General features: G+C 53.0%; 51 protein-coding genes, 3 tRNA genes and 4 rRNA genes (1 of these 58 only partly in view). 29 read left to right on the forward strand and 29 right to left on the reverse strand.

Annotation, left to right across the window (positions count from 1 at the left end):
- The 4 genes from N2K86_RS20055 to aaeX all read right to left on the reverse strand — a co-directional run.
- Positions 1–379, reverse strand: the start of a protein-coding gene (locus N2K86_RS20055) for an NAD-dependent succinate-semialdehyde dehydrogenase (protein WP_260659744.1). Its footprint begins 1,076 nt before the window's first position; 379 of the gene's 1,455 nt are visible here — the first part of the coding sequence; the start codon lies at positions 377–379; its stop codon lies beyond the left edge, outside the window.
- 88 nt (positions 380–467) lie between these two features.
- Positions 468–2,435: a p-hydroxybenzoic acid efflux pump subunit AaeB gene (gene aaeB, locus N2K86_RS20060; protein ID WP_260659745.1), complete on the reverse strand. Its 1,968-nt coding sequence runs from the start codon at positions 2,433–2,435 to the stop codon at positions 468–470.
- A gap of 5 nt (positions 2,436–2,440) precedes the next feature.
- Positions 2,441–3,373 (reverse strand): p-hydroxybenzoic acid efflux pump subunit AaeA, encoded by a 933-nt coding sequence (gene aaeA / locus N2K86_RS20065; protein ID WP_042715204.1) that lies wholly within the window; start codon positions 3,371–3,373, stop codon positions 2,441–2,443.
- A 7-nt stretch (positions 3,374–3,380) separates the two neighbouring features.
- Positions 3,381–3,584: a p-hydroxybenzoic acid efflux pump operon protein AaeX gene (gene aaeX / locus N2K86_RS20070; protein WP_003860416.1), complete on the reverse strand. Its 204-nt coding sequence runs from the start codon at positions 3,582–3,584 to the stop codon at positions 3,381–3,383.
- Between the two features lie 179 nt (positions 3,585–3,763).
- Here aaeX and aaeR point away from each other — a divergent pair, with 179 nt between their 5' ends.
- Positions 3,764–4,690 (forward strand): HTH-type transcriptional activator AaeR, encoded by a 927-nt coding sequence (aaeR, locus tag N2K86_RS20075; protein ID WP_042715199.1) that lies wholly within the window; start codon positions 3,764–3,766, stop codon positions 4,688–4,690.
- Positions 4,691–4,908: 218 nt separating this feature from the next.
- Positions 4,909–5,523, forward strand: coding sequence for a YagU family protein (locus tag N2K86_RS20080; RefSeq protein ID WP_260659746.1), 615 nt, complete (start codon positions 4,909–4,911; stop codon positions 5,521–5,523).
- Between the two features lie 46 nt (positions 5,524–5,569).
- On the opposite strand, the gene tldD is transcribed toward N2K86_RS20080, so the two are convergent.
- The 8 genes from tldD to csrD all read right to left on the reverse strand — a co-directional run bounded on the left by tldD (position 5,570) and on the right by csrD (position 17,824).
- The gene (gene tldD, locus N2K86_RS20085) at positions 5,570–7,015 is read right to left on the reverse strand and encodes a metalloprotease TldD (protein ID WP_100166534.1); all 1,446 of its coding nucleotides are present in this window, start codon (positions 7,013–7,015) and stop codon (positions 5,570–5,572) included.
- Between the two features lie 84 nt (positions 7,016–7,099).
- Complete coding sequence (gene yhdP, locus N2K86_RS20090; RefSeq protein ID WP_260659747.1) at positions 7,100–10,900, reverse strand: AsmA2 domain-containing protein YhdP; 3,801 nt, start codon at positions 10,898–10,900, stop codon at positions 7,100–7,102.
- A gap of 42 nt (positions 10,901–10,942) precedes the next feature.
- Positions 10,943–12,412 (reverse strand): ribonuclease G, encoded by a 1,470-nt coding sequence (gene rng, locus N2K86_RS20095; RefSeq protein ID WP_010436156.1) that lies wholly within the window; start codon positions 12,410–12,412, stop codon positions 10,943–10,945.
- Positions 12,402–12,995, reverse strand: a complete 594-nt coding sequence (locus tag N2K86_RS20100) for a Maf family protein (RefSeq protein ID WP_126545357.1) — start codon at positions 12,993–12,995, stop codon at positions 12,402–12,404. The genes rng and N2K86_RS20100 overlap by 11 nt, the downstream gene beginning before the upstream one ends.
- A gap of 9 nt (positions 12,996–13,004) precedes the next feature.
- Entirely contained in the window at positions 13,005–13,493 is a 489-nt protein-coding gene (gene mreD, locus N2K86_RS20105) for a rod shape-determining protein MreD (RefSeq protein WP_010436160.1), read from the reverse strand.
- Positions 13,493–14,497, reverse strand: a complete 1,005-nt coding sequence (mreC, locus tag N2K86_RS20110; protein WP_010436162.1) for a rod shape-determining protein MreC — start codon at positions 14,495–14,497, stop codon at positions 13,493–13,495. The genes mreD and mreC overlap by 1 nt, the downstream gene beginning before the upstream one ends.
- 61 nt (positions 14,498–14,558) lie before the next feature.
- Positions 14,559–15,602, reverse strand: a complete 1,044-nt coding sequence (gene mreB, locus N2K86_RS20115; RefSeq protein ID WP_000913396.1) for a rod shape-determining protein MreB — start codon at positions 15,600–15,602, stop codon at positions 14,559–14,561.
- A 281-nt stretch (positions 15,603–15,883) separates the two neighbouring features.
- Positions 15,884–17,824, reverse strand: a complete 1,941-nt coding sequence (csrD, locus tag N2K86_RS20120; RefSeq protein WP_260659748.1) for an RNase E specificity factor CsrD — start codon at positions 17,822–17,824, stop codon at positions 15,884–15,886.
- A gap of 185 nt (positions 17,825–18,009) precedes the next feature.
- Here csrD and acuI point away from each other — a divergent pair, with 185 nt between their 5' ends.
- The 14 genes from acuI (at position 18,010) to N2K86_RS20190 (ending at position 30,936) form a co-directional block, all read left to right on the forward strand.
- A complete protein-coding gene (acuI, locus tag N2K86_RS20125) occupies positions 18,010–18,984 on the forward strand; it encodes an acrylyl-CoA reductase (NADPH) (protein WP_260659749.1) in 975 nt (324 codons plus the stop codon).
- A 77-nt stretch (positions 18,985–19,061) separates the two neighbouring features.
- A complete protein-coding gene (gene msrP / locus N2K86_RS20130; protein ID WP_260659750.1) occupies positions 19,062–20,063 on the forward strand; it encodes a protein-methionine-sulfoxide reductase catalytic subunit MsrP in 1,002 nt (333 codons plus the stop codon).
- Positions 20,064–20,663 (forward strand): protein-methionine-sulfoxide reductase heme-binding subunit MsrQ, encoded by a 600-nt coding sequence (msrQ, locus tag N2K86_RS20135; RefSeq protein ID WP_260659751.1) that lies wholly within the window; start codon positions 20,064–20,066, stop codon positions 20,661–20,663.
- A gap of 234 nt (positions 20,664–20,897) precedes the next feature.
- Positions 20,898–21,350: a type II 3-dehydroquinate dehydratase gene (gene aroQ, locus N2K86_RS20140; protein ID WP_260659752.1), complete on the forward strand. Its 453-nt coding sequence runs from the start codon at positions 20,898–20,900 to the stop codon at positions 21,348–21,350.
- 21 nt (positions 21,351–21,371) lie between these two features.
- Positions 21,372–21,833 (forward strand): acetyl-CoA carboxylase biotin carboxyl carrier protein, encoded by a 462-nt coding sequence (gene accB, locus N2K86_RS20145; protein ID WP_010436174.1) that lies wholly within the window; start codon positions 21,372–21,374, stop codon positions 21,831–21,833.
- A 10-nt stretch (positions 21,834–21,843) separates the two neighbouring features.
- Positions 21,844–23,193 carry an acetyl-CoA carboxylase biotin carboxylase subunit gene (gene accC / locus N2K86_RS20150; RefSeq protein ID WP_010436177.1) on the forward strand — a complete coding sequence of 450 codons (1,350 nt, stop codon included), beginning with the start codon at positions 21,844–21,846 and terminating at the stop codon, positions 23,191–23,193.
- 108 nt (positions 23,194–23,301) lie between these two features.
- Positions 23,302–23,544: a YhdT family protein gene (locus N2K86_RS20155; RefSeq protein WP_006178860.1), complete on the forward strand. Its 243-nt coding sequence runs from the start codon at positions 23,302–23,304 to the stop codon at positions 23,542–23,544.
- A complete protein-coding gene (gene panF / locus N2K86_RS20160; RefSeq protein ID WP_260661736.1) occupies positions 23,534–24,985 on the forward strand; it encodes a sodium/pantothenate symporter in 1,452 nt (483 codons plus the stop codon). The genes N2K86_RS20155 and panF overlap by 11 nt, the downstream gene beginning before the upstream one ends.
- Positions 24,986–24,996: 11 nt before the next feature.
- The gene (prmA, locus tag N2K86_RS20165) at positions 24,997–25,878 is read left to right on the forward strand and encodes a 50S ribosomal protein L11 methyltransferase (RefSeq protein WP_260659753.1); all 882 of its coding nucleotides are present in this window, start codon (positions 24,997–24,999) and stop codon (positions 25,876–25,878) included.
- Positions 25,879–26,015: 137 nt separating this feature from the next.
- Positions 26,016–26,756 (forward strand): carbonic anhydrase, encoded by a 741-nt coding sequence (locus N2K86_RS20170; protein ID WP_260659754.1) that lies wholly within the window; start codon positions 26,016–26,018, stop codon positions 26,754–26,756.
- Positions 26,757–27,086: 330 nt separating this feature from the next.
- Complete coding sequence (dusB, locus tag N2K86_RS20175; protein ID WP_010436190.1) at positions 27,087–28,052, forward strand: tRNA dihydrouridine synthase DusB; 966 nt, start codon at positions 27,087–27,089, stop codon at positions 28,050–28,052.
- Between the two features lie 23 nt (positions 28,053–28,075).
- Complete coding sequence (fis, locus tag N2K86_RS20180) at positions 28,076–28,372, forward strand: DNA-binding transcriptional regulator Fis (protein ID WP_000462905.1); 297 nt, start codon at positions 28,076–28,078, stop codon at positions 28,370–28,372.
- A gap of 178 nt (positions 28,373–28,550) precedes the next feature.
- Positions 28,551–28,715, forward strand: a complete 165-nt coding sequence (locus tag N2K86_RS20185; protein ID WP_003860373.1) for a DUF2556 family protein — start codon at positions 28,551–28,553, stop codon at positions 28,713–28,715.
- 139 nt (positions 28,716–28,854) lie between these two features.
- Complete coding sequence (locus N2K86_RS20190) at positions 28,855–30,936, forward strand: putative bifunctional diguanylate cyclase/phosphodiesterase (protein ID WP_260659755.1); 2,082 nt, start codon at positions 28,855–28,857, stop codon at positions 30,934–30,936.
- On the opposite strand, the gene envR is transcribed toward N2K86_RS20190, so the two are convergent.
- Entirely contained in the window at positions 30,879–31,571 is a 693-nt protein-coding gene (gene envR, locus N2K86_RS20195; protein WP_260659756.1) for an acrEF/envCD operon transcriptional regulator, read from the reverse strand. The genes N2K86_RS20190 and envR overlap by 58 nt on opposite strands.
- A 385-nt stretch (positions 31,572–31,956) precedes the next feature.
- Here envR and N2K86_RS20200 point away from each other — a divergent pair, with 385 nt between their 5' ends.
- The 7 genes from N2K86_RS20200 to N2K86_RS20230 all read left to right on the forward strand — a co-directional run bounded on the left by N2K86_RS20200 (position 31,957) and on the right by N2K86_RS20230 (position 41,330).
- Complete coding sequence (locus N2K86_RS20200) at positions 31,957–33,096, forward strand: efflux RND transporter periplasmic adaptor subunit (protein ID WP_108416095.1); 1,140 nt, start codon at positions 31,957–31,959, stop codon at positions 33,094–33,096.
- 10 nt (positions 33,097–33,106) lie between these two features.
- Complete coding sequence (locus tag N2K86_RS20205; protein WP_260659757.1) at positions 33,107–36,220, forward strand: efflux RND transporter permease subunit; 3,114 nt, start codon at positions 33,107–33,109, stop codon at positions 36,218–36,220.
- A gap of 247 nt (positions 36,221–36,467) precedes the next feature.
- On the forward strand, positions 36,468–36,689 hold the full coding sequence (locus N2K86_RS20210; protein WP_006178893.1) for a lipoprotein: 222 nt from the start codon (positions 36,468–36,470) through the stop codon (positions 36,687–36,689).
- A 488-nt stretch (positions 36,690–37,177) separates the two neighbouring features.
- On the forward strand, positions 37,178–38,203 hold the full coding sequence (locus tag N2K86_RS20215) for an amino acid ABC transporter substrate-binding protein (protein ID WP_260659758.1): 1,026 nt from the start codon (positions 37,178–37,180) through the stop codon (positions 38,201–38,203).
- A 66-nt stretch (positions 38,204–38,269) separates the two neighbouring features.
- Positions 38,270–39,451 carry an amino acid ABC transporter permease gene (locus N2K86_RS20220; RefSeq protein WP_260659759.1) on the forward strand — a complete coding sequence of 394 codons (1,182 nt, stop codon included), beginning with the start codon at positions 38,270–38,272 and terminating at the stop codon, positions 39,449–39,451.
- 9 nt (positions 39,452–39,460) lie between these two features.
- Positions 39,461–40,564, forward strand: a complete 1,104-nt coding sequence (locus tag N2K86_RS20225; protein WP_260661737.1) for an amino acid ABC transporter permease — start codon at positions 39,461–39,463, stop codon at positions 40,562–40,564.
- A gap of 7 nt (positions 40,565–40,571) precedes the next feature.
- The gene (locus N2K86_RS20230; RefSeq protein WP_260659760.1) at positions 40,572–41,330 is read left to right on the forward strand and encodes an amino acid ABC transporter ATP-binding protein; all 759 of its coding nucleotides are present in this window, start codon (positions 40,572–40,574) and stop codon (positions 41,328–41,330) included.
- A gap of 106 nt (positions 41,331–41,436) precedes the next feature.
- On the opposite strand, the gene rrf (N2K86_RS20235) is transcribed toward N2K86_RS20230, so the two are convergent.
- The 7 genes from rrf (N2K86_RS20235) to N2K86_RS20265 form a co-directional block, all read right to left on the reverse strand.
- Positions 41,437–41,552: ribosomal RNA gene (rrf, locus tag N2K86_RS20235) — 5S ribosomal RNA — on the reverse strand.
- A 43-nt stretch (positions 41,553–41,595) separates the two neighbouring features.
- Positions 41,596–41,671, reverse strand: a tRNA-Thr gene (locus N2K86_RS20240).
- A gap of 14 nt (positions 41,672–41,685) precedes the next feature.
- Positions 41,686–41,801, reverse strand: a 5S ribosomal RNA gene (gene rrf, locus N2K86_RS20245).
- A gap of 70 nt (positions 41,802–41,871) precedes the next feature.
- Positions 41,872–44,777, reverse strand: a 23S ribosomal RNA gene (locus tag N2K86_RS20250).
- Between the two features lie 172 nt (positions 44,778–44,949).
- Positions 44,950–45,025 (reverse strand) — tRNA-Ala (locus N2K86_RS20255).
- Between the two features lie 110 nt (positions 45,026–45,135).
- A tRNA-Ile gene (locus tag N2K86_RS20260) sits at positions 45,136–45,212 on the reverse strand.
- Positions 45,213–45,280: 68 nt separating this feature from the next.
- A 16S ribosomal RNA gene (locus tag N2K86_RS20265) occupies positions 45,281–46,822 on the reverse strand.
- Together the 16S, 23S and 5S rRNA genes with 3 tRNA genes alongside form the textbook arrangement of a ribosomal RNA operon.
- A 472-nt stretch (positions 46,823–47,294) precedes the next feature.
- Here N2K86_RS20265 and N2K86_RS20270 point away from each other — a divergent pair.
- Positions 47,295–47,849 carry a gamma carbonic anhydrase family protein gene (locus N2K86_RS20270; protein WP_260659761.1) on the forward strand — a complete coding sequence of 185 codons (555 nt, stop codon included), beginning with the start codon at positions 47,295–47,297 and terminating at the stop codon, positions 47,847–47,849.
- Here N2K86_RS20270 and N2K86_RS20275 read toward each other — a convergent pair.
- From N2K86_RS20275 to dprA, 6 genes are read right to left on the reverse strand one after another with little or no spacing between them, the layout of a single operon-like run.
- Positions 47,825–48,073, reverse strand: coding sequence for a DUF1488 domain-containing protein (locus tag N2K86_RS20275; protein ID WP_260659762.1), 249 nt, complete (start codon positions 48,071–48,073; stop codon positions 47,825–47,827). The genes N2K86_RS20270 and N2K86_RS20275 overlap by 25 nt on opposite strands.
- Positions 48,070–48,888 (reverse strand): shikimate dehydrogenase, encoded by an 819-nt coding sequence (aroE, locus tag N2K86_RS20280; protein WP_260659763.1) that lies wholly within the window; start codon positions 48,886–48,888, stop codon positions 48,070–48,072. The genes N2K86_RS20275 and aroE overlap by 4 nt, the downstream gene beginning before the upstream one ends.
- A gap of 4 nt (positions 48,889–48,892) precedes the next feature.
- Positions 48,893–49,465: an L-threonylcarbamoyladenylate synthase type 1 TsaC gene (tsaC, locus tag N2K86_RS20285; RefSeq protein WP_260659764.1), complete on the reverse strand. Its 573-nt coding sequence runs from the start codon at positions 49,463–49,465 to the stop codon at positions 48,893–48,895.
- Positions 49,458–50,012 (reverse strand): DNA topoisomerase family protein, encoded by a 555-nt coding sequence (locus tag N2K86_RS20290; RefSeq protein WP_260659765.1) that lies wholly within the window; start codon positions 50,010–50,012, stop codon positions 49,458–49,460. Before N2K86_RS20290 ends, tsaC begins: the two co-directional genes overlap by 8 nt.
- 26 nt (positions 50,013–50,038) lie before the next feature.
- Positions 50,039–50,512 (reverse strand): DUF494 family protein Smg, encoded by a 474-nt coding sequence (smg, locus tag N2K86_RS20295; protein WP_042717081.1) that lies wholly within the window; start codon positions 50,510–50,512, stop codon positions 50,039–50,041.
- Entirely contained in the window at positions 50,484–51,608 is a 1,125-nt protein-coding gene (gene dprA, locus N2K86_RS20300; protein WP_260659766.1) for a DNA-protecting protein DprA, read from the reverse strand. Before dprA ends, smg begins: the two co-directional genes overlap by 29 nt.
- Positions 51,609–51,735: 127 nt before the next feature.
- Between dprA and def the strand changes: the two genes are divergently transcribed.
- The 5 genes from def to mscL all read left to right on the forward strand — a co-directional run bounded on the left by def (position 51,736) and on the right by mscL (position 56,516).
- Positions 51,736–52,245, forward strand: coding sequence for a peptide deformylase (gene def / locus N2K86_RS20305; protein ID WP_008503479.1), 510 nt, complete (start codon positions 51,736–51,738; stop codon positions 52,243–52,245).
- Positions 52,246–52,270: 25 nt separating this feature from the next.
- Positions 52,271–53,218, forward strand: coding sequence for a methionyl-tRNA formyltransferase (gene fmt, locus N2K86_RS20310; RefSeq protein ID WP_260659767.1), 948 nt, complete (start codon positions 52,271–52,273; stop codon positions 53,216–53,218).
- Positions 53,219–53,270: 52 nt separating this feature from the next.
- Positions 53,271–54,557 carry a 16S rRNA (cytosine(967)-C(5))-methyltransferase RsmB gene (rsmB, locus tag N2K86_RS20315; RefSeq protein ID WP_260659768.1) on the forward strand — a complete coding sequence of 429 codons (1,287 nt, stop codon included), beginning with the start codon at positions 53,271–53,273 and terminating at the stop codon, positions 54,555–54,557.
- A 22-nt stretch (positions 54,558–54,579) separates the two neighbouring features.
- On the forward strand, positions 54,580–55,956 hold the full coding sequence (trkA, locus tag N2K86_RS20320) for a Trk system potassium transporter TrkA (protein ID WP_089600737.1): 1,377 nt from the start codon (positions 54,580–54,582) through the stop codon (positions 55,954–55,956).
- Between the two features lie 146 nt (positions 55,957–56,102).
- A complete protein-coding gene (mscL, locus tag N2K86_RS20325) occupies positions 56,103–56,516 on the forward strand; it encodes a large-conductance mechanosensitive channel protein MscL (RefSeq protein WP_260659769.1) in 414 nt (137 codons plus the stop codon).
- Here mscL and N2K86_RS20330 read toward each other — a convergent pair.
- The 3 genes from N2K86_RS20330 to N2K86_RS20340 are packed head-to-tail and all read right to left on the reverse strand — an operon-like array spanning position 56,490 to position 57,592.
- The gene (locus N2K86_RS20330; RefSeq protein ID WP_260659770.1) at positions 56,490–56,732 is read right to left on the reverse strand and encodes an alternative ribosome-rescue factor A; all 243 of its coding nucleotides are present in this window, start codon (positions 56,730–56,732) and stop codon (positions 56,490–56,492) included. The two genes, mscL and N2K86_RS20330, sit on opposite strands and share 27 nt — an antisense overlap.
- Positions 56,733–56,789: 57 nt before the next feature.
- Complete coding sequence (gene zntR, locus N2K86_RS20335) at positions 56,790–57,221, reverse strand: Zn(2+)-responsive transcriptional regulator (RefSeq protein ID WP_260659771.1); 432 nt, start codon at positions 57,219–57,221, stop codon at positions 56,790–56,792.
- A 2-nt stretch (positions 57,222–57,223) separates the two neighbouring features.
- Positions 57,224–57,592 carry a DUF1992 domain-containing protein gene (locus N2K86_RS20340; RefSeq protein ID WP_260659772.1) on the reverse strand — a complete coding sequence of 123 codons (369 nt, stop codon included), beginning with the start codon at positions 57,590–57,592 and terminating at the stop codon, positions 57,224–57,226.
- Positions 57,593–57,671: the final 79 nt, after the last annotated feature.

Genomic DNA, 57,671 nt, shown 5'->3' on the forward strand with positions numbered 1-57,671 from the left:
CGCGCTTGGCCTGCTCAGCAAACCACTGAATAAAGCTGGCGGCATACTCCACTTCGCCCTCGGCTTCTTTCAGGGGCTTGCCCTGTTCGGTGGTCATTAGCCGCCCAAGCCAGCTTTTGTTTTCGATAATCAGCTCATACCAGCGATAGAGGATCGTCGAACGCTCCTTCGCGGTTTTGGCGCGCCACGCGGGGAAGGCTTTGGTCGCAGCGGCAATCGCTTCTTCGGTTTCCGCTTTACCGGCTTTCGCCACTTTGGCGATCACGTCACCTGTTGCCGGGTTCAGCACGTCAAACGTGGTGTCGAGTGTTTTCCAGATGCCGTTAACAAGATATCCGTTTTGAAAAAGAATGTTGTCCTGGAGAGCCTGGGTAGTCATGTGTCCTCCCTTCCTGAATGTAAGAGCCTGCAGAACTAAGTATAGCCACAAAAAAACCGACGCTTTTGGCGTCGGTTTTTAATCTCACTCAGTTGTCAGTCAGGACATTCTGGTAGCGGTGCAGCATGAAGACCAATCGTCCGACCGGCTCGGTGACCTGAGGCGGCGCGTCCCACACCTTGAGCTTCTCCTGGTAGATATCTAACTCTTCAAGCAGCTGTTTAAAATAGCGACGCCGTTTGTCATCGCTGGATGCCGCGATCACGTGGTCGGCCGTGTGGCGCAACTGGCGATGAAAGGCAGACAGATCGTCGTTAATCGGCACAGGCGCATTCCGCAGGCGCTGGTGCGCGATGATCATGGTTAACGCCAGACGGAACCTGGCAACGTCCCCCGGAAATTTATTGAGCAGCAGGAACAGCTGCTGGTAAAGCGCCGGAAGGTGGTTCTCTTTACGGCGTGCGGCGTTGGTTGTCATGGATGATACGGCAGCCGACACAAACTGATTCAACAGCACACGACCGGTCCGCGCCTGAGAATTATCCCGCACCAGCAGAATCACCATCATCGCCAGGAAACAGCCCACCAGCTGACCTAACGCGCTGTCGAGGAACTGGCTGAAATGGAAGGTCATCGGGTTATCCAGCACAATAATGTTAATGGTACTGGCCAGCGCACCCAGCGATCCCAGACGGCGCTTCTGCACTTCTATCCCAATAAAGAATGCCATTACCGCCAGGCTAATGCAGAGCAGAAGCATGCTTTGCTGTGTCGACGGAATAATCACCAGGAAGTAGAGCGCACCAATGGGCAGTGCGGCAATGGTGCCATAGAGGAAATCGATAGCGACCATGCGCGGGTTGGGCAGACGCATCGCCAGCGCGGTAACGACGGCAATCATGACCATCGCACCGCTACCGGAAGTCCAGCCGGTCCACAGCCAGAACAGTGTGCCGAGCATGCAGGCCAGCGTGGTGCGCCAGAAGTTGACCATAGCGTGATGGCGCTCGGCGGATTCCGGCTTGATCACCACTTCGCCCTGTAGTACCTCTTCTTCCGCCGCGCTGATTTTGGTATTACCCGTCACACCGCGCTTAAGCAGCAGGTAACGCGTCGCAGCACCGACCCAGGTATAAATCGTCACCGGCGTATCGCGTTCACCCGTCCAGGCGATGACGCGACGCATGCGCTTGAGCTGTCTGTGCACGTCCTGCACCGTTTCGACCGGCTCGTCAAAGAGCTCACGAAACGTGTCCGTTACCACCTCCGGACGGGTATTCTGAATCAGATAGGTTTCGCACGCCTGAGTGATCAGCGTTAAGGAAACGGTATTGATCGCTTTCAGGCGACGGTTGGCACGCTCCCAGCGCGAAGATTCCATATTGAGGTTGCTGCGCATCCCCTCCAGCGCCTGCGTGCGGCGCACCAGGCCGCTCCACGCTTTATCGACCTCTTCGCTGTCACCGTGCTTGATGCACAACTGCATCAGCTGGTACTGGGAAACAATCAGCGCGTCGAGCTCACGGTCCACTTCTTGCTTAATGGAGCGCGGGGAGAAAAGCAGGTCCGCAACGATCGCGCAGACAATACCAATGACAATCTCGCTGCAGCGTTCAACCGCAAACTGCGGAGCAAGCAGCGGTTCGGACTGAATGGTGATGACAATGATCAGCGCGGTATAGCCCGCCAGCCCCCATGCGTAGGAGTTTTCAACTTTTACCAGCGAAGAGATCCAGGTGCAGAACCCTGCCCAGATACAGCACACCATAATCATCAGCAGAGGGGTGCGGATCATCAAAATAATGATGGCGAGCGCGGCGAAACAGCCGATAAACGTCCCGACGATACGCAGCATACCGCGGTAGCGGATCGCACCAGAGTAGGGTTCGCCGCCCGCGGCAAAGGCGGGGCCAGCCGCAACGATAGCTGCCGTCAGCACCGCCCAGCGGGGCGTTTCCAGCTGGAAGTGAAAGCCGACAAACAGCGCCAGCACGATGGCACATGCCAGCTTCACGGCGAAGCGAATGTGCTGGCTGGCGATGGAAAAGATACCCATAACGATTAACCAAACTCGCGCAGGCGGTGGGCAATTTTACGGAAAATGGAGTCCTGGCTGGCATCGCGGTCTTTTTCCCCGGTGATAACCACCGTTGCCGTGGTGCCCGCAGGCCACAGGTTCCCCTGCTGCTCATCCAGATGGATACGTACCGGCACGCGCTGCGCCAGACGAACCCATTCCAGGTTGGAATCCACCGTCGCCATCCCTTTGGTATCGTTAGAGCTGCTGGAGTTAGTCACCCCTGCGGCAACGCTGTCGACGGTGCCTTTAAACACACGATTGCTGCCGAGCGGCGTGATCTCCGCGCGATACCCTGGACGTACGCCTTCCAGCTTGGTCTCTTCCATATAGGCGAGCACGTAGAAAGAGTGCTGCTTAACCAGCGCTACGGCGGTAGAGCCACGGGTAATGAATTCCCCGGCATAGACGTTCAGGTTAGTGACCCAGCCATCGGACGGGGCGCGGATCACGGTACGTTCCAGATCGAGCTTCGCCAGATCGCGCGTTGCTTGCGCTTTCGCCAACTGGTGCAGCACGGTTTGCAGCACGTTGTTGGACTGGTCGATCTCTTCGCGGGACATTGCCTGAACGCCCAGCTGATTACGGCGGCCAGCCTCGCGGCGCTTCTCCGCAGCCAGCGCCTGGTAATAGGCCACGTCCGCTTCCGCCTCTTCTAACGCTTTTTGATAGCGAGGCTGGTCAATGGTGAACAGAACCTGATCTTTTTTCACTAATTGGTTATCGTGGACGTTAACCGCGGTGATAAGACCGGCCACGTCGGGGGCAATCGCCACCACATCGGCGCTGAAACGCGCATCGCGCGTCCACGGTGATTCAGTGTAATAAACCCAGGCGCGGAAAATGGCGATAAACGCCAGAACGACCAGCGCCATGGTGATGGCAGTGCGGGAGACTTTTCTTATTAGCGTTTTCACATCAACCTCAGACAAACATGCGCGATATCAGATAGAACAGGCAGCAATACAGCGCGGTATTGAACAATGCAGGGTGCCAGACGAAATCGTAGATCCCGGTAGGGACCAGCACCTTGCGCACCAGCCAGAAGATCGCCAGTGATAAAAGAAGCTCGAAAAATATCGGTGGGAACGACAGACCGAACACCACGATAACGGGAAACAGACTCATGTTGACCTTGATAAGAGAGAGTGCAGGCTACAGAATTTTTTAGCGCACGCCACCGCGGGAGAGCAAGAAACGCCGGGCGAGAATGGCGCAGCCGTTATGTAATTAATAATATATTAACGTAACTGTTATGCTGTTATCTATAATATGTGATCTAAATCACTTTTAAGCCAGAGTGAACAATGGAACGTTTAAAACGCATGTCCGTCTTCGCCAAAGTGGTGGAGCTCGGCTCATTTACCGCCGCTGCGCGTCAATTGCAGATGAGTGTCTCTTCCATCAGCCAGACGGTGTCAAAACTGGAAGATGAGCTGCAGGTGAAGCTGCTCAACCGCAGTACCCGCAGCATTGGCCTGACGGAAGCCGGTAAAATTTATTACCAGGGCTGCCGTCGAATGATGCACGAAGTGCAGGATGTGCACGAACAGCTCTACGCCTTCAACAACACCCCCATCGGTACGCTGCGCATTGGGTGTTCTTCAACTATGGCACAAAATGTTCTCGCTGCCATGACGGCGGAAATGCTGAAAGAGTATCCGGGTTTAACGGTGAATCTGGTGACGGGTATCCCTGCGCCGGACCTGATCGCCGACGGATTAGATGTGGTGATCCGCGTCGGTGCGTTACAAGATTCGAGCCTCTTTTCGCGTCGGCTGGGCAGCATGCCGATGGTGGTCTGCGCCTCAAAGAGCTATCTGGCTCAGTACGGCGTTCCGGAGAAGCCAGCCGATCTCAGCAACCATTCCTGGCTGGAGTACAGCGTGCGCCCGGATAACGAATTCGAACTGATTGCCCCGGAAGGGATCTCCACCAAACTGCTGCCGGAAGGCCGGTTCGTCACCAACGATCCGATGACTATCTCCCGCTGGCTGGTGGCCGGAGCCGGGATCGCTTACGTGCCGCTGATGTGGGTGATCAATGAGATCAACAGCGGCGTACTGGAGATCCTCTTTCCACGTTACCAGTCCGATCCGCGTCCGGTCTACGCTCTGTATACCGAGAAGGACAAACTGCCCCTCAAAGTACAGGTGTGTATTAACTATCTGACCGAGTATTTTGTCGAAGTGGCGGAGCTGTTTCAGGGGATGCGCGGCAGAAGAAAGGAGTAATAAAATAATCGCTACAATCATATTTGGCATGATTATTTCCTGGATGGTACTCACATTCATTCAGGAATCATTCCGCCCCCTCTCAGTAATGGCTAATTGACACTCCCGCCACCCGCCATTTACCTTATAAGCAGTCTGAGCATCAGACTGTTATATATTTGTTACTAACATGAATAATAAAATGTATTCCGCAGGATGACGTTAAACAAGGAAAAGAAATGAATATATTCGAACAAACACCGCCTTCACGCAGGCGCTATGGACTCGCCGCGTTCATCGGTTTAATTGCCGGGATTGTCTCCGCGTTTGTCAAATGGGGAGCCGAGGTGCCGCTTCCGCCGCGCAGCCCGACTGATTTATTCACCGGCGCATGTGGCCCAGAGCAATTAATTAGAGCCGCAAGTCAGATTGACTGTTCCCGCAACTTTTTAAACCCACCTTATGTATTTTTACGCGACTGGCTGGGGGTCGTCGATCCTAACGCGGCGGTTTATACTTTTGCCGGGCATATATTTAACTGGGTCGGCGTAACACATATTATTTTCTCAATCGTGTTCGCTGTAGGTTATTGCGTAGTTGCTGAAGTCTTCCCGAAAATTAAACTCTGGCAAGGTTTGCTGGCGGGTGCGTTAGCTCAGCTTTTTGTTCATATGATCTCCTTCCCGCTGATGGGGCTGACGCCACCGCTATTTGAGCTGCCGTGGTATGAACACGTGTCAGAGATCGTGGGCCATCTGGTCTGGTTCTGGTCGATCGAAATCATTCGTCGTGATTTGCGTAATCGCATCACTCACGAGCCGGATCCGGAAATACCGCTGGGTAACTTACGTTGAAAAAAAGGCGCTACATCAGTAGCGCCTTTATTTATGCATAGTCAGGTCAGGCTGTGCCGCCCACCGTCAGGTTGTCCACTTTCAACGTTGGCTGGCCCACGCCAACCGGCAGGCTCTGACCCTCTTTACCGCAGACGCCCACACCGTTATCCAGCTTCAGATCGTTGCCGACCATGGAGATCTGCTGCATGGCTTCAATGCCGGAGCCAATCAGCGTCGCGCCTTTCACCGCTTTGGTCACTTTGCCTTTCTCGATCAAATACGCTTCTGACGTGGAGAAAACAAACTTACCGGAGGTGATGTCCACCTGGCCGCCACCAAAGTTTGGCGCGAAGATCCCGTAATCGACGGATTCGATAATCTCCTGCGGCGTGGACTGGCCCGGCAGCATATAGGTGTTGGTCATGCGCGGCATCGGCAGGTGTGCGTAGGATTCACGACGGCCGTTACCCGTCGGCGCAACGCCCATCAGGCGCGCGTTGAGTTTGTCCTGCATGTAGCCTTTCAGCACGCCGTTTTCAATCAGCACGTTGTACTGGCCTGGCGTACCTTCGTCGTCGATAGAAATCGAGCCGCGACGATCGAGCATGGTGCCATCATCCACGACGGTACACAGTTCAGAGGAGACGAGCTGCCCAATCTGACCGCTGAATACGGACGTCCCGCGACGGTTAAAATCGCCTTCCAGACCGTGGCCCACCGCCTCGTGCAACAGCACGCCAGGCCAGCCAGCGCCCAGAACAACCGGGAATGATCCCGCGGGAGCCGCGACAGCTGAGAGATTCACCATTGCCATACGCACGGCTTCTTTTGCCCACGCGTCAGCGCGCGCTTCACCGCCGACGTCGCCAAGGAACCAGTCATAACCAAAACGACCACCGCCGCCGCTTGAGCCACGCTCACGCTTGCCGTCGTCTTCGACCTGCACGCTAATAGAGAGACGCACCAGCGGACGCACATCAGCGGCCAGGGTTCCGTCGGTCGCTGCCACCAGAATCAGTTCATAGACGCCGCTCAGGCTGGCAGACACTTCCTGCACGCGTTTATCCGCAGCGCGCGCCACTTTGTCCACGCGACGCAGGATATCCAGCTTCTCTTCGCGGCTCATGCTCTGCAGAGGGTCGATGCTGGTGTAGAGCGCAGCGTGCTGCACTTCGCCCAGGGTTTTCACGCGGCCATCACCCGTATCACGCACGATAGTACGCGCGGCCTGCGCGCTCTGCTCCAGGGCAGCCAGGCTAATCTGGTCGGCATAGGCAAAACCGGTTTTTTCGCCGCTGACGGCACGCACGCCGACGCCCTGATCGATGTTATAAGAACCATCTTTAATGATGCTGTCTTCTAAAACCCAGGATTCGTGATAGCTCGACTGGAAATAGAGATCGCCGTAGTCGAGGCGGCGTTCGGTCAGTTGACCAAGAATGGAGAACAGGTCCTGATGGCTCAGGCCGTTCGCTGCGAGCAAATGTTCACTTACCAGGTTCAGACTCATCGTATTGCTACTCGTTCGTTGCCGCCCGTGGCGGTAAAAAGATCGTATTTATTGAGAGTGAGGCAATTACCTGCCCACGTCAAATCATTGCTGTGCATCTTTGCGCGGCTGGCGCAGCACCTCGTTAATCTGCGGTTTATCGATCGGACCGGTGATGCGGTAACGCAGAATCGAGACCTTGCTCCACAGTGGCCCCAACACTTTACTGGCGGCAAACACCGCCGCACCGACAATCGGGTTCACCACAAAGGCCGCCGCGACGCCTACGCTCGCGGAAATTTCCGGCGCCACCACGGCTTCCATATCCAGCTCGCGACGCACGAGGTTCACCGAGCCTTTCATGGCGATATCCGCTTCCAGGCCGTCCACCAGCGTGTCGTCAGTGTGCAGAACGCCGTCCTTGATCCACGCCGTACTGCGAATGGAGTCGTAGTAGAAACCTTCGCTGAAGGTGTCGCTAAAATCGAAGCGCAGCTTGCGCAGCAGGGCATCAAAACTCAGCAGGCGCAGGATCTGCCCGGCGCGCCCCGTACTCACATCGGCAATTTCCCCCTTACCGAACTGGGTTTTCAGTATACCGTTAAGCGAAGCCTCATCCGGCTTCCACGGCGCCGCGCGCCAGTGCAGATCGTAATTGACGTCAAATGACGAGCCGCGAAGCGGTGTGCTGATGCCAAAGAAGTTAGCCGCTGCGTCCAGCTTGTTGCCCTTGATGTCGCCTTTCAGCGAGGTGCGCTGCTCGCCTGGGTTATTGACCCATTCGCCCGCAGCCGTCAGGCGACCAAAGCCGGTATCGACCAGCCCACCGGTCAGGCTCAGCGTATTGCCTTTGATGGCAACATCTCCGTCAATGCGTCCGTACTTTTGCCCCCACAGCCAGCATTCAGCGCAGCGTAGCTGCAGATCGGGCCAGCCGCTGAAATCAATACGGGAAGCGTTACTGAACGGCGACGGGCCAGCGGCCTGGTCTTTGCTGCTCGCGACGGTCGGGTTGTAGTAGAGGTAGCGGATCGCGGCCAGCCACGGTGCGTTATCGCGCATATTTAACGTGGCGTTAATTTCCCTGCCCTGTGCCTCAACCTTCGAGCCGTTGCTCGTCGGCTGCGAGACAATGCTCAGGTTATTCCACCGCTGTCCGCCCAGGGTCAGCGCAGGCGTACGAAGGGTGATGGTCTGCGGGAACTGAGCGGCTTGATCAACGTTTTGCCCCACGCCTTTCTGGAACAGCGCCAGCCATTCAGCACCATCCATCGCCGGAAGGTTAAGTTCAATGCCTGCCTGTTCAGGCAGCGGCGGCATGGTGCGACTGTCAGTCGTCCAGATGGCTCTGTCGAGAGTAAGCTTGCGGTTAAGCAGCCAGTGGCTGTTGAAGTGGTTTGTCCCGCCTGCGCTGCCGGTTAGCTCGAAGCTATTGAGGTTGCCATCGACACTGAGCTTCACCGGCAGCGACTGCCCGGCTTTTTTATCCAGCGGCGCGGGAAGCTGACTGCTGATGTTTTTCATATCGCCAGCGATATCGACCTTATACCGCGCTCCGGCGTGATAAGGCAGGTCGATAGCCACCTTACCATTCCAGGAAACGGCACCATCAACCGATTGCGCGACTGGCTTTGGCAAAACGTCCATTCTGGAAGGCTGCCAGTTAGCATCCAGATTAACTGCCACCTGATAGGCCTTTTCCCCTTCGGTGGTTGAGAAATCAATATTGACGGGCTGGTTGAACCAGTTGGCTTTAAGTGGCTCACTCTTCAGGTTGCCATTCACGAAGCTGAACTGACCGGTGAGGTTTTTCAGCGTGCTGTCGAGCGGTTTGATGTACAGGCTATTGTTGTTCAGACGAACATCGCCTTTCGCGGTGGTCATCTCACCGTCCAGCGGGATATCCAGATGTAAGCGAGCACTCACATCGCCATCCAACTGTAGCTCCTGAAGGGTAGCTCCCAGTGAATCATCCAACGGCGTATCCTCAAAGTACGGCCCAACCGCCTTGCCTGGGCCGTTGATATCCGCATCAATGAGCAGCTTCTCTTTGGAATAGTCTGGGATATTTGCCGTCAGATTGCTGGCCGTCACACCACCCAGCGCAACGCTGTCTGACTTCATCCACAATCCGTCATTGAGGAAGTTGAGTTCAATATCCAGATTTTTCAGCGCAGGCCAACCCGGCTGGAAGGCGAAGGTGGCGTTGCGCAGCGGCACCAGCACCTGGAACTGACCTTCATTATGCTTGTAAGGGAACAGATGCGGATTACCGCCATAGGCCAGCGTGGCGTTGTCCGCCTGCCCACCCTGGATCGCGCCGCTCAGGTAATCCACCAGCGCTTTGCCCATCAGGTTCTCCGGGAAGTAGCGCCAGGCCTGCGAGCCATCGTCAGTGCTGATGCCCGCCAGAATACCCAGCCACGGCTCATCGCCTTCGGGCTGCAGATAGCGGAAATTCCCGCGTGCATGTACAGCTTTGGCTTTGACATCAATATCGCGGCCATCGAGCTGAAAACCTTTGTCATTTTTAAGCCAGCTCAGCGTAGCATTGCCATGCTCGATTTCCAGAGGAGCGCGGAAGACGGTTTCATACGGCATTTTGGCGTCGTGCATATCGACCGTCAGCCTACCGTTTTCCACGCTACCTTCCAGTTTGCCGCTGAAGTGTTCTGCGCCTGGCAGTAGTTTCCACTGCTTCCACGCCAGGTCTTTCCATGTGGCCTGGAAGCGCGTTTTTTCCGTCGCCTGAAGCGGAATGTCCAGCCCCAGGGCGTCGATCGTCCCGCTCGGCTGCGTGGCCAGCCAGATCTCACCAAGGTCAGGCGAGAGTTTTGCGGCCATTGAGCGCAGCCCTTCGATGGCGGTCAGATCCAGATTGCTGGCGCGAATACGTAGCTCGTCACTGCGTTTGCTGCTTGCCCCGCCGACATCCTGTTCCGGCATCCAGGCCAGCGTCAGCGCACCGCGTGGCCACGGCTTGTTGTCCATGGTGATGCGCGTATCGGGAATAGCAAACTGCCAGCCTTCTTTTTCCTGAGTCACGTGCGCAGTGAGATTATCCACGGAAAGCTGATGCTGCTGATTCTCCGCTTTCCAGCTCGCGCCCCCCTGCTTCAACCAGATGTCCCCGCTGGCGAATTCTCCGTTTGTCAGCGTCATCCAGCCTTCAAGGCTGAAACGAGCGGTTTCCAACTGCATGTTTTGCTGCAGCCAGTCACCCAGCCAGGGTTTCACATCCACATCGTCGGCCTGCAGCCATACCTTACCGTTGTTCAGTAACCCATTGTCGTCACGCAGATCCATACGCACCTGCATCACGCCATGCTGCCCATTCAGGCTGGAGAGATTCACCTGTCCCTCGGCACGATGACGATCTTTACCATTCACCCAGGTCAGCTGTGGGATCGCCAGCTCGGCACGCTGCCCTGAGAGGGTAATAAAGCTCACCTCGCTGTCGCGGAGATCAAAGTGATCGAACTGGCGCAGGAAGAGATCGCTGATGCGGTTGGTTTCCAGTCCCTGATCGCCGTCGCCACTACGCAGCGGCGTATTGGTCAGGAACTGGAGTTGCCAGAAGGTGAGATCGCGAAACTGCCAGCGCAGATGCAGCAGGCTTTGCCAGACATCCAGCGCCAGCGTTACGCGTTTAATTTTCAGATGGCCGCCGTCTTTCAGGCTGGCATTGATATCCCGCGCATCGAGCGTTGGACCGAAGTTCTGCCAGCTCGCACTGATCTGGCTCACGTCCACCGGCACACCGGTGGCGGATTCGATTTTCGCCAGCACCTGCGGACGCCAGCTATCCAGATGCGGCAGGACGAGGCGTAGCCCGCTCACGAGCAACGCGACAATCACGACCAGCGTTGCCCCTGTAAGCAGTAAAATCCCCGGCAATCGCCTCACGCATCTCTCCTTGTCAGCTTTGGTCTCGCAGCGAACTGCGGTTTACATCATGACTACGTCAAACTGCTCCTGGTTATAGAGCGGCTCGATTTGGACTTTTACCTGCTTGCCGACAAAGATTTCCACTTCCGCCAGCGCGTGCGACTCTTCGCCTTTCAGGGCTTCCGCCACCGCAGGGGAAGCATAGACCAGAAAACGGTCTGAGTCGTAGGCATGATGGACACGCACGATTTCCCGCATGATTTCATAGCAGACGGTCTCAACCGTCTTTACCGTACCGCGTCCGTGGCAGGTTGGACACTCGTTACACAGCACATGTTCCACGCTTTCGCGGGTCCGTTTCCGGGTCATTTCCACCAGACCCAGCTGCGAGAAGCCGTTGATGCTGGTTTTCACGCGATCTTTACTCAGCGCCTGCTCAAGCGAGTGCAGCACGCGACGACGATGGTCTTCATTACTCATATCGATAAAGTCGATGATGATAATGCCGCCCAGATTGCGCAGACGAAGCTGGCGAGCAATGGCCTGCGTGGCTTCGATATTGGTGTTGAAGATGGTGTCATCCAGATTGCGATGGCCGACAAACGCCCCGGTGTTGATATCCACGGTCGTCATCGCTTCGGTCTGATCGATGATCAGATAGCCGCCGGATTTCAGCTCGACCTTACGCTCCAGCGCGCGCTGGATTTCGTTTTCGACATCATAGAGGTCGAAAATCGGCTGGCGGCCAGAGTAGTGCTCCAGCAGGCCCGGCATTTCCGGGATGTACTCGGCGGTAAATTCCAACAGCGCTTCATAGGTCAGGCGGGAATCCACGCGAATACGGTCAAGCTGCGCGTCGGCGAAATCACGCAGAACACGCTGCGCGAGCGCCAGCTCACCGTACAGCTGATAGCGAGTCTGGTTGCGTTTTTTTCGCTCCATCACTTTGGTCCAGACGCGCTTGAGGTAGGCCGCATCGGATGCCAGGTCTTCTTCGCTGATCCCTTCCGCGGCGGTACGGATGATAAACCCGCCCTGTTCGTCGCAGTAGGCGCTGACCACTTTTTTCAGACGTTCACGTTCGGTTTCGCTCTCAATACGTTGGGAAACCCCCACGTGCGATGCTCCCGGCATAAAGACCAGGTAACGGGAAGGTAACGTGATGTCGGTGGTCAGACGGGCACCTTTAGTACCCAGCGGATCTTTCACCACCTGCACCATCAGATCCTGGCCCTGACGCACCAGCTCGGAGATGTCGCGGACGGCAAACTGTTTTTGCTCTTCACCTGCCACACACTCGGTGTGCGGCATGATGTCGGAAGCATGAAGAAATGCCGCCTTATCGAGCCCAATATCTACAAAAGCCGCCTGCATACCCGGTAGTACACGACTGACACGACCTTTGTAGATATTGCCTACGATTCCGCGTCGCGCTTCACGCTCAATATGAATTTCCTGAAGAATGCCACCATCAATGTAGGCCACACGGGTTTCCGAGGGCGTTACGTTTACCAACAATTCAGCCGTCATAATTATCCCTTCCCTCACGCAGTGAGTTAAAATTGCTCAGCAACTCATACGTTTCCACCAGCGGTAAGCCGACTACGGCGTGATAGCTGCCATTAATCTTCCTGACAAAACAGCCACCCAACCCTTGAATACCGTATGCACCTGCTTTATCCATCGGTTCACCGCTGGCAATGTAAGCGGCGATCTCGTCGTCGGTAAGCACTCTGAACGTCACGTCCGTCACGACCAGGCAATCCAGCACGTTTTGACTGTCCGCCAGCGCAACAGCTGTCATCACCTGATGCGTTTGCCCGGACATTTTACGTAGCATTCGCGCTGCATGGTCAGCGTCATGCGGTTTCTCCAGCACTTCACCGTTAAGGATAACGATGGTATCCGCCCCCAGTACCGGAAGGTCACGCGGCGTTTGCGCCACGCCAGCCTGCGCTTTTTCACGTGCCAGACGGGAAACATACTGCTGAGCACTTTCACCCTCAGCCCGTTTTTCTTCAATACCCGTAACGATACGTTCAAAGGAGACGCCCAACTGAGTGAGCAACTCCTGACGACGCGGAGAACCAGAGGCAAGATAGATAGACGTCATAGAAACCTTTTACTGCACGGCAAACTGCTGGCGAATTTTACGCATCAGCAGGAACAGCCATGGCCAGAGCACACCGTTTACTACACTACTCCAGAACACTTCCGGTCGGAAAGAGACGTTGATCACTAAAAACTCTGCCCAGAAAACAACGATATCCGCAGCAAGTGATAACAACATCACCACCAGCGCCTGTTGCCAGAGCGCGAGGTTACGAAAGAGCTGGAATTTGAGTGCGACGAGGTACGCAATAATGCTCATGGATAACGCGCGTACGCCAAGCGTAGAGCCACTAATGAGATCCAGTATGGCACCCATCACAAAACCTGTGCCCACATTTACGCGGTGCGGCAGGGCGAGGATCCAGTAGAGCAAAATGAGCAATACCCAGTTTGGCCGGAAAACGAGGATGTCGTCCGGCCAGGGCATGATTTGCAGCAACAATGCGATAAGGAATGAGAGCCAGATCACCCAGCGTCCCTGGCTACGATAACTTGCCACTACTGCCCTCCACCCGAGACTTGAGGTGGCGGTGGCGGCTGCGTTAATCCCGTAGCAGGAGCCGGTACAGGCGCAGGCGGTCCCATCGCGTCTGGCGCAGGGAGAACCTGAGGCATCATCTGCATCAGACGCTCATTCGCCACGCGATGCACATCTTCAGGCGTCATCGGATTGGCACCGTTACGATCGGCTCCCCACAGCAGCAGCAGGTAGCGCAGGCGCTGTAAACCGGCGGTCGGACGCGCCTGGATGACGGTATACGCACGTTGCGTATCCAGCTTCACGGAAGAGACAACCGCAACGGGATAACCTTCAGGGAAGCGTCCGCCCAGACCTGACGTCACCAGCACGTCCCCCACACGGATGTCCGTGTTGGCAGGCAGATGTTCGAGTTGCAGATCGTCCGTACAGCCGTTACCGGCCGCAATCACGCGAATGTCGTTACGCAGAACCTGAATCGGCAGTGCATGGGTGGCATCACAAATCAGCAGCACGCGGCTGGTCAGTTTGGCAACCGCCACGACCTGACCCACAACGCCTTTATCACTGATAACAGGCTGGCCTTCGTATACACCGTTGACGCTGCCTTTGTCGATCACCACCTGATCGCTGTAAGGATCGTTGACGGTAGAGATCACTTGCGTGACCATTTTCTGCTCATCCTGACGCAGCGGCGAGCCGAGCAGCTCGCGCAGACGCGCGTTTTCCTGCTTGTACTGTCCTAGCATCAGCAGTTCGCTGTTTTTCAGCAGCAGTTCCTGACGTAATGCCCGGTTTTCGAGTTCGAGTTGGTCGCGTGAAGACAGCGTTTGAGAAACGGAGTCGAGCAGTTCACGGGGACCATTTGATACAAAGTAGAAAGGACTGACGGCGGTATCCATGTACGTTCTGATCTGGCTGAACGTACCGAGGCGGCTATCGGCAATAATGACCCCAAGCGCAACCAGAACCGCCAGGATAAGGCGAAACTGTAGCGATGGGCCACGGCTAAAAATTGGCTTCATAGGCTATGCGTATTCTCGCGTCAGAGAGAAAGGGTAGCAATGCGCTACCCTTTCACAATGACTACTCTTCGCTGAACAAGTCGCCGCCGTGCATGTCGATCATTTCCAGCGCCTTGCCACCACCACGGGCAACGCAAGTCAGTGGATCTTCTGCAACTACGACAGGAATTCCTGTCTCTTCCATTAACAGGCGGTCGAGGTTACGCAGCAGCGCACCACCACCGGTCAGAACCATACCGCGCTCGGAGATATCGGACGCCAGCTCTGGCGGGCACTGCTCCAGCGCAACCATTACCGCGCTCACAATACCGGTCAGCGGCTCTTGCAGCGCTTCCAGAATTTCGTTGGAGTTCAGGGTAAAGCCACGTGGAACGCCTTCAGCCAGGTTACGCCCGCGAACTTCGATTTCGCGAACTTCATCTCCTGGGTAAGCAGAACCGATTTCGTGCTTAATACGCTCTGCGGTGGCTTCACCAATCAGAGAGCCGTAGTTACGGCGCACGTAATTAATGATGGCTTCGTCGAAACGGTCACCACCAATACGTACGGAAGAGGAGTACACCACGCCGTTCAGGGAGATAACGGCCACTTCAGTGGTACCACCACCGATATCCACCACCATAGAACCGGTCGCTTCGGAAACAGGCAGACCCGCACCGATTGCCGCGGCCATTGGTTCTTCAATCAGGAACACTTCACGTGCACCGGCACCCTGTGCGGATTCACGGATTGCGCGACGTTCAACCTGAGTCGCGCCAACGGGCACGCACACCAGCACACGCGGGCTTGGGCGCATGAAGCTATTGCTGTGAACCTGCTTGATGAAGTGCTGAAGCATTTTTTCAGTCACGAAGAAGTCAGCGATAACGCCGTCTTTCATTGGGCGGATGGCGGCAATGTTGCCAGGGGTACGACCCAGCATCTGCTTCGCGTCATGACCCACTGCGGCCACGCTTTTTGGCGAGCCAGCACGATCCTGACGAATGGCCACAACAGAAGGCTCATTCAATACGATGCCTTGTCCTTTTACATAAATAAGGGTATTCGCGGTACCCAGGTCAATGGACAGGTCATTGGAAAACATGCCACGAAATTTTTTCAACATACTAAGGGATAATCCTGAAAGCTGGGGCGGAAAACAAAATCCGCTTACTTTACCAACCACACGCAGCAGCGACAAGGCGCAAAAATCATCTGCAGCGGTGAAAATTTGTGCAGTACGTTTCCTTTGTTACAAATGCATCCCCGGATTCCCTCAGGGCTGAGTAAACAGCAGCGTCCCTCATCTTCATTTGTAACCCGTTAAAGGTCGTTCACTGGCGTTTTGCTCGTCATACTCAAAGCTACAGGCGCGATATTCTACGTGAAAACAAATTAAACGGCAGGTCAAACAGAGTATCTTTGCAAATATTTTTTCACATTGGTGTCAAGCGGCTGAGAGGCGGCAAAAAAATCCCCCTGACCTCCTGTTACACCGCGCTCTGTCAACATCTGCCATTCACTTCGTGAACGCACGCCTGCGGCAAATACTTGTGTTTGCGTTCCTTTACATGCTTCCACCAGACTCTGTACCAGCAGTTGGTTTTCCGTGCGCTTTTCGATATTCCTTACCAGACCTGGATGTAACTTTAATAACTCAACATCCAGCTCCTTGATCCAATGGGTACTGACCAGCGTTAAACCGGCCTGCGTGACCGCTACTCGCGCACCCAACGCATTGATCAAACGCACCACCGCACGTAACCGGCTGATGTGTTGACCTACATCCGCCTCAGCAAGTTCAAAAATAATGCGTTTGCGTTGCGATTTTTCGCATTGCATTAAAGTATCGCGCAGCCAGCGCTGAAAACGAGGGCGTATTAACGACTCTACGGTAACCTGTAATGCCAGGTTTTCTTCCGGCCAAAATGATAAAAACGGAATCACCCGGGTTATCTGCTGGCGGTCATACTCTTCGGATAATCCAAATTGCAGCACCATCGGCAGGTATTCAGCAGAAATAACCTCTTCCGAACCGTCAAAAATACGGCACATCAACTCGCGGTGGTGCACATTTCCATTTTTCAGGACCGCCGGTTTTTGATAGATCCGTGGCCCGCCACGACTGAGCATTTGCTCAATCAAAGTACGCCAGCGCACGTTTCCGCGTCCTTTCTCCGGCAGCGAATCGTCGTAAACCGCCCATCCGTTTGCGCCCTGCAATACGGCGTTGCGGGTAGCGGCTTCCGCATGCTCCATCACCTGTTCAGTCGATTGCCCACCGCGCCAGGCACAGATCCCCATATGTACCATATCGTCTCTGTCGAGCATTTTGCTTTGCGGCAGCGCATCGACGGCTTTCAGTAGCTGGCTGGCGATACTTTCAGCCTCTTTTAACGTGCGGTGCGGCAATAACACGGCAAAGTCGCTCCGGTGATAACGTGCCAGGAGGGCTCCCGGGTAGCGCATGATAAAAGTAGACAGGAGATTGATCAGCGTAAAGAGGTTCTCTTCCGCCACGCGCTGTCCCCAGGTGTCGCGCAGCAGATCGAAATCCGGTAAGCGAACCATCATGACCACGCCGTGGGTGCCCACCTTTTCAGAATCATCCAACAACGTCGCCAGCTGATTATCAAAAAAGAGACGGTTATTCAGACCGGTTTTATTATCCTGTGCCGCGTAAGAGCGGATCAACGTGTCCATGCGGCTACGCTGGTCGCTGGCGAACTGGATTTCAGAGAGCAACACATCCAGTGCGCTGCTGGTGCGCGTCGGCCATTCATAGACCGAACCCCGCACCTGCGGGCCTCGTTCACCGTTCAGGATCCTTATGGAGCGTGTTTCAAGCAATTCTTGTCCGGCAAGCTGACGGCGCAACCAACGAACCGCCAGAAAAATAAGCAGCACGATAAAAGCAACAGCAATGGTGAGAGGTGCGGTGGTCATCAACGAGTGGAAATAGTTGGCCATCGGATCCTGATAGACCATGCGAATGGTCATACCTGGATGTTTAAGCGAATCGACCGTGACGACCCGATACTGACTGACCGTGCCGGCTGGACGGTAGCTCCCCCGACGGCTGTGACTGAAAACTGTCTGCTTTCCCTGGACGATATCTACCCGAACAATATCAACCGGCACCATCAGCTCATCCAGCTCTGGCGACAGTGCCGGGAGTGAGGTCGTAATCAAACGCGTATCAATAACCGATGCAACCGACTCTACCCGATTAACCAGCTTGTCCTGGATGGCATTATAAAAACTTAAGGAGCAGCCAATCAGGGTGACAAAAATCGTTAACCCCGTTAGCAGGGTGATAAAAGCCGAGAACTTCGTCGTTAATCGCATCCTTGAGATTACTCCGTGGGTTGATGGGGTAGCGAGTAAGCGCTAACTTGCATTTGAGATGCGGCATACTACCAAACCTGGTGTATCTGGCAATTTATTGCGTTAAATCGGCATAGCGTTGCACTGAGCGAGTATAGTCTTCAGACGTTATTTTCCAATCATCTTAATCGTAATGGGGACCCTGTATGCAGGCTTTGATCTTAGAACAGCAGGACGGCAAAACGCTTGCCTCGGTGCAAGCCATTGAAGAGAGCCGACTGCCCGAAGGCGAAGTAACCGTCGATATCGACTGGTCCAGTTTAAATTACAAAGATGCACTGGCAATTACCGGTAAGGGTAAAATCATCCGAAATTTCCCGATGGTGCCAGGGATCGATTTTGCGGGCCGAGTGCATACCAGCGAAGATCCTCGCTTCCATGCTGGTCAGCAAGTACTGCTCACGGGCTGGGGCGTGGGAGAAAATCACTGGGGCGGGCTGGCCTCACAAGCCCGCGTGAAAGGTGACTGGCTGGTACCGCTGCCAAAAGGGCTGGATGGTCGCAAAGCGATGATCATCGGTACCGCAGGGTTTACCGCCATGCTGTGCGTGATGGCGCTTGAAGATGCCGGTATTCGTCCAGAGTCCGGTGAGATTGTCGTGACCGGTGCCAGCGGTGGCGTGGGTAGCACGGCGGTGACGCTGCTGCACAAGTTGGGGTATCAGGTTGCAGCGGTGTCTGGCCGCCAAAGCACCCATGACTATCTGCGCCAGCTCGGCGCCAGCCGAATTCTGGGCCGCGAAGAGTTTGCCGAAACTCGCCCGCTGGAAAAACAGATCTGGGCGGGAGCAGTGGATACCGTCGGTGACAAAGTCCTGGCGAAAGTGCTGGCGCAGATGAACTACGGCGGCTGCGTGGCGGCCTGTGGCCTGGCGGGCGGTTTTGCCCTGCCAACCACCGTGATGCCATTCATTCTGCGTAACGTTCGCCTGCAGGGTGTGGATTCCGTGATGACTCCGCCTGCCCGCCGTGCAGAAGCCTGGGAACGTCTGGTGCGCGACCTGCCGGATTCATTCTATACCCAGAGCGCCACCGAGATTACGCTCAGCCAGGCACCTGAATATGCCAGTAAAATCATGGACAACCAGTTCCACGGTCGTGCGCTGGTGAAAATTGCCTAATCTTCAATTTTTCGTGACATATTCGCGATAACGCTTCTCCTCCGTCATGCTTAGAAAAACGCATGACGGAGGATGCCATGAAAAACCGAAAACTGACGGAAGCCGACGTAACGTCAGAATCTGTCTTTATGTTACAGCGCCGCCAGATCCTGAAAATGCTTGGCATCAGCGCCACTGCGCTGACCCTTACTCCTGCGGCTCATGCCGATCTGCTCGACTGGTTTAAAGGCAACGATCGTCCGAAAGCCCCTTCCGGTGCCCCGCTCACCTTTACGAAACCGGCCGAATGGCAAAACAAACTGACGCTCACGCCGGAAGATAAAGTTACCGGCTATAACAACTTCTACGAATTTGGTCTGGATAAAGCCGATCCCGCCGCGAACGCGGGCAGCATGAAAACCGATCCCTGGACGCTGAAGATTGACGGTGAAGTGGCAAAGCCGCTGACGCTGGACCACCACGATCTCACCACCCGTTTCCCGCTCGAAGAACGCATCTACCGGATGCGCTGTGTAGAAGCCTGGTCGATGGTCGTACCCTGGGTCGGCTTCCCGCTGCATAAGCTGCTGGCAATGGTGGAACCCACCAGCAATGCAAAATACGTCTCCTTCCAGACGCGCTACGCCCCGGACGAGATGCCGGGCCAGAAGGATCGGTTCATCGGCGGCGGGCTTGAGTATCCTTATGTCGAAGGGTTACGCCTCGACGAAGCGATGCATCCCCTCACGCTGCTGACCGTGGGGGTGTATGGCAAAGCGCTTCCGCCGCAAAACGGTGCGCCTATTCGTTTAACCGTCCCCTGGAAATATGGCTTTAAAGGGATCAAATCGATCGTCAGCATTAAGCTTACCCGCGAGCGACCTCCAACCACCTGGAACCTGGCGGCACCCGGTGAATACGGTTTTTTTGCTAACGTGAACCCACACGTTGACCATCCGCGCTGGTCACAGGCTACCGAGCGGTTTATCGGCTCCGGCGGTGCACTGGATGTGAAACGCCAGCCTACACTGCTGTTTAATGGCTATGCGGATGAAGTGGCATCGCTCTATCGTGGGCTGAATTTACGGGAGAACTTCTGAGTGCGTTTAACCGTTAAGCATATAGCCTGGCTCAAAGTGTTATTGCATCTGGCCGGTTTGCTTCCTTTTATCTGGCTATTCTGGGCGGTCAGTCACGGCGCATTCAGCGCCGATCCCGCGAAAGATATTCAACATTTTACCGGTAGGATGGCTCTGAAATTTTTGCTGGCAACCTTGCTGATATCGCCGCTGGCGCGCTACGCTAAACAACCACTTTTGATACGCACCCGTCGGCTGCTGGGGTTATGGTGTTTTGCCTGGGCGACGCTGCACCTCACCAGCTACGCGCTTCTGGAGTTGGGCATTAATAATCTGGCACTGTTAGGCCGCGAACTGGTTACCCGTCCGTATCTGACGCTGGGCATTGTAAGCTGGCTGGTGTTGCTGGCATTAGCGCTGACCTCCACGCAATATGCCCAGCGAAAACTGGGCAGGCGCTGGCAACTCTTGCACAACTTCGTCTATCTTGTCGCGATCCTCGCCCCCATTCACTACCTGTGGTCAGTGAAGATTTTATCGCCGCAGCCGGTCATCTATGCCCTGCTCGCACTCGCGCTTTTAGCGTGGCGTTATAAGAAGTTCCGCCAGTGGTGGCGATAGTTCACGAAACTGTGCGTTTTCCCGCAGATTACTTATCAACCGTGAATCTTTTTCCGATAGCGGTTGATAATCTTCCCTGATAAGACCAGTATTTAGCTGCCAAATGCTACGAAATCGTTATAATGTGCGACTTCGGTTTTCCGGACGGGGGTTTTAGGCCTCTGAAAGGGTGACATTTGCGCTTTGAAGGTATATTTTGTTTTTTACCCGAAAATCGCAGGAGATAGCGGCACAATGGCTGATAAATTCCAGATCTTAGTTTTGAACGGACCGAACCTGAACATGCTCGGCACCCGTGAGCCAGAGAAATATGGCACGCTGACATTGAGCGAAATTGTTAACCGTCTGAGCACGGAAGCAGCTTCGTTGAATGTGGATTTGGACCATTTTCAGTCAAACGCGGAGTACGCAATCATCGACCGTATTCATCAGGCTAAAGACAATGTGGACTATATCCTGATCAATCCGGCCGCGTTTACGCACACCAGTGTAGCTATTCGCGACGCACTGCTCGCGGTGAGTATCCCGTTTATCGAGATCCATCTGAGTAACGTGCACGCCCGAGAGCCGTTCCGCCACCATTCCTATCTGTCAGATATCGCCGCTGGCGTGATCTGTGGTCTGGGTGCAGACGGTTATTCATACGCTTTACAGACAGCGGTAAAACGCTTGTCACAATCAAACTAAACAAGAGTACGGAACCCACTCATGGATATTCGTAAGATTAAAAAACTGATCGAGCTGGTTGAAGAATCAGGCATCTCCGAACTGGAAATTTCTGAAGGCGAAGAGTCTGTACGCATCAGCCGTGCAGCCCCAGCCGCTAGCTTCCCGGTAATGCAGCAAGCTTATGCTGCGCCAGTGCAGCAGCCTGCGCTTTCGGCAGCCGTTGCGCCAGCCGCAGAAGCCGCACCTGCAGCAGCTGCAGAAATCAGTGGTCACATCGTACGTTCCCCAATGGTTGGTACTTTCTACCGCACCCCGAGCCCGGACGCGAAGGCGTTCATCGAAGTGGGTCAGAAAGTCAACGTAGGCGATACCCTGTGCATCGTTGAAGCGATGAAAATGATGAACCAGATCGAAGCTGACAAGTCAGGTACTGTGAAAGCGATTCTGGTCGAAAGTGGTCAGCCGGTAGAATTTGACGAGCCGCTGGTCGTCATCGAGTAACGAGGCGAACATGCTGGATAAAATTGTTATCGCCAACCGTGGCGAGATTGCACTGCGTATTCTTCGTGCCTGTAAAGAACTGGGCATCAAGACCGTGGCCGTGCACTCAAGCGCGGATCGCGATTTAAAACACGTATTGCTGGCGGATGAGACGGTCTGTATTGGCCCGGCTCCGTCCGTAAAAAGCTATCTGAACATCCCGGCTATCATCAGCGCCGCTGAAATCACCGGCGCGGTGGCAATTCATCCGGGTTACGGCTTCCTCTCTGAGAACGCCAACTTTGCTGAGCAGGTTGAACGCTCTGGCTTTATCTTCATCGGCCCGAAAGCCGACACCATTCGCCTGATGGGCGACAAAGTGTCTGCAATTACTGCGATGAAAAAAGCCGGTGTTCCAACCGTACCAGGCTCTGACGGCCCTCTGACCGACGACATGGATGCTAACCGTGCTCATGCTAAACGCATTGGCTACCCGGTTATCATCAAGGCGTCCGGCGGCGGCGGCGGTCGCGGTATGCGCGTTGTGCGCAGCGATGCTGAACTGGCGCAGTCCATCTCCATGACCAAAGCAGAAGCGAAAGCCGCTTTCAGCAATGACATGGTGTACATGGAAAAATACCTGGAAAACCCACGCCACATCGAAATTCAGGTGCTGGCTGACGGTCAGGGTAACGCCATCTATCTGGCTGAACGCGACTGCTCCATGCAGCGTCGTCACCAGAAAGTGGTCGAAGAAGCGCCAGCACCGGGCATTACCCCGGAACTGCGTCGCTACATCGGCGAGCGTTGCTCCAAAGCGTGTGTCGATATCGGCTATCGCGGTGCAGGTACCTTTGAGTTCCTGTTCGAAAACGGCGAGTTCTATTTCATTGAAATGAACACCCGTATTCAGGTTGAACACCCTGTGACAGAAATGATCACCGGCGTTGACCTGATCAAAGAACAGCTGCGTATCGCTGCAGGCCAGCCGCTGTCCATCAAGCAGGAAGAAGTTGTGGTGAAAGGCCATGCGGTAGAATGCCGTATTAACGCCGAAGACCCGAACACCTTCCTGCCAAGCCCGGGTAAAATCACGCGTTTCCACGCGCCGGGTGGCTTTGGTGTGCGCTGGGAGTCTCATATCTACGCCGGTTACACCGTACCGCCGTACTATGACTCAATGATCGGTAAGCTGATCTGCTACGGCGAAAACCGTGACGTGGCGATTGCCCGCATGAAGAACGCCCTGCAGGAGCTGATCATCGACGGCATTAAAACCAACGTCGATCTGCAGATGCGCATCATGAGCGACGAGCACTTCCAGAATGGTGGGACTAACATCCACTATCTTGAGAAGAAACTCGGTCTGCACGAGAAGTAAGACTGCAACAACGCGAAAAGGCCGGATTATCCGGCCTTTTTTATTTCTGGGGATCGCCAGGCCCCATCATGTACAATCCCCGCTTTCTTCATCCACAAGGGACATAAAATGGACAAGCGTTTTGTTCAGGCCCATAAAGAAGCGCGCTGGGCGCTGTGGCTGACCCTTCTCTATCTTGCCGCATGGTTAGTAACTGCTTACTTACCTGACTCCGCTATTGGCATCACCGGCCTGCCGCACTGGTTTGAAATGGCCTGCCTGCTGGTACCGTTGGTCTTTATCCTGCTGTGCTGGGCAATGGTGAAATTCATTTATCGTGATATCCCGCTGGAGGACGATGATGCAGCTTGAAGTCATTCTGCCGCTTATCGCTTACTTGTTAGTGGTATTTGGTTTGTCCGTTTACGCCATGCGGAAACGCACGACAGGTAGCTTCCTGAACGAGTATTTCCTCGGTAGCCGCTCGATGGGCGGCGTCGTGCTGGCCATGACGCTGACCGCGACCTACATCAGCGCCAGTTCATTTATCGGTGGACCCGGTGCCGCCTATAAATACGGGTTAGGCTGGGTGCTGCTGGCAATGATCCAGCTTCCTGCCGTCTGGCTCTCGCTCGGCATACTGGGCAAAAAATTTGCCATTCTGGCGCGCCGTTACAATGCCGTGACGCTCAACGATATGCTGTTTGCCCGCTACCAGAGCCGTTTACTGGTGTGGCTGGCCAGCTTAAGCCTGCTGGTGGCCTTTATTGGCGCGATGACGGTACAGTTTATCGGTGGGGCACGTCTGCTGGAAACGGCTGCCGGGATCCCCTACGAGACAGGCTTGCTCATCTTCGGGGTAAGCATTGCGCTGTATACCGCGTTTGGCGGATTCCGCGCCAGCGTGCTGAACGATACCATGCAGGGCATGGTTATGCTCATCGGTACTATTGTCCTGCTGGTCGGCATCGTCCACGCCGCGGGCGGCCTGAGCCATGCGGTTGAAACGCTTGAGGCGATCGACCCAAAACTGATTTCGCCGCAGGGTGCGGATGACATCCTTTCTCCAACATTTATGACCTCGTTCTGGGTATTAGTGTGCTTTGGGGTCATCGGTCTGCCGCATACAGCTGTGCGCTGCATCTCTTATAAAGACAGCAAAGCCGTCCACCGGGGTATCATTATCGGTACTATCGTTGTCGCGATCCTGATGTTTGGTATGCATCTGGCGGGCGCATTAGGGCGCGCGGTGATCCCCGATCTCAGCGTGCCGGATCTGGTGATCCCAACGCTGATGGTTAAAGTGCTTCCACCGTTCGCTGCCGGGATTTTCCTTGCCGCACCGATGGCCGCCATTATGTCGACAATCAACGCTCAGTTACTGCAAAGTTCCGCTACGATCATTAAAGATCTTTATCTGAACCTGCGCCCTGAGCAGGTTGAAAATGAACGACGCCTGAAGCGTATGTCGGCCGTTATTACGCTGGTGTTAGGCGCATTGCTGCTGTTAGCCGCCTGGCGCCCACCGGAGATGATCATCTGGCTGAACCTGCTGGCATTTGGTGGCCTTGAAGCGGTATTCCTGTGGCCGCTGGTGCTAGGGCTCTACTGGGAACGCGCAAACGCTGCGGGCGCGCTGAGCGCCATGATCGTCGGCGGTGTGCTGTATGCCGTGCTCGCAACATTTAAAATTCAGTACCTGGGCTTCCATCCGATTGTGCCTTCGTTACTGCTAAGTTTACTGTCGTTTGTGGTGGGAAACCGTTTCGGTCAGCCCGTCCCACAACCCGCTATGATTTCTACTGATAAATAAAGAGTTTTGCCATGCCGTGGATCCAACTAAAACTGAACACAACCGGCGCTAACGCCGAGGAACTGAGCGATGCGCTGATGGAGGCCGGCTCGGTCTCTATCACCTTCCAGGACACGCATGACACGCCGGTCTTTGAGCCGCTGCCGGGCGAAACCCGCCTGTGGGGTGATACCGACGTTATTGGCTTGTTTGATGCCGAAACCGATATGAAAGAGGTTGTCGCGATTCTGGAGCATCATCCACTGCTGGGCGCGGGCTTTGTGCACAAAATCGAACAGCTTGAAGACAAAGACTGGGAGCGCGAATGGATGGATAACTTCCACCCGATGCAGTTCGGCAAACGTCTGTGGATCTGCCCAAGCTGGCGCGAGGTTCCCGATGAAAATGCGGTCAACGTCATGCTCGACCCAGGCCTGGCGTTTGGTACCGGCACTCACCCAACCACATCCCTGTGCCTGCAGTGGCTGGATGGTCTGGATCTGGACGGTAAGACGGTGATCGACTTCGGCTGTGGTTCCGGGATCCTCGCGATTGCCGCCCTGAAACTGGGTGCGGCAAAAGCCATCGGGATCGATATCGATCCGCAGGCGATTCAGGCCAGCCGCGACAATGCCGAGCGTAACGGCGTCTCCGATCGTCTGGAGCTGTATCTGCCGGATGCTCAGCCTGAGGCCATGAAAGCCGACGTGGTAGTGGCAAACATCCTGGCAGGCCCATTACGTGAACTGGCACCGTTAATCAGCGTGCTGCCCGTTGAGGGCGGTCTACTGGGGCTTTCTGGTATTCTGGCAAGCCAGGCTGACAGCGTCTGTGAAGCCTATGCCGATCTCTTCGCGCTCGACCCGGTGGTTGAGAAAGAAGAGTGGTGCCGCATTACCGGTCGTAAAAAATAAGCTTTTGGCGTGGTCCTCTGACCACGCCTTTTTCCCTTTGATATTTCTCCCGCCTTTCACCTGTCTCCGCTAAAATAACCCTACAAATCATGTGTGTTAGTTTTGATTTGAATAATAAAATTCACAGGAAGAATATAATGAAACACGTTTATGGCAAGGCAGCGCTGCTGGCGCTGAGCATGGTCTCGGCTTCCGCTATTGCATCACACTGGAGTTATCAAGGAGAAGGCGCACCGGAGCACTGGGGCGAGCTGGATGAGGCGTACAAGACCTGCAAAAGCGGGATGAACCAGTCTCCCATTAACATTGATTCCACCGAGAAAGCGCACCTCTCAGCGCTGGAAACACACTATACTGACGGGCCCGTTACGCTGACAAACAACGGGCATACTATTCAGGCCGTTGAAAAGGCGGATACTCGCGACAGCATCACCCTCGATAATCAAACCTGGACCTTACAGCAGTTCCACTTCCACGCGCCGAGTGAAAACACGGTGCACGGTAAGTCGTTCGCAATGGAAATGCATCTGGTACATAAGAACGAAAAGGGTGAGCTGGTGGTGGTTGCCGTGATGTTTAATCAAGGTGCCGCTAACGCTGAGCTGAATAAACTTTGGGGCGTGATGCCGGGCCAGGTTGACCAGAACGTCAGCATCAAGCCAAACCTCGACATGAACCAGCTGCTGCCAAAAGATAAAACATACTGGCGCTTTAGCGGGTCACTCACCACCCCACCGTGCTCCGAGGGCGTCATCTGGATTGTGCTCAAACATCCGCTGACCGTCTCAGCAGAACAGTTGGGTAAATTCACCCACACGATGCATCACGATAATAACCGTCCGGTACAGTCACTTCATGGCCGCGTCGTCGTTGAATAATGTGCATTTTTCGCGCTGAGATGATGTTCTAAAATGCGACGTAGATCGCAAAGAAGCGGGATAATCTGCTGTTAAAAACAGCAGATTATCCCGCCCAAGTGAGACATTTATTCAGAAATGATGAGAAGTTACGGGAAATTGTAAGCGCCCATAAAATAACCATCAGCGCATAACATAATGATTTAAATAGTGAATAATTTTCACCAGTCAGGCTGAGCGGCGATTCCTTGATCTACAGCAGTGGATTGTTCAAAGTTTGGCCTTTCATCTCGTGCAAAAAATGCGTAATATACGCCGCCTTGCAGTCACAGTATGGTCATTTCTTAACTCATGCGCATCGGACACCACCAGCTCAGAAATCGCCTGATCGCAGCGCCAATGGCAGGTATTACCGACCGGCCGTTCAGGACGCTGTGCTACGAGATGGGAGCCGGTCTAACCGTTTCCGAGATGATGTCGTCTAACCCGCAGGTGTGGGAAAGCGATAAGTCCCGTCTTCGGATGGTGCATGTGGATGAGCCAGGTATTCGCACCGTGCAAATTGCCGGAAGCGTGCCTGAAGAGATGGCAGACGCCGCGCGTATCAACGTGGAAAGTGGTGCCCAAATTATTGATATCAATATGGGTTGCCCGGCCAAGAAAGTGAATCGCAAGCTTGCAGGTTCAGCCCTTCTGCAATACCCCGACCAGGTGAAGTCAATCCTGACGGCGGTTGTCAGCGCAGTGGACGTTCCTGTTACGTTAAAGATTCGCACGGGTTGGTCGCCGGAACACCGTAACTGTGTAGAGATTGCCCAACTGGCCGAAGACTGTGGCATTCAGGCCCTGACCATTCATGGACGCACTCGCGCCTGTTTGTTCAACGGTGAAGCTGAATACGACAGCATTCGGGCAGTTAAGCAGAAAGTTTCCATTCCGATTATCGCGAATGGCGACATTACTGACCCGCTTAAAGCCAGAGCTGTGCTCGACTATACGGGAGCTGATGCTCTGATGATAGGACGTGCCGCTCAGGGAAGACCCTGGATCTTTCGGGAAATCCAGCATTATCTGGACACTGGGGAGCTGCTTGCTCCGCTGCCACTGGCAGAGGTCAAGCGCTTGCTTTGTTCGCATGTTCGGGAATTGCATGACCATTACGGTCAGGCAAAAGGGTACCGAATTGCGCGTAAACACGTCTCCTGGTATCTCCAGGAGCACGCTCCAAATGACCAGTTTCGGCGCACATTCAACGCCATAGAGGATGCCAGCGTACAGCTGGAGGCGTTGGAGGCATACTTCGAAAATCTTGCGTAATGAAATAAAGAGCTGACAGAACTATGTTCGAACAACGCGTAAATTCTGACGTACTGACCGTATCTACCGTTAACTCCCAGGACCAGGTAACTCAAAAGCCCCTGCGTGACTCGGTTAAACAGGCACTGAAGAACTATTTTGCTCAACTGAACGGTCAGGATGTTAATGACCTGTATGAGCTGGTACTGGCTGAAGTTGAACAGCCACTGTTGGACATGGTGATGCAATACACCCGCGGTAACCAGACCCGCGCTGCGCTGATGATGGGTATCAACCGTGGTACTCTGCGTAAGAAACTGAAAAAATACGGCATGAACTGATACTAATCAGTTAACTGCTTGTTTAAAAAGGCGCTCTTCGGCATGGGGAAGCGCCTTTTTTATTGCCCGCAATGGCAACCGTCAACGCTTTGTAAACCTTCACGTCTCCCGCTTTTAAAGCGCGACTTTTCGTGTATATTTCCAGCACCTTACTGGTTCTTTCCTGCGGAATAGCACAATGATTCGTAAATACTGGTGGCTGGTTGTTTTTGCTGTCTCTGTTTTCATTTTCGATGCGCTGCTGATGCAGTGGATTGAACTGATGAGCACCGAAACCGATAAGTGCCGAAATATGAATTCCGTAAATCCTCTAAAACTGGTCAATTGCTCTGAGCTCGACTAGCCTAAGAACATCACCAAAAACACGATAATCACACAGTAAAAACGGGGATTTAAATCCCTTTGAGTCATTACCTTACGGTGATAATGTCTCGCCCTTCCCAACCGCTCTTGCGTAACCTCACACTTGAGTAGAACCGTCCATGCTGGTCAGCCAATACAATCACATCCTGGTAGTCCTCTCCTTTGTTGTTGCCATCCTTGCTGCGTATACCGCGCTGAACATGGCTGCACGTGTTGCCGGGAGTCAGGGCGTCGCTGCCCGCGTCTGGCTGGCTGGCGGCGGTATTGCAATGGGCATTGGCGTGTGGGCCATGCATTTTATCGGCATGCTGGCGATGGACCTCTCCATGAGCATGAGCTACAACGCCACTCTGACCGTGTTATCCATGATTATCGCCGTGGGTTCATCGGTGTTTGCGCTATGGCTCGTAAGCTGCGAGCAATTACGCTTGCGCCGACTGTTGCCCGGCGCGTTGGTGATGGGAAGCGGTATTGTTGCCATGCATTACACCGGCATGGCGGCGCTGGAAGTGATGCCTGGGATTATCTGGGACAAGGTCTGGGTGGCCATTTCGGTCGCGATTGCGCTTGCCGCTTCACTCGCGGCATTATGGCTGACATTCCGCCTGCGTCACGAAGCCGCGCAGGTCGTGCTGATGCGCATGGGTGCCGCCGTCACGATGGGAATTGCCATTGCCGGAATGCACTATGCTGGCATGAAAGCGGCGCAGTTTCCGATGTCCACAATGGTTCACCATGAAGGCATCAACGGGAGCTGGCTGGCGGTGCTGGTCAGCGTCGTCGCGCTCTCTATTCTTGGGATCACCCTGCTGGTGTCGATGCTGGATGCCCGCCTTCAGGCACGTACTGCCCTTCTGGCCTCGTCGCTTGCAGAAGCGAACCGAGAACTCGCACAACTGGCGCTGCACGATACCCTGACGCGGCTACCCAACCGTATCCTGCTGGAAGACAGACTCGATCAGGCTATCAGTAAAGCAGACCGCGAGGGTACGCACTTCGCGCTTATGTTCATGGATCTCGACGGGTTTAAAACCATCAATGACGCCTACGGGCATGATGTTGGCGATAAACTCCTGGTCGCCGTGACGGAGCGTTTGCTGCTGCCACTGAAGGGCCAGTTCACTCTCGCCCGCATCGGTGGCGATGAGTTTGTTCTGCTGGCGGAGAGTGAAGGCCCGGATGATGCGGCCTCGCTGGCCAGTTCGCTGGTTCGCGCTATAGATAACCCGTTCAACCTGGAACCTTATGAACTGGTGGTGACCCTCAGCATTGGGATCGCGCTTTACCCGCATGACGGCAAAACCGATCGCGAACTGATGTTCAATGCCGATGCGGCGATGTACCACACAAAACACATGGGCCGGAACGGGTATCATTTTTTCCAGCCCTCCATGAATACGCTGGCGCAGACCCATCTGCAGTTGATGAACGACCTGTGGCTGTCCATCGATCGCGATGAACTTCGTTTGCTCTATCAGCCTAAATTCCATGCCCCTGCAGGCCCTCTCCTCGGTTTTGAAGCACTACTACGCTGGCAACATCCGAAGCAGGGATTATTGACGCCCGAACTCTTCCTGCCGCTGGCAGAAAAAACGGGGCTGATTATTCCCATCGGTAACTGGGTTATCAATGAAGCCTGTCGCCAGTTGCGTGAGTGGCACCTACAGGGGCACCGTAACTGGTCGATGGCGGTGAACCTGTCGACGCTGCAGTTTGAACAACCTTCACTGGTAAAAACGGTGCTCGACTGCCTGACCCGTCACAACGTCCCTCCGGAAATGCTGATCCTTGAAGTGACCGAAACCACAGCGATGAGCAACCCTGACGAAAGCGTGCGGGTACTGACAGAACTGACCAATGCCGGGGTGAAAGCCTCCATTGATGACTTCGGAACCGGATACTCAAGCCTGCTCTACCTTAAGCGCCTACCCGCCAGTGAACTGAAAATTGATCGTGCTTTTGTGCAGGAATTGAGTGGGGAAAGTGAAGATGCCACCATTGTCTCAGCCATCGTGGCGCTGGCAAAAACCCTAAATCTAAAAGTGGTGGCGGAGGGTGTAGAAACTGAAGCACAGCAAACGTTTTTGACCGAGCTGGGCTGTCACACGCTTCAGGGTTATCTGTTAGGTAAGCCGGTCAGTGCTCAGACTATTGAGGCACTTTGTGAACATGGGGAGATGTTGCCCGGCGCGGAAGTATAAACGTCATCCTGCGGCGACACGCGTATCACAGGGAGTGTCCCCAGGATGTTGTCGACCAGCGCTGGTGCCTGCTGATAAAGATTAAAACTGTCGCTATTCATTAACCAGTTTTTAATTATCCCGCTAAAAAAGCCATGGAGAACGATCAGCGTCAAATCAACATTGACCTGCGGTGAAATCACTTTCCGTGAAATGCAATTCTCCAGCGTCGCGCGCAGATAATCATTGTTAAAACCAATACGTTTACGAATTTCACACTCTGAAATCATATCATTTTTAAATTCACATTTGTGATACAGAATTTGTAAAAGCGCACACTGACGTGGTTCACGCGCGATATATTGCAACGCTGTGATAAATTGCTCACGGAGCATTAACAACGGGTCATCATTTTCGGTGAGCGATAACCTGTCACGAATAATTTCACGCAGGGGGATCTGCTGCTCCCAAATGGCATTAAATATTTCGGCTTTACTGGAAAAATGCCAGTAGACTGCGCCGCGCGTGACCTTTGCGGCATCTGCGATGTCCGTAAGCGTCGTGTTGGCTACGCCACGTGTAGCAAACTCACCGATAGCTGCCTCAATCAGCAGTTGCCGGGTTTTCTGGGCATCTTCTTTCTTTTTACGCGCCATAGACAGCTACTCGTTACTCACACGTTGAAGACTTAATTTTGGAATCAGGTAACAAAGTATTCCCTAAAATCGGTTTTAATTTTGCACAAAAAAAGTCAATCCTCTTAATTTATAATTAAGGTGAATGAATGAAAGTAATTAAATTCGCCACAGATATGAATGAGACCATTAAATCCCATTTACTTGATTATTCATGAGTAAGTATATCGTCTAATGCACCCGGTCTAATTCTGATTTTTCTCTTCCGCCCTCGTCATTCGCACTTATAAATTAAAAAACATTAAATACCCTCATTATTATATGCAGCTACATTTTTGTATTTGTACCCTGCCCCTGTCACCGATTTACGGCAAATATCGGTTAATGGGTATTTAAAGGAACAGTAATGACGAATCATTTCAGACTCTTACCCTTAGCCGGTTTTATTGTCTGCGCCGCACTGCTCACCGGATGCGATGGGCAGGAAAACCAGCAACAACATCCACAAGCCCCTCAGGTGAGTGTACACATTGTGAAAAGCGCTCCACTGGCAGTCACAACGGAACTTCCTGGCAGGACAGATGCGTATCGCGTTGCGGAGGTTCGTCCTCAGGTTAGCGGCATCATTCTGCGCCGTAACTTCACAGAAGGCAGTGATGTGAAGGCAGGCGACTCCCTTTATCAAATCGATCCTGCAACGTATCAGGCGGCCTATGACAGTGCGAAAGGCGAACTGGCGAAAGCGCAGGCGGCGGCGAATATTGCGCATCTGACGGTGAAACGCTATGTCCCGCTGGTCGGCACCCAGTACGTCAGCAAGCAGGAGTACGATCAGGCAGTGGCGACGGCACAACAGGCCGATGCCAGCGTCGTTGCCGCGAAGGCCGGTGTTGAAAGCGCGCGTATCAATCTTGCCTATACCAAAGTGACATCACCCATCAACGGACGTATCGGCAAATCTAGCGTCACCGAAGGGGCGCTCGTCACTAACGGGCAGGCAACCGCCCTGGCAACGGTACAGCAACTCGATCCCATCTACGTCGATGTGACTCAGTCCAGCAATGATTTTATGCGCCTGAAACAGACCAGCCTGGAAAAAGGGGATGCCACCAGCACCGTTGAGCTGTTGATGGAAAACGGTCAGCCATACCCGCAGAAGGGTACGCTGCAGTTCTCGGATGTGACGGTCGATGAAAGCACCGGCTCGATTACCCTGCGCGCGATTTTCCCGAATCCTCAGCATCAACTCCTACCCGGTATGTTTGTTCGCGCGCGCATTGATGAAGGCACACAGCCAAATGCTATTCTGGTTCCGCAGCAGGGCGTGACCCGTACACCGCGCGGTGACGCAACGGTGATGGTGGTTAACGATAAAAACCAGGTTGAGTCGCGTACCGTCGTTGCACCTCAGGCGATTGGCGACCGTTGGCTGGTGACGGAAGGGCTGAAAAATGGCGACCGTGTGATTGTTAGCGGCCTGCAAAAAGTCCGTCCTGGCGTCACCGTCGTAGCGACACCTGACACCGCTGCAACGCCAGCCAGTTAAGGACAACGACATGGCTAATTTCTTTATTCAAAGGCCGGTTTTCGCCTGGGTACTCGCTATTATTTTGATGATTGCGGGCGGGCTGGCTATTCTCAAACTGCCCGTTGCGCAGTATCCGACCATCGCCCCTCCTGCTGTTGCCATCACAGCAACCTACCCTGGCGCTGACGCCCAAACGGTGCAGGATACCGTGACGCAGGTTATCGAGCAGAACATGAACGGCATCGATAATCTGATGTATATGTCGTCCACCAGCGATTCTGCGGGTAACGTCACCATCACTCTGACCTTCGAGTCGGGTACAGATCCCGACATCGCGCAGGTGCAGGTTCAAAATAAACTTCAGCTCGCCATGCCGCTGCTGCCACAAGAAGTACAGCAGCAAGGGATTGGTGTTGAAAAATCCAGCAGTAGCTTCCTGCTGGTTGCGGGCTTCGTGTCGGACAATAAAAACCTGACTCAGGATGATATCTCTGACTACGTCGCGTCGAATGTGAAAGATGCGATTAGTCGCACAACAGGTGTTGGTGATGTGCAGCTGTTCGGTGCGCAGTATGCAATGCGTATCTGGCTCGACAGCAATGCGATGAATAAATACCAGCTGACGCCTCTGGATATTATCAATCAACTGAAAACGCAGAATGACCAGATTGCGGCCGGTCAGCTAGGTGGAACGCCATCTGTTCCGGGCCAGCAATTGAACGCCTCTATCATCGCGCAAACCCGTCTAAAATCGCCGGAAGAGTTTGGCCGCGTGACGCTGAAGGTGAACCAGGACGGCTCCATGGTGCACCTGAAGGATGTGGCTCGCATTGAGCTGGGCGGCGAAAACTACAACATGGTCACCAGGATCAACGGGCAGGCGGCTACGGGTCTCGGGATCAAGCTGGCAACCGGGGCAAACGCGCTGGATACGGCGGCAGCGATCAAGAGCAAGCTGGCGCAACTGCAGCAATTCTTCCCGCAGGGACTTAAGGTTGTCTATCCCTATGACACCACGCCATTCGTGAAAATCTCCATTCACGAAGTGGTGAAAACCCTGTTCGAGGCGATTGTTCTCGTCTTCCTCGTCATGTATTTGTTCCTGCAAAACCTGCGGGCAACGCTCATTCCTACGATTGCGGTTCCGGTCGTTCTGTTGGGGACCTTCGCGGTTCTGGCAGCATTCGGTTTCTCCATCAATACCCTGACGATGTTCGGGATGGTGCTGGCGATAGGCCTGTTGGTCGATGATGCGATTGTGGTTGTTGAGAACGTCGAACGCGTCATGGTTGAGGACAAGCTGCCGCCAAAAGAGGCCACGCAGAAGTCGATGGAGCAGATCCAGGGCGCGCTGGTCGGTATCGCCATGGTGCTTTCGGCAGTATTCATCCCGATGGCCTTTTTTGGCGGCTCGACGGGGGCCATCTATCGCCAGTTCTCACTCACCATTGTCTCCGCAATGGCGCTGTCCGTGCTGGTTGCACTGATCCTCACCCCTGCCCTTTGCGCCACATTGCTCAAGCCCGCGTCCAGTGAGCATCACGAGAAGAAAGGTGGCTTCTTTGGCTGGTTCAATACCCTCTTTGACAAGAGCGTGGAACACTACAGCAACAGCGTGAGCGGTATTCTTCGCAAGACCGGGCGCTACCTGGTGGTGTACGTGCTCATCGTCGGCGGCATGGCGGTGCTGTTCCTGCGCTTGCCGACCTCCTTCCTGCCTGAAGAGGACCAGGGGGTGTTTATGACGATGGTTCAGCTTCCTGCCGGTGCAACCCAGACACGTACGCAGCACGTTCTCGATCAGGTTCAGAACTACTACCTGACCAAAGAGAAAGCGAATGTTGCATCGGTCTTTACCGTTAATGGTTTTAGCTTTAGCGGCCAGGGGCAAAACTCCGGTATCGCCTTCGTCAGCCTGAAACCCTGGGAAGAACGCCCGGGGGAGAAGAATAGCGTTGAAGCCATTGTGGGACGCGCGACGAAAGCGTTCAGCCAGATCAAAGATGGCCTCGTATTTCCCTTTAACCTGCCCGCAATTATCGAGTTAGGAACTGCAACGGGATTCGATTTCGAACTGATCGATCAGGCCAACCTGGGACATACGCAGTTAACTCAGGCGCGTAACAAACTGCTCGGCATGGTAAAAGAGCACCCCGACCTGCTGGTTCGAGTGCGTCCTAACGGTCTGGAAGATACCCCTCAGTTCAAACTGGACGTAGATCAGGAGAAAGCGCAGGCCCTGGGCATCAGCCTCTCTGATGTCAACCAGACGATCTCGACGGCATTAGGGGGAACTTACGTAAATGACTTTATCGATCATGGCCGCGTGAAAAAAGTGTACGTACAAGCTGATGCCCGCTTCCGTATGTTGCCGGGAGACATCAACAACCTTTACGTGCGCAGTGCAAATGGTGAAATGGTACCGTTCTCCGCCTTTAGCAACGCCCACTGGGTGTATGGTTCTCCTCGCCTTGAACGCTACAACGGCATGCCATCAATGGAGATCCTCGGAGAATCCGCACCGGGTAAGAGTACCGGTGAAGCGATGGTCATGATGGAAAGTCTCGCCTCAAAACTCCCTTCTGGCATCGGCTACGACTGGACAGGTATGTCATATCAGGAACGACTTTCAGGCAACCAGGCACCAGCGTTGTATGCTATCTCACTGATCGTGGTGTTCTTATGCCTGGCTGCACTGTATGAGAGTTGGTCTATTCCATTCTCCGTCATGCTGGTTGTGCCATTGGGGGTGATTGGCGCGCTTCTCGCAGCATCATTGCGAGGACTGAACAATGACGTCTATTTCCAGGTCGGCCTTCTGACAACAATTGGGTTATCGGCCAAAAATGCCATCCTGATTGTAGAGTTTGCCAAAGACCTGATGGAGAAAGAGGGCAAAGGGATAATTGAAGCGACACTGGAAGCCTCCCGGATGCGCCTTCGTCCTATCCTCATGACTTCGCTGGCCTTTATTCTTGGCGTTATGCCGTTGGTAATGAGCAGCGGTGCCGGGAGCGGCGCGCAAAACGCTGTCGGTACGGGTGTGATGGGAGGAATGCTATCCGCAACGCTTTTGGCTATCTTCTTCGTGCCCGTATTCTTCGTGGTTGTCCGTCGACGCTTCACAAACCATAAACAATAACTCATCACTAAAAGGCACCTCTGGTGCCTTTTTATTTAAGATAAACAACAGTTTTAAATTTCTTCAGCTTCATATTTTCTCCATTAATTCTTTTTGTCGCTGAGTTTTCTCCATGATTTTTACAATTCACATAATTTGAGATTATTCCCCCTGCAACGCGAACTTCTGCCGGTGGTAAAATAGCCACTAATTCGTTAATTGCCGTTTTGGCTTTATGGCGAATGTGAGAAAATACTGAGGTAACATCATGAAAAGATTCATTTCCGTTGCACTTCTCGCTGCGCTGCTTGCTGGTTGCGCGCACGATTCTCCATGTGTACCGGTATACGACGATCAAGGCCGACTGGTTCATACCAACACCTGTATGAAAGGCACCACCCAGGATAACTGGGAAACAGCCGGTGCTATCGCTGGTGGTGCTGCCGCAATAGCGGGTCTGACGCTGGGTATCGTGGCTCTGACCAAATAACCACTGGGGCATGACTCATTCCTGAAAGCGCGGCTCTGTCCGCGCTTTTGCTTTTAAATAGTGCAGGAATTTCATATAAGTAAAAAAAGAGCCCTCTTTTATTCACGTCTGTTAATTTTAATAAGATTTACATCACATCTTTATTGCTTATCCTGACGAATTACCAATTCCATCGTGATGATTTTCACATATTAAATCCATTTAATACCCTGCCAATATTCACGGCTGAAACTACCTCTGGCTTTAACCACATCCTTCAACCAACTTTTGCTCTAATTTGTGGCGCAGGTTGGAATTTCGCACCGTTTAGGGGCATTCGATTTATTTAAGCCTGTCTACACTCAGCATTATGCGTTCACTTGTCTTTATTTAATCGAGCGCAAAACCTGGCATTACGTTTGCTTTATAAACGTTGGCCAAAGCCACAGACAGGTAAAAGCGTTTTAAAACGCCTCTATAACGATAAATTTCGCCACACAGGATCCATTATGAAAAAGACGATGATAGCCAGCCTGGCCGCCGCGAGCGTGTTGTTTGCTGTAACCGGTCAGGCGCAGGCGGGCACGACGCTTGATGCCGTTAAAAAGAAAGGTTTTGTACAATGTGGTATCAGTGACGGTTTGCCAGGCTTTTCCTACGCCGACGCGAACGGCAAGTTTACCGGTATTGACGTTGATGTCTGCCGTGGCGTTGCCGCAGCGGTTTTCGGTGATGACAGCAAAGTAAAATATACTCCACTGACGGCGAAAGAACGTTTCACTGCGCTACAGTCTGGCGAAGTTGATATGCTCTCCCGCAATACGACCTGGACCTCCTCACGCGATGCGGGAATGGGAATGTCATTTACCGGCGTCACCTATTACGACGGCATCGGCTTCCTTACTCACAATAAAGCCGGTCTGAAAAGCGCTAAAGAGCTGGATGGTGCGACCGTTTGCATCCAGGCTGGTACTGATACAGAGCTTAACGTCGCGGACTACTTCAAAGCCAATAAAATGAAATACACCCCAGTCACCTTTGATCGCTCCGATGAGTCGGCTAAGGCGCTGGAGTCTGGCCGTTGCGATACCCTGGCGTCTGACCAGTCACAGCTCTACGCATTACGCATCAAATTGAGCAACCCTGCCGAGTGGGTTGTCCTGCCGGAAGTGATCTCCAAAGAGCCTCTTGGCCCCGTCGTTCGCCGCGGCGATGAGGACTGGTTCTCGATTGTTCGCTGGACATTGTTTGCCATGCTGAACGCCGAAGAGATGGGAATCAGCTCGAAAAACGTCGATGAGAAAGCCGCTAATCCGTCCACGCCAGATATGGCACATCTCCTGGGCAAAGAGGGTGATTTCGGCAAGGATCTGAAGCTGGATAACAAGTGGGCTTATAACATCATTAAACAGGTCGGTAACTATGCCGAGATCTTTGAGCGCAATGTGGGTTCGGAAAGCCCGCTGAAGATCAAACGCGGCCAGAACAATCTCTGGAATAACGGCGGTATTCAGTACGCTCCGCCAGTACGTTAAGTCTTTGCTGTAACGGGCACTGCAAGCGCAGTGCCCAGTCCAGAGTCATGGTTACCGAGGTTTTTTATGTCCCATCGCCGCTTAGCCGTAAAAGGATCACTGTCCTTTTCTCATCCCGCGGTCCGCGCCTGGCTGTTCCAGATTATTGCTGTTGTCGTGGTTGTGGTTATCGCCATTTATTTAATCCACAACACCGTTACCAACCTGAATAACCGAGGCATCACCTCTGGTTTTGCCTTTCTGGATCGCAGCGCGGGTTTTGGTATTGTTCAGCATCTTATTGATTATCAGGAAGGCGATACGTATGGACGCGTATTTATCGTGGGTCTGCTGAATACGCTGCTGGTGTCAGCGCTCTGTATTGTGTTCGCTTCCGTACTCGGTTTTTTCCTTGGTCTGGCCCGACTTTCTGAAAACTGGCTACTGCGGAAACTGTCGACCATTTATATCGAAACTTTTCGTAATATCCCGCCACTGCTGCAGATTTTCTTTTGGTATTTCGCTGTCCTGCGTAACCTTCCCGGTCCGCGCCAGGCCGTGGATGCCTTCGATCTTCTTTTTCTGAGCAACCGTGGGTTATACATTCCCTCTCCGCAGGTCGCTGAAGGGCTCTATGCCTTCATCATCGCAATAATTATTGCACTCGCGATTTCTGTCGGCTTGTTCCGCTATAACCGTAAGCATCAGATCAAAACCGGGCAGTTGCGTAAAACATGGCCGATTGGTGCTGCACTGATTGCTGGCCTGCCGTTAGTTGCCCACTGGCTATTTGGCGCGGCCTTGCACTGGGATATTCCGCATCTGCGTGGGTTTAACTTCCAGGGCGGGATGGTGTTAATTCCGGAACTGGCCGCACTGACGCTGGCGCTCTCAATTTATACCTCCGCATTTATTGCGGAAATCATCCGCTCTGGGATCCAGGCTGTGCCTTACGGGCAGCATGAGGCGGCGCGCTCACTGGGCTTGCCAAATACCGTGACGCTTCGCCAGGTCATTATTCCGCAAGCTTTACGGGTCATCATCCCGCCACTGACCAGCCAGTACCTCAATATTGTCAAAAACTCATCGCTAGCCGCTGCTATCGGCTACCCCGATATGGTGTCACTGTTCGCTGGGACCGTGCTTAACCAGACCGGACAAGCGATTGAAACTATTGCCATTACTATGTCTGTTTATCTGATCATCAGCCTGATGATTTCATTGTTGATGAACCTTTATAACCGCCGTATAGCACTGGTTGAGCGCTAAGGATCCATGATGACAAAAGCGATATTGTCGCACTCCTCGCGTTCTGCCAGCACAACTGGTGGGCGCTTCATTATTTGGGCACGTAAGAACCTGTTCTCCAGCTGGAGTAACAGCCTGCTGACGGTTGTTTGCCTGTGGTTAATCTGGGAACTGATCCCGCCGCTGCTTAACTGGGCTTTCCTGCAGGCGAACTGGGTGGGCTCCACGCGCGCTGATTGTACGAAAGCGGGTGCATGCTGGGTCTTTATCCACGAACGTTTTGGTCAGTTCATGTATGGATTGTACCCACACGAACAGCGCTGGCGGATCAATCTGGCGCTGGTTATCGGTCTGCTCTCCATCGCCGTAATGTTCTGGAAAAAGCTTCCTCACCGTGGCCGATACATTGCGAGCTGGGCTGTCGTTTATCCGATCATTGTTTGGGTGTTGTTGTATGGCGGTTTTCTGGGGCTTGAGCGTGTTGAAACCCGTCAGTGGGGCGGACTGACGCTGACGCTCATTATTGCTTCTGTGGGGATCGCTGGCGCTCTGCCGTGGGGGATTTTACTGGCTCTGGGACGGCGATCAAAAATGCCGGTCGTACGCATCCTCTCCGTTATATTCATAGAATTCTGGCGTGGCGTACCGCTTATCACCGTTCTGTTTATGTCGTCGGTCATGCTGCCGCTGTTTATGGCAGAAGGCACAACGATAGATAAACTGATCCGTGCCCTGGTCGGGGTGATTCTATTTCAGTCAGCCTATGTTGCTGAGGTTGTGCGTGGTGGTCTGCAGGCATTGCCTAAAGGACAGTACGAAGCCGCTGAATCTTTGGCACTCGGTTACTGGAAAACTCAGGGCCTGGTCATTCTCCCGCAAGCACTCAAGCTGGTCATTCCGGGTCTGGTCAACACGATCATTGCCCTCTTCAAAGATACCAGTCTGGTGATCATCATCGGATTGTTCGATCTCTTCAGCAGCGTACAGCAGGCTACCGTTGACCCTGTCTGGCTGGGTATGTCCACCGAGGGATATGTCTTCGCTGCCCTGATCTACTGGATCTTCTGTTTTAGCATGTCGCGCTATAGCCAGCATCTGGAAAAGCGCTTTAACACCGGGCGTACACCGCACTGAGGAAATTATGAGCCAGATTACTATGACACCTGCCGACGCGATGATTACGCTGGAAAACGTCAATAAATGGTACGGACAGTATCATGTCCTGAAGGATATCAATCTCAAGGTGAAACAGGGCGAACGTATCGTACTTTGTGGTCCCTCCGGTTCAGGGAAATCCACAACTATTCGCTGTATTAACCATCTTGAAGAACATCAGCAGGGGCGTATTGTGGTTGATGGTATCGAGTTGAATGAAGATATTCGCAATATCGACCGTGTACGACAGGAAGTCGGGATGGTGTTCCAGCACTTCAATCTGTTCCCGCATCTGACCGTTCTGCAAAACTGCACGCTGGCCCCCATTTGGGTTCAAAAGATGCCGAAAAAAGAGGCCGAAGCCTTGGCAATGCACTATCTGGAGCGTGTGCGCATTGCTGAACATGCCAATAAATTCCCTGGGCAGATATCCGGCGGTCAGCAGCAGCGTGTGGCCATCGCCCGCTCCCTGTGCATGAAACCTAAGATAATGTTGTTTGATGAGCCGACATCAGCGCTGGATCCAGAAATGGTGAAAGAGGTGCTGGATACCATGATTGGGCTGGCGCAATCCGGGATGACGATGCTGTGCGTGACGCATGAGATGGGGTTTGCCAGAACTGTCGCTGACAGGGTGATCTTTATGGATCGTGGAGAGATTGTCGAACAGGCACCACCGAATGAGTTCTTTGCGCATCCGAAGTCAGAACGCACGCGGGCATTTTTATCGCAGGTGATTCATTAATCCTTTGTTATGCCGGGTGGCGGCTTCGCCTTACCCGGCCTACAGTTTGTGCAGCGTAGAAACGCAAAAAGGCCATCCTTTCGGATGGCCTTCTCACTTATTTGATGTCTGGCAGTTCCCTACTCTCACATGGGGAGACCCCACACTACCATCGGCGCTACGGCGTTTCACTTCTGAGTTCGGCATGGGGTCAGGTGGGACCACCGCGCTAAAGCCGCCAGACAAATTCTTTTACTTCTTGCCGAACTTTAACCTAAGTATAAAGTGGTGCTGATACCCAGAGTCGAACTGGGGACCTCACCCTTACCAAGGGTGCGCTCTACCAACTGAGCCATATCAGCACGCTAAATTTGATGCCTGGCAGTTCCCTACTCTCACATGGGGAGACCCCACACTACCATCGGCGCTACGGCGTTTCACTTCTGAGTTCGGCATGGGGTCAGGTGGGACCACCGCGCTAAAGCCGCCAGGCAAATTCTGTTAAATCTGTATCAGGCTGAAAATCGTGTCTGTCTCTTCGCCAAAACACCTTCGGCGTTGTAAGGTTAAGCCTCACGGTTCATTAGTATCGGTTAGCTCAACGCATCGCTGCGCTTACACACCCGACCTATCAACGTCGTAGTCTTCAACGTTCCTTCAGGAGACTTAAAGTCTCAGGGAGAACTCATCTCGGGGCAAGTTTCGTGCTTAGATGCTTTCAGCACTTATCTTTTCCGCATTTAGCTACCGGGCAGTGCCATTGGCATGACAACCCGAACACCAGTGATGCGTCCACTCCGGTCCTCTCGTACTAGGAGCAGCCCCCCTCAATTCTCCAGCGCCCACGGCAGATAGGGACCGAACTGTCTCACGACGTTCTAAACCCAGCTCGCGTACCACTTTAAATGGCGAACAGCCATACCCTTGGGACCTACTTCAGCCCCAGGATGTGATGAGCCGACATCGAGGTGCCAAACACCGCCGTCGATATGAACTCTTGGGCGGTATCAGCCTGTTATCCCCGGAGTACCTTTTATCCGTTGAGCGATGGCCCTTCCATTCAGAACCACCGGATCACTATGACCTGCTTTCGCACCTGCTCGAGCCGTCACTCTCGCAGTCAAGCTAGCTTATGCCATTGCACTAACCTCCTGATGTCCGACCAGGATTAGCTAACCTTCGTGCTCCTCCGTTACTCTTTGGGAGGAGACCGCCCCAGTCAAACTACCCACCAGACACTGTCCGCAACCCGGATCACGGGTCTACGTTAGAACACCAGCCATTAAAGGGTGGTATTTCAAGGATGGCTCCACGCAGACTGGCGTCCACGCTTCAAAGCCTCCCACCTATCCTACACATCAAGGACCAGTGTTCAGTGTCAAGCTATAGTAAAGGTTCACGGGGTCTTTCCGTCTTGCCGCGGGTACACTGCATCTTCACAGCGAGTTCAATTTCACTGAGTCTCGGGTGGAGACAGCCTGGCCATCATTACGCCATTCGTGCAGGTCGGAACTTACCCGACAAGGAATTTCGCTACCTTAGGACCGTTATAGTTACGGCCGCCGTTTACCGGGGCTTCGATCAAGAGCTTCGCGTTGCCGCTAACCCCATCAATTAACCTTCCGGCACCGGGCAGGCGTCACACCGTATACGTCCACTTTCGTGTTTGCACAGTGCTGTGTTTTTAATAAACAGTTGCAGCCAGCTGGTATCTTCGACTGATTTCAGCTCCACCCGCAGGGGCTTCACCTACATATCAGCGTGCCTTCTCCCGAAGTTACGGCACCATTTTGCCTAGTTCCTTCACCCGAGTTCTCTCAAGCGCCTTGGTATTCTCTACCTGACCACCTGTGTCGGTTTGGGGTACGATTTGATGTTACCTGATGCTTAGAGGCTTTTCCTGGAAGCAGGGCATTTGTTACTTCAGCACCGTAGTGCCTCGTCATCACACCTCAGCGTTAATAAGGTACCGGATTTACCTGGAACCTCCGCCTACATGCTTAAACCGGGACAACCGTCGCCCGGCTAACATAGCCTTCTCCGTCCCCCCTTCGCAGTAACACCAAGTACAGGAATATTAACCTGTTTCCCATCGACTACGCCTTTCGGCCTCGCCTTAGGGGTCGACTCACCCTGCCCCGATTAACGTTGGACAGGAACCCTTGGTCTTCCGGCGTGCGGGCTTTTCACCCGCATTATCGTTACTTATGTCAGCATTCGCACTTCTGATACCTCCAGCAACCCTCACAGGCCACCTTCAACGGCTTACAGAACGCTCCCCTACCCAACAACGCATAAGCGTCGCTGCCGCAGCTTCGGTGCATGGTTTAGCCCCGTTACATCTTCCGCGCAGGCCGACTCGACCAGTGAGCTATTACGCTTTCTTTAAATGATGGCTGCTTCTAAGCCAACATCCTGGCTGTCTGTGCCTTCCCACATCGTTTCCCACTTAACCATGACTTTGGGACCTTAGCTGGCGGTCTGGGTTGTTTCCCTCTTCACGACGGACGTTAGCACCCGCCGTGTGTCTCCCGTGATAACATTCTTCGGTATTCGTAGTTTGCATCGGGTTGGTAAGCCGGGATGGCCCCCTAGCCGAAACAGTGCTCTACCCCCGAAGATGAGTTCACGAGGCGCTACCTAAATAGCTTTCGGGGAGAACCAGCTATCTCCCGGTTTGATTGGCCTTTCACCCCCAGCCACAAGTCATCCGCTAATTTTTCAACATTAGTCGGTTCGGTCCTCCAGTTAGTGTTACCCAACCTTCAACCTGCCCATGGCTAGATCACCGGGTTTCGGGTCTATACCCTGCAACTTAACGCCCAGTTAAGACTCGGTTTCCCTTCGGCTCCCCTATACGGTTAACCTTGCTACAGAATATAAGTCGCTGACCCATTATACAAAAGGTACGCAGTCACACCACGAAGGTGCTCCCACTGCTTGTACGTACACGGTTTCAGGTTCTTTTTCACTCCCCTCGCCGGGGTTCTTTTCGCCTTTCCCTCACGGTACTGGTTCACTATCGGTCAGTCAGGAGTATTTAGCCTTGGAGGATGGTCCCCCCATATTCAGACAGGATACCACGTGTCCCGCCCTACTCTTCGAGTTCACAGCAAGTGTGCTTTCGTGTACGGGACTATCACCCTGTACCGTCGGACTTTCCAGACCGTTCCACTAACACACAAGCTGATTCAGACTCTGGGCTGCTCCCCGTTCGCTCGCCGCTACTGGGGGAATCTCGGTTGATTTCTTTTCCTCGGGGTACTTAGATGTTTCAGTTCCCCCGGTTCGCCTCGTTAACCTATGTATTCAGTTAACGATAGTGTGACGAATCACACTGGGTTTCCCCATTCGGACATCGCCGGGTCAAAGGTTCATATCACCTCACCGGCGCTTTTCGCAGATTAGCACGTCCTTCATCGCCTCTGACTGCCAGGGCATCCACCGTGTACGCTTAGTCGCTTAACCTCACAACCCGAAGATGTTTCACTTCTGATTGCGAAAATTTGAGAGACTCGAACACACATTAACTGTGTGTCGTTTCAATTTTCAGCTTGATCCAGATTTTTAAAGAGCAAAACTTCGCAGTGCACCTTTTCAGGTTCACTCTGAAGTTTTCTTGTATTTCGCAGTAAAAGGATGGTGGAGCTATGCGGGATCGAACCGCAGACCTCCTGCGTGCAAGGCAGGCGCTCTCCCAGCTGAGCTATAACCCCATCGTATACACTAATCTCTGTACCGGTAATTTTTCCTGAGACAAGGCGTGGTAACGCGAAGCATACATCAGTATGTGAGCGTTGCCGCAACGCAGTATTCAGGGAAAATTTGGTAGGCCTGAGTGGACTTGAACCACCGACCTCACCCTTATCAGGGGTGCGCTCTAACCACCTGAGCTACAAGCCTGCAGAGATTTTTACTGCTATTTTCATCAGACAATCTGTGTGAGCACTACAAAGGCAGGTTCTTTAAGGTAAGGAGGTGATCCAACCGCAGGTTCCCCTACGGTTACCTTGTTACGACTTCACCCCAGTCATGAATCACAAAGTGGTAAGCGCCCTCCCGAAGGTTAAGCTACCTACTTCTTTTGCAACCCACTCCCATGGTGTGACGGGCGGTGTGTACAAGGCCCGGGAACGTATTCACCGTAGCATTCTGATCTACGATTACTAGCGATTCCGACTTCATGGAGTCGAGTTGCAGACTCCAATCCGGACTACGACGCACTTTATGAGGTCCGCTTGCTCTCGCGAGGTCGCTTCTCTTTGTATGCGCCATTGTAGCACGTGTGTAGCCCTACTCGTAAGGGCCATGATGACTTGACGTCATCCCCACCTTCCTCCAGTTTATCACTGGCAGTCTCCTTTGAGTTCCCGGCCGGACCGCTGGCAACAAAGGATAAGGGTTGCGCTCGTTGCGGGACTTAACCCAACATTTCACAACACGAGCTGACGACAGCCATGCAGCACCTGTCTCAGAGTTCCCGAAGGCACCAATCCATCTCTGGAAAGTTCTCTGGATGTCAAGAGTAGGTAAGGTTCTTCGCGTTGCATCGAATTAAACCACATGCTCCACCGCTTGTGCGGGCCCCCGTCAATTCATTTGAGTTTTAACCTTGCGGCCGTACTCCCCAGGCGGTCGACTTAACGCGTTAGCTCCGGAAGCCACGCCTCAAGGGCACAACCTCCAAGTCGACATCGTTTACGGCGTGGACTACCAGGGTATCTAATCCTGTTTGCTCCCCACGCTTTCGCACCTGAGCGTCAGTCTTTGTCCAGGGGGCCGCCTTCGCCACCGGTATTCCTCCAGATCTCTACGCATTTCACCGCTACACCTGGAATTCTACCCCCCTCTACAAGACTCTAGCCTGCCAGTTTCGAATGCAGTTCCCAGGTTGAGCCCGGGGATTTCACATCCGACTTGACAGACCGCCTGCGTGCGCTTTACGCCCAGTAATTCCGATTAACGCTTGCACCCTCCGTATTACCGCGGCTGCTGGCACGGAGTTAGCCGGTGCTTCTTCTGCGGGTAACGTCAATTGCTGAGGTTATTAACCTCAACACCTTCCTCCCCGCTGAAAGTACTTTACAACCCGAAGGCCTTCTTCATACACGCGGCATGGCTGCATCAGGCTTGCGCCCATTGTGCAATATTCCCCACTGCTGCCTCCCGTAGGAGTCTGGACCGTGTCTCAGTTCCAGTGTGGCTGGTCATCCTCTCAGACCAGCTAGGGATCGTCGCCTAGGTGAGCCGTTACCCCACCTACTAGCTAATCCCATCTGGGCACATCTGATGGCAAGAGGCCCGAAGGTCCCCCTCTTTGGTCTTGCGACGTTATGCGGTATTAGCTACCGTTTCCAGTAGTTATCCCCCTCCATCAGGCAGTTTCCCAGACATTACTCACCCGTCCGCCGCTCGCCGGCAAAGTAGCAAGCTACTTTCCGCTGCCGCTCGACTTGCATGTGTTAGGCCTGCCGCCAGCGTTCAATCTGAGCCATGATCAAACTCTTCAATTTAAGTTTGATGCTCGTGAATTAAACTTCGTAATGAATTACGTATGTTCACTCAGAGACTTGGTATTCATTTATTGTCCGAAGACATTAAGAATCCATGTCACTTTGAGTGCCCACACAGATTGTCTGATAAATTGTTAAAGAGCAGTGCAACGCGGCTTTCGCTCACCGTTGCGAGGTGGCGTATATTACGCTTTCCTCTTTCAGAGTCAACCCGTTATTTCAGGATTTTTTTCTCTTCAACCGACCGGGTTGTCTGTGAAGTGATTCACATCCGCCGTGTCGATGGAGGCGCATTATAGGGATCCCATTTTTTAGCACAAGTGTTTTTTAGATCTTTTTTTCCGACTGCTGATTTTCCGCGCTTTTCGCTGAAATCCCGCCCGATCTGCTTAAATATTGACGTATTTTGCCTTGCCACGATCCCAAAATATGATCAAAGTCTTCTGTATAGCGCCCATCTGTCGAGGTAGATATGTCTGAAGTACTACGTCCTTATAAAGATCTGTTCCCCCAAAAAGGCGATCGCGTGATGATCGATGCCAGTAGCGTCGTGATTGGCGATGTCCGAATGGCCGATGATGTGAGTATCTGGCCACTGGTTACGATCAGGGGAGATGTTAACTTTGTGTCTATCGGCGCACGCACCAACATTCAGGACGGCAGCGTTCTTCATGTGACGCATAAATCTTCTTATAACCCAGAAGGTAATCCTCTAATCGTTGGGGAAGACGTTACCGTCGGCCACAAAGTGATGCTCCACGGCTGCATAATAGGTAATAGGGTACTTGTTGGTATGGGTTCAATTTTACTGGATGGCGTAACAGTAGAAGATGACGTGATGATTGGAGCCGGTAGCCTGGTCCCGCAAAACAAACGTCTGGAAAGCGGCTATCTCTATTTAGGCAGCCCGGTAAAACAGATCCGCCCCTTAAAAGAGGCGGAGATCGAAGGATTAAAATACTCAGCAAATAACTACGTCAAATGGAAGAATGAATATCTGGATCAAGACAACCAGACCCAGCCTTGATCGTCTTCCTGCTGATCGCGGATTAAATCGCTGGCTTCCTCTTCAAGATCCCAGCGATTTTCGCAAAATACCACTAACGGGTCTGAACCGCCAAAACGACGCAGTAGCGTTTCCCCAGTGATTGCACAGGTCAGTTGCATTCCGTGCACGAGCACCGGGAAACAAACCGCTTGCTGATTTTCATCCCAGATTTCTCTGTCAGGAAAGTGGATCGCCTGATTCACGCCATCAGTTCCTGTTTCAGTTTTTCGATCACGGGTTCCACTGCAGGCAACACACCGTGCCAGAGCAGTACTGCATGAGCCGCCTGGCCCACCAGCATGCCCAGACCATCAGCCATATGCTTCGCGCCGTGTTGTTCACACCAGGTCAGAAAAGGTGTTTTGCCTTTCTGATAGAACATGTCGTAGCAATAAACATGGGCACTTACCAACGAAGCAGGGATCGCAGGCACTTCACCGCCAATACCGCTGGAAGTCGCATTAATGACAAGTTCGAACTCATGGTCGGCAAGGTCATCAAGCGCAACGGCATTGACGCTACCGGTATGGGCGAACAGCGCTGCCAGCTCTTCTGCACGGGAGAATGTTCGGTTGGTAATTGTTACCGCACAATCCATTGAAAGAAGAGGAAGCAGTACGCCCCGTGATGCCCCGCCCGCGCCAATCAGCAGGATCCGGAAACCAGGCTTAATAAATGAGAGTCTTTGTAAATCGCTGAGTAAACCAATCCCATCGGTGTTGTCACCCAGAAGTCGGCCATCCTCAAGCTGTTTTAGCGTATTTACCGCACCAGCAAGCGCCGCTCGCTCGGTCAATTCATCCGCGCGTTCAAAAGCGTCTGCCTTAAAGGGCACTGTTACATTCGCACCCTTACCACCCGCCTCGAAAAAGGCATTCAGCGTCGTCACAAATGCATCGACAGGGGCCAGCACGCGACCATACGGATGGTCTATCTGCAGTTGTTCAGCAAACAGCTGATGGATCAACGGCGATTTACTGTGAGCGATCGGGTTACCAAAAACAGCATAGCTTTCCATGAGATTACCCCTGGCGAAAACGTTCGCCGGTCAAAGCGTCGCGAATTTCAGACGGATTCAGGCGCCCTCCCGTTTCACCGATAGCAACAGGGAAGTCATTCCCGAACTGCGCCAGTACTTCTTCGGTTGTCCGACAAGGTGGCAATCCGGTCAGGTTGGCGCTGGTTGAGACCAGCGGTTTACCAAATGCCAGACAAAGCTCAACCACCAGCGGATGGTCAGTTACGCGAACGGCAAGGGAATCAAAGCGTCCGGTTAACCAGCGTGGCGTTGTCGGGTGCGCCGGGAAAACGAAGGTCACTGGTCCAGGCCACGCGGAGAAGATACTCTCGCGCTGCGCCGACGTCAGCATGGAATCATCGATGTAGGGTTTAAGCTGCTCGTAATTCGCCGCGATCAAAATTAGCCCTTTCTCTACGGGTCTTTGCTTTAGGGTGAGCAATCGGCTCACAGCGGTCTCGCTGTCAGGATCACAACCGACCCCAAAAACAGCTTCTGTTGGATAGGCGATGACTTCTTCATTTTTCAGTACGTCCACGGCATGGGCAATGGAGCCTGATGGCAGGTTATTATTCACTGTTTTGATCCGCCGAAACCGGCTTTCCACATTGTTTACTGGCGCAGAAGCGTTTCATGCCTTGCGCGGTTTTCTTTTCTATAAGTAGCGGATAATTGCAATAAGGGCAGGTTCCCGCTACTGGTTTAAAATTGATAACGAACTGGCATTCAGGGTAGCGATCGCAAGAATGGAAGTTCTTACCATAACGGGAGCGGCGTTGTACCAGCTGACCGCGCTGACACTGAGGGCACGCAATCGCCGTTTCATCTGGCTTATCAATTTGTTCCGTATGCTCACATTCGGGATAGCGGCTACATCCAATAAACATGCCGAAACGTCCCTGCCGCAGTGCTAATTCGCCACTGCAGAGTGGGCAATGCTGGCCCTCCAGAATTTTCACGATATGTCCGTCCGCCTGGCTCTTCAGGGGACGGACATAATCACATTCCGGATACTGTGAACAACCGAGAAACGGGCCGTGTTTCCCGGACCGAATGACGAGCTCAGCCCCGCACTGTGGGCAGGGCTCGTTTTTGTGCACCGTGAATAGTGCTGATTTGGCCATAACAACTCTTGGTCCCGCACATTGAATTAGTGCAGCATACCTTCATTCACTTCAAAGAGTAATTCTTCCATTTGCTGATAGGCATTTTCACAGCCTGGGATATTGAACAGAACCATCAGGATCACCCACTTGAGGTCTTCCAGTTCGAATTCTGCCGTATCCAGCGCCATGACGCGCTCTATCACCATTTCTCGTGTTTCGAGGTTTAGCACCTGAATCTGCTCAAGGAATAAGATGAATCCCCGGCAGCTGGCATCCAGCCTTTCACACTCTTCAGCGGTGTAAATGCGTACAGATAAGGGATCGGAAGCAAGCTGCATCGGTTCGGCGAGGCCGTCCTGATAATCAGCCAGTTTATCCAACCACATCAACGCATTGTAAATATCTTCCCGCTCAAATCCTGCTTCGGTAAGATCCCGTGTCAATTTGTCCTGATCCACGCGCATTTCTGCTTCGTTGTGGATGTAAGTCTCAAACAAATACATCAGTACGTCGAACATGGCATGCCCTCCTTAATCGGACATAGCCGCCGGGTACAGCTGCGATCCACCCTGCTAACTCCAGTTCAAGTAGCTGTGCTACCGTTACTGGCACAGGTTGGCCGGCACGTTCAGCGACAACGTCAACAGGTGTTACCTCATCTCCTACGTTAGCCAGGAGCTTGGGAAATGGCAATGCCACCTTCTCCTGATCTGACGAATAATGTTGCTTTTTAGGTTCATCTGTTAACCAGTTCAAGCCATACCGTAAATTTTCCAGGATATCCTCTATGCAAGTCACAGGCGTTGCGCCTTGCTTTATTAGCCAGTGCGGCCCCTCGCATCCTGGATTTCCTATCGGACCGGGTAAAGCAAAGACTTCTCGCCCCTGTTCAAGCGCACATCTCGCCGTAACCAACGAACCGCTTCGCAAAGCAGCCTCAACGACCAGCACACCCTGACTTAACCCACTAATAATCCTGTTACGTCGAGGGAAATTCGCCGGTCTGGGGGGCGTAGAAAGTGAGAACTCAGACACTACCGCCCCCTCCGAATCAATAAGCCGCTTAGCCAGGGTCTGATGGCGACGGGGATAGATGCTAAAGAGTCCATTACCCAACACCGCCACGCTTGCGCCTTGTACTGACAATGCAGCGTTGTGAGCCACACCGTCGATGCCGCAGGCCAGGCCGCTGGTAATTGTGAAACCGCATTGTGAGAGCTGTTCACTCAGGAGCCTTCCCCATCGCTCACCATACCAGGAGGGCGCGCGACTTCCGACAACAGCAAGTTGAACGGTATTAAGGGCCTCAAGGTTCCCCGTCACGAATAATGCCCCGGGATAATCAGGAAAAGTGCGAAGCAAAGGAGGATAAAGGGGATGATCGGCAGTTAAGAGATGGTTCCCCGGCTGTTCCAGCCACACCAGGCTACGCTCAAGCTCACCTTCACTGAGAGCAATAAATCGCCCAGCTTGCGCTGCTGACAAGCCGGCTTCACGGAGCGTCACGCCATCAATCGTTGTCTGTTTACTGAGCTGTGATGCGAGCTCCAGCATTGCATCACCACATAGAGGACCTATATGAATTAACCGTATCCAAATCTCTGTCGACGTCATCCTTTCCCCTGCCACAAGCAGCCTCCGCAATCATTGCGATTGGTCACTGATGCTGTCAATCGATGAGGGATTTGTCTAGAATAGAGGTAGTATTCTTATCAACTCCTGAACACGACTCTGGAAATTTATGGCAGTTTTGCAAGTGTTACATATTCCGGACGAGCGCCTTCGCATCGTCGCTGAACCGGTTAAAGAAGTGAATGCAGAAATTCAGCGTATCGTCGATGATATGTTCGATACCATGTACGCCGAAGAAGGTATTGGCCTGGCGGCGACTCAGGTAGACATTCACAAGCGTATTATCGTGATCGATGTCTCTGAGAATCGCGATGGCCGCCTGGTGCTGATCAACCCGGAACTGCTTGAAAAGAGCGGTGAAACGGGTATTGAAGAAGGCTGCCTCTCCATTCCGGAACAGCGTGCTTTAGTACCGCGTGCAGAAAAAGTGAAGATTCGCGCTCTGGATCGTGACGGTAATCCGTTCGAGCTGGAAGCAGACGACCTGCTGGCAATTTGTATTCAGCATGAGATGGATCACCTGGTCGGTAAACTGTTTATCGATTACCTCTCGCCACTCAAGCAGCAGCGTATTCGTCAGAAAGTAGAGAAACTGGATCGCTTGCGTTCTCGCGCCTAAGATCCCCCCGGATACAAGGATCAACGTGTCTAAAACACTACGTATTATCTTCGCGGGTACCCCTGATTTTGCAGCGCGTCATCTCGACGCGCTGTTATCTTCTGGGCACCAGGTTGTTGGCGTATTTACCCAACCGGACCGTCCGGCTGGTCGTGGGAAAAAGCTGATGCCGAGCCCGGTTAAAGTTCTGGGCGAAGAACATGGATTACCCATTTTCCAGCCCGCATCCTTGCGCCCTCAGGAAAATCAGCAGTTAGTGGCAGACCTGAACGCGGATGTCATGGTGGTAGTGGCTTACGGTTTAATCTTGCCAAAAGCCGTGCTGGATATGCCACGCCTGGGCTGTGTCAACGTGCATGGTTCTCTTCTTCCACGCTGGCGCGGGGCGGCACCTATTCAACGCTCTCTGTGGGCTGGCGATGCTGAAACTGGCGTCACCATCATGAAGATGGACGTAGGTTTAGACACCGGTGACATGCTGTATAAACTGGCCTGTCCAATTACTAACGAAGATACCAGTGCCACACTTTACGACAAGCTGGCAAATCTGGGCCCGCAGGGTCTCATTGAGACGCTGCAACAGCTTGCTGATAATACGGCGACACCTGAAGTTCAGGACGACGCGCTGGTAACCTATGCCGAGAAGCTCAGCAAAGAAGAAGCTCAGCTCGACTGGTCACTGTCTGCCGCTCAGCTTGAACGCTGTATCCGCGCTTTTAATCCGTGGCCAATGAGCTGGCTGATGATTGACAATCAGCCGGTGAAAGTCTGGAAAGCCTCCGTTATTGATGGCGATACTTCTGAAGAACCCGGCACGATTATTGAAGCCAGTAAGCAAGGTATTCAGGTCGCAACCGCGAAAGGCATTCTCAATCTTGAGTCTCTGCAACCTGCGGGTAAGAAAGCAATGAGCGCCCAGGATTTGTTAAATTCCCGTCGCGAATGGTTTATTCCTGGCAACCGTCTTGCCTGACCCCTTTCATTTTTAAGGCCCGGTGTTTCCGGGCATTTTTATTTTTACGGCTATGAAAAAACAAAATCTACGCAGTATGGCGGCACAGGCCGTTGAGCAAGTTGTCGAACAGGGCCAGTCACTCAGTAATGTCCTGCCCCCACTGCAGCAGAAAGTGTCCGATAAAGACAAAGCACTGCTTCAGGAGCTGTGCTTTGGCGTTCTACGCACCCTTTCTCAGCTTGAGTGGTTGATTAGCAAGCTGATGTCACGCCCCATGACCGGCAAGCAACGCACCATTCATTATTTGATCATGGTGGGCTTCTACCAGTTGCTTCATACACGCATTCCTCCTCATGCCGCGCTGGCTGAAACGGTGGAAGGTGCCGTTGCGGTTAAACGCCCTCAACTTAAGGGTTTGATCAACGGCGTGCTACGTCAATTCCAGCGACAGCAGGAAGAGCTTCTGGCTGAATTTTCCCGCACCGAAGCACGTTTCCTGCACCCGGAGTGGCTGTTGAAGCGCCTGAAAAAAGCCTGGCCACAGCAGTGGCAGGATATTGCTGACGCCAATAACCAGCGCCCGCCGATGTGGTTACGCGTCAACCGTAATCACCATACTCGGGACGCATGGCTGGCTATGCTGGAAGAAGCCGGAATGAATGGGTTCACACATGAAGCCTACCCGGATGCCGTACGTTTAGCCTCTCCGGCACCGGTACACGTGCTTCCCGGGTTTGAAGATGGCTGGGTCACCGTCCAGGATGCTTCAGCTCAAGGGTGTATGACCTGGCTTGAGCCACAAAATGGTGAGCAGATCCTCGATCTCTGCGCAGCCCCTGGCGGTAAAACGACACATATTCTGGAAGTTGCTCCGCAGGCGAGCGTAATGGCAGTTGATGTTGATGAACAGCGTCTTTCTCGCGTATACGATAATCTGAAGCGTCTTGGAATGAAGGCTCAGGTAAAGCAAGGCGACGGACGTAAGCCTGCAGAATGGTGTGGCGAATCGCAGTTTGATCGCATTTTACTGGATGCTCCCTGCTCGGCGACGGGCGTGATTCGTCGTCATCCAGACATCAAATGGCTACGCCGCGATCGCGATATAACGGAGCTGGCCCAACTGCAATCCGACATTCTCGATGCTATCTGGCCACATCTTAAACCAGGCGGAACGCTGGTCTATGCAACCTGCTCCGTCCTTCCGGAAGAAAACAGCCAGCAAATTGCGGCCTTCCTTAAGCGTACCCCTGATGCAACATTACGCGATACAGGCACGCCGGAACGACCAGGCCAGCAGAATCTCCCTGGTGCCGAAGAGGGCGACGGTTTCTTTTACGCTAAGCTAATCAAAGAGTGATGTTGAGAACAGGTCACGAGATATGAAAATTATCATTCTGGGCGCAGGACAGGTTGGCGGAACGTTAGCTGAAAATCTTGTTGGCGAAAACAATGACATCACGATTGTTGATACCAATGGCGATCGGCTGCGCGTTTTGCAGGACAAGTTTGACCTTCGCGTCGTGCAGGGTCATGGTTCACATCCGCGCGTTCTGCGTGAGGCAGGCGCTGACGATGCCGATATGCTGGTTGCCGTCACCAGCTCTGATGAAACCAATATGGTGGCATGCCAGGTTGCGTACTCGCTTTTCAACACCCCGAACAGAATTGCTCGTATCCGTTCACCGGACTATGTTCGCGATGCAGAAAAACTGTTTAATTCTGAAGCGGTACCAATTGATCATCTGATCGCGCCAGAACAACTGGTTATCGACAATATCTATCGCCTGATTGAATATCCGGGCGCTTTGCAGGTTGTGAATTTTGCGGAAGGTAAAGTAAGCCTGGCAGTGGTGAAAGCCTATTACGGCGGCCCACTCATTGGTAATGCCTTGTCTACAATGCGTGAGCACATGCCACATATCGATACTCGCGTCGCTGCCATTTTCCGCCACGACAGGCCTATTCGGCCGCAAGGCTCAACGATTGTTGAAGCCGGTGATGAGGTTTTCTTTATTGCCGCATCTCAGCATATCCGTGCGGTGATGAGCGAGCTTCAGCGTCTTGAAAAGCCTTATAAACGCATCATGCTGGTCGGCGGTGGGAATATTGGCGCAGGTCTGGCGAGACGACTGGAAAAAGACTATAGCGTGAAGTTGATCGAACGCGATCAACAGCGCGCTTCTGAACTCGCTGAAAAGCTGCAGAATACGATCGTATTTTATGGTGATGCGTCCGATCAAGAATTGCTGGCCGAAGAGCATATTGATCAAGTTGATCTGTTTATTGCCGTCACCAACGACGACGAAGCGAATATTATGTCTGCGATGCTCGCCAAACGAATGGGAGCAAAAAAGGTTATGGTACTTATCCAGCGCCGGGCCTATGTTGACCTCGTTCAGGGAAGCGTCATTGATATCGCCATTTCGCCACAGCAAGCCACAATTTCAGCCCTGCTAAGTCATGTCCGTAAAGCGGACATCGTCGGCGTTTCTTCACTTCGTCGCGGTGTTGCTGAAGCCATTGAGGCAGTGGCACACGGTGATGAAACCACATCACGCGTTGTGGGTCGTTCAATTGATGAAATCAAATTACCCCCGGGCACAATCATTGGGGCTGTGGTGCGCGGGAACGATGTCATGATCGCCAATGATAATTTACGCATCGAGCAAGGGGACCACGTTATTATGTTCCTTACCGATAAAAAGTTCATTACTGACGTCGAACGCTTATTCCAGCCAAGTCCATTCTTCCTGTAATGATTCAGGTGCTCGGGTTAGAGCACCTGCTTATTAACCTTTAAATTTCTAAGACTTTTATTTTTCATAACCTTTATTTATCCTCGATGGCAATTAGCTAATCATTTGTTAAACTTATAATCGTCAGCTGGCACAAGGAGAACATAATGAGTTTCATTAAAGAATTTCGCGAATTTGCGATGCGCGGGAATGTAGTAGATTTAGCTGTGGGTGTCATTATTGGTGCTGCGTTCGGTAAGATCGTTTCATCACTGGTTGCCGACATTATTATGCCGCCGTTGGGGCTATTAATTGGGGGCATTGACTTCAAACAGTTCGCCGTCACGCTCAGAGATGCACAGGGAGATATCCCGGCAGTCGTTATGCACTATGGCGTGTTTATTCAGAATATTTTTGATTTCGTGATTGTGGCGTTTGCGATTTTTATGGCTATCAAGCTCATCAACAAGCTTAACCGTAAAAAAGAAGAACCGGCTGCAGCACCGCCAGCCCCTTCTAAAGAAGAAGTTTTACTGACTGAAATTCGCGATCTGTTAAAAGAGCAGAATAACCGCTCCTGACAGGACGCTAAAAGCAGGAAGGCCAGTGGTAAATAAGCGATTCGCTTTTTTGCCACTGGCCTCCCAGTTACCCCGATTCCCATGTTTTCCTTTACGCAGATAACTCCCTTTCCCTTTTTTATTCTTCTCAACGCGCTGTCTGAAAAGCGGGTCGTGAAGTAATGCCTCAATGGCGTTATCCTTAATATTTCCCTTCGTATGCTGATAGCGGCTCATAATTTCTCCTGAGCATGGTTTATGTTGACGCGAGTGTAGGCCCGGGCTGAGAGAAAATCAACACCCCTGCGTTTCCGTTTCACCACTGGCGCCCTGTTCAAGGGCTTCAAGAATAGAGCAATAAATGCTGCTATGCGCAGTACCACAGCATGCGTCATTCAATCTTTGCAGGGAACGCTGCATTGTCTGCAATTCCTGAATTCGGGCCTCAACTTCATCCAGTCGGGTCTGGACGATGCTTTTTGATTCCAGGCAAGTGTGGTGTTCCGGATCGATACGGATCGAGAGTAACTCTCGGATCGACTCCAGCGTGAAACCAAGTTGCCGTGCATAGCGGATAAACCGAAGACGCTGGAGATCATTGTCGGTATAAAGACGGAATCCACCTTCCGTTCTCACCTCATGATCTATCATTTGCTGTTTCTCGTAGTAACGGATGGTATCTGGTGTTACGTTAGCGAGCTTTGCAAGTTCACCAATACGATACATAGTTATTCCTCATTGATTCTCTGCATTAACCTTTCACAATATTCACCGTGCAAAAAGTCAGTGCTCATGCCAGCCTGGCGGAGTTTAAGCTCAATCAGAGTTAGTCGGCGGCTAAGCTCAATATGTCGTGGGTCGTCTTTGCGAACACTTTTAAGTAGATCAGCAAGTTCAACTGCCTCTCTTCGCTGTTCAAGTTCCGGAGGTAAACAGCCCGCATTTTTAAGTAAGCGGTATCCAGTACGTAATTCAGGTGCAATGTGCGAATCATCATCCAACACGAGCGGTTCGCCGCTTCCTGGAAGATTATCGAATTCACCTTTGCGTTGGGCATCGCTTATATGTCGCTCTACCCATTGATCGAGTAACCACATAATGATCTCCGCGGATGAACAGAAAAGATACAGATATTGTAGAGAGGTGATGATACTGAGGATATAAAAAAACCCGCCG

The organism is Enterobacter mori, from assembly GCF_025244905.1.
In the GTDB taxonomy this organism is placed as follows: Bacteria; Pseudomonadota; Gammaproteobacteria; order Enterobacterales; family Enterobacteriaceae; genus Enterobacter; species Enterobacter mori_A.

Excerpts from the sequence above, each read along its gene's own strand:
- def (WP_008503479.1), top strand. The coding sequence starts at position 51,736 with ATGGCAGTTTTGCAAGTGTTACATATTCCGGACGAGCGCCTTCGCATC.
- N2K86_RS20290 (WP_260659765.1), bottom strand. The coding sequence starts at position 50,012 with ATGGCCAAATCAGCACTATTCACGGTGCACAAAAACGAGCCCTGCCCA.
- tldD (WP_100166534.1), bottom strand. The coding sequence starts at position 7,015 with ATGAGTCTGAACCTGGTAAGTGAACATTTGCTCGCAGCGAACGGCCTG.
- N2K86_RS20205 (WP_260659757.1), top strand. The coding sequence starts at position 33,107 with ATGGCTAATTTCTTTATTCAAAGGCCGGTTTTCGCCTGGGTACTCGCT.
- rsmB (WP_260659768.1), top strand. The coding sequence starts at position 53,271 with ATGAAAAAACAAAATCTACGCAGTATGGCGGCACAGGCCGTTGAGCAA.
- fis (WP_000462905.1), top strand. The coding sequence starts at position 28,076 with ATGTTCGAACAACGCGTAAATTCTGACGTACTGACCGTATCTACCGTT.
- zntR (WP_260659771.1), bottom strand. The coding sequence starts at position 57,221 with ATGTATCGTATTGGTGAACTTGCAAAGCTCGCTAACGTAACACCAGAT.
- N2K86_RS20330 (WP_260659770.1), bottom strand. The coding sequence starts at position 56,732 with ATGAGCCGCTATCAGCATACGAAGGGAAATATTAAGGATAACGCCATT.
- N2K86_RS20225 (WP_260661737.1), top strand. The coding sequence starts at position 39,461 with ATGACAAAAGCGATATTGTCGCACTCCTCGCGTTCTGCCAGCACAACT.
- aroQ (WP_260659752.1), top strand. The coding sequence starts at position 20,898 with ATGGCTGATAAATTCCAGATCTTAGTTTTGAACGGACCGAACCTGAAC.
- csrD (WP_260659748.1), bottom strand. The coding sequence starts at position 17,824 with ATGCGATTAACGACGAAGTTCTCGGCTTTTATCACCCTGCTAACGGGG.
- aaeR (WP_042715199.1), top strand. The coding sequence starts at position 3,764 with ATGGAACGTTTAAAACGCATGTCCGTCTTCGCCAAAGTGGTGGAGCTC.
- accB (WP_010436174.1), top strand. The coding sequence starts at position 21,372 with ATGGATATTCGTAAGATTAAAAAACTGATCGAGCTGGTTGAAGAATCA.
- trkA (WP_089600737.1), top strand. The coding sequence starts at position 54,580 with ATGAAAATTATCATTCTGGGCGCAGGACAGGTTGGCGGAACGTTAGCT.
- N2K86_RS20340 (WP_260659772.1), bottom strand. The coding sequence starts at position 57,592 with ATGTGGTTACTCGATCAATGGGTAGAGCGACATATAAGCGATGCCCAA.
- prmA (WP_260659753.1), top strand. The coding sequence starts at position 24,997 with ATGCCGTGGATCCAACTAAAACTGAACACAACCGGCGCTAACGCCGAG.
- aroE (WP_260659763.1), bottom strand. The coding sequence starts at position 48,888 with ATGGAAAGCTATGCTGTTTTTGGTAACCCGATCGCTCACAGTAAATCG.
- panF (WP_260661736.1), top strand. The coding sequence starts at position 23,534 with ATGCAGCTTGAAGTCATTCTGCCGCTTATCGCTTACTTGTTAGTGGTA.
- N2K86_RS20155 (WP_006178860.1), top strand. The coding sequence starts at position 23,302 with ATGGACAAGCGTTTTGTTCAGGCCCATAAAGAAGCGCGCTGGGCGCTG.
- mreC (WP_010436162.1), bottom strand. The coding sequence starts at position 14,497 with ATGAAGCCAATTTTTAGCCGTGGCCCATCGCTACAGTTTCGCCTTATC.
- mscL (WP_260659769.1), top strand. The coding sequence starts at position 56,103 with ATGAGTTTCATTAAAGAATTTCGCGAATTTGCGATGCGCGGGAATGTA.
- acuI (WP_260659749.1), top strand. The coding sequence starts at position 18,010 with ATGCAGGCTTTGATCTTAGAACAGCAGGACGGCAAAACGCTTGCCTCG.
- smg (WP_042717081.1), bottom strand. The coding sequence starts at position 50,512 with ATGTTCGACGTACTGATGTATTTGTTTGAGACTTACATCCACAACGAA.
- aaeB (WP_260659745.1), bottom strand. The coding sequence starts at position 2,435 with ATGGGTATCTTTTCCATCGCCAGCCAGCACATTCGCTTCGCCGTGAAG.
- rng (WP_010436156.1), bottom strand. The coding sequence starts at position 12,412 with ATGACGGCTGAATTGTTGGTAAACGTAACGCCCTCGGAAACCCGTGTG.
- aaeX (WP_003860416.1), bottom strand. The coding sequence starts at position 3,584 with ATGAGTCTGTTTCCCGTTATCGTGGTGTTCGGTCTGTCGTTCCCACCG.
- N2K86_RS20200 (WP_108416095.1), top strand. The coding sequence starts at position 31,957 with ATGACGAATCATTTCAGACTCTTACCCTTAGCCGGTTTTATTGTCTGC.
- N2K86_RS20215 (WP_260659758.1), top strand. The coding sequence starts at position 37,178 with ATGAAAAAGACGATGATAGCCAGCCTGGCCGCCGCGAGCGTGTTGTTT.
- N2K86_RS20190 (WP_260659755.1), top strand. The coding sequence starts at position 28,855 with ATGCTGGTCAGCCAATACAATCACATCCTGGTAGTCCTCTCCTTTGTT.
- N2K86_RS20220 (WP_260659759.1), top strand. The coding sequence starts at position 38,270 with ATGTCCCATCGCCGCTTAGCCGTAAAAGGATCACTGTCCTTTTCTCAT.
- N2K86_RS20185 (WP_003860373.1), top strand. The coding sequence starts at position 28,551 with ATGATTCGTAAATACTGGTGGCTGGTTGTTTTTGCTGTCTCTGTTTTC.
- envR (WP_260659756.1), bottom strand. The coding sequence starts at position 31,571 with ATGGCGCGTAAAAAGAAAGAAGATGCCCAGAAAACCCGGCAACTGCTG.
- dprA (WP_260659766.1), bottom strand. The coding sequence starts at position 51,608 with ATGACGTCGACAGAGATTTGGATACGGTTAATTCATATAGGTCCTCTA.
- mreB (WP_000913396.1), bottom strand. The coding sequence starts at position 15,602 with ATGTTGAAAAAATTTCGTGGCATGTTTTCCAATGACCTGTCCATTGAC.
- msrP (WP_260659750.1), top strand. The coding sequence starts at position 19,062 with ATGAAAAACCGAAAACTGACGGAAGCCGACGTAACGTCAGAATCTGTC.
- dusB (WP_010436190.1), top strand. The coding sequence starts at position 27,087 with ATGCGCATCGGACACCACCAGCTCAGAAATCGCCTGATCGCAGCGCCA.
- N2K86_RS20100 (WP_126545357.1), bottom strand. The coding sequence starts at position 12,995 with ATGACGTCTATCTATCTTGCCTCTGGTTCTCCGCGTCGTCAGGAGTTG.
- N2K86_RS20080 (WP_260659746.1), top strand. The coding sequence starts at position 4,909 with ATGAATATATTCGAACAAACACCGCCTTCACGCAGGCGCTATGGACTC.
- N2K86_RS20170 (WP_260659754.1), top strand. The coding sequence starts at position 26,016 with ATGAAACACGTTTATGGCAAGGCAGCGCTGCTGGCGCTGAGCATGGTC.
- N2K86_RS20210 (WP_006178893.1), top strand. The coding sequence starts at position 36,468 with ATGAAAAGATTCATTTCCGTTGCACTTCTCGCTGCGCTGCTTGCTGGT.
- N2K86_RS20230 (WP_260659760.1), top strand. The coding sequence starts at position 40,572 with ATGAGCCAGATTACTATGACACCTGCCGACGCGATGATTACGCTGGAA.
- accC (WP_010436177.1), top strand. The coding sequence starts at position 21,844 with ATGCTGGATAAAATTGTTATCGCCAACCGTGGCGAGATTGCACTGCGT.
- N2K86_RS20270 (WP_260659761.1), top strand. The coding sequence starts at position 47,295 with ATGTCTGAAGTACTACGTCCTTATAAAGATCTGTTCCCCCAAAAAGGC.